55 protein-coding genes (2 of these 55 running past the window's edge) are annotated in these 55485 nt (G+C 67.6%); 34 read left to right on the plus strand and 21 right to left on the minus strand.

The features are described from left to right. From ACQY76_RS00220 to ACQY76_RS00260, 9 genes are all read left to right on the plus strand, one after another. Positions 1-987: the 3' portion of an FtsX-like permease family protein gene (locus ACQY76_RS00220; protein WP_428030919.1), read on the plus strand. Its footprint begins 243 nt before the window's first position; 987 of the gene's 1230 nt are visible here — the last part of the coding sequence; its start codon lies off the left edge, out of view; its stop codon occupies positions 985-987. Positions 988-989: 2 nt separating this feature from the next. After that, positions 990-1658 (plus strand): ABC transporter ATP-binding protein, encoded by a 669-nt coding sequence (locus ACQY76_RS00225; RefSeq protein ID WP_428030920.1) that lies wholly within the window; start codon positions 990-992, stop codon positions 1656-1658. Then, on the plus strand, positions 1655-2524 hold the full coding sequence (locus ACQY76_RS00230; RefSeq protein WP_428030921.1) for a hypothetical protein: 870 nt from the start codon (positions 1655-1657) through the stop codon (positions 2522-2524). The genes ACQY76_RS00225 and ACQY76_RS00230 overlap by 4 nt, the downstream gene beginning before the upstream one ends. 151 nt (positions 2525-2675) lie before the next feature. Next, a complete protein-coding gene (locus ACQY76_RS00235; protein WP_428030922.1) occupies positions 2676-3782 on the plus strand; it encodes a LacI family DNA-binding transcriptional regulator in 1107 nt (368 codons plus the stop codon). A gap of 2 nt (positions 3783-3784) precedes the next feature. Further along, positions 3785-4549, plus strand: coding sequence for a glucosamine-6-phosphate deaminase (locus ACQY76_RS00240; protein WP_428030923.1), 765 nt, complete (start codon positions 3785-3787; stop codon positions 4547-4549). A gap of 53 nt (positions 4550-4602) precedes the next feature. Then, positions 4603-5766 (plus strand): extracellular solute-binding protein, encoded by a 1164-nt coding sequence (locus ACQY76_RS00245; RefSeq protein WP_428030924.1) that lies wholly within the window; start codon positions 4603-4605, stop codon positions 5764-5766. A 78-nt stretch (positions 5767-5844) separates the two neighbouring features. Continuing rightward, the gene (locus ACQY76_RS00250) at positions 5845-6915 is read left to right on the plus strand and encodes an ABC transporter ATP-binding protein (protein WP_428030925.1); all 1071 of its coding nucleotides are present in this window, start codon (positions 5845-5847) and stop codon (positions 6913-6915) included. Next, entirely contained in the window at positions 6912-7796 is an 885-nt protein-coding gene (locus tag ACQY76_RS00255; protein WP_428030926.1) for an ABC transporter permease, read from the plus strand. The genes ACQY76_RS00250 and ACQY76_RS00255 overlap by 4 nt, the downstream gene beginning before the upstream one ends. A gap of 2 nt (positions 7797-7798) precedes the next feature. Next, a complete protein-coding gene (locus ACQY76_RS00260) occupies positions 7799-8629 on the plus strand; it encodes an ABC transporter permease (protein ID WP_428030927.1) in 831 nt (276 codons plus the stop codon). Positions 8630-8701: 72 nt separating this feature from the next. Here ACQY76_RS00260 and uxuA read toward each other — a convergent pair whose 3' ends face one another. Genes uxuA through ACQY76_RS00275 form a run of 3 tightly spaced genes read right to left on the minus strand, consistent with a single transcriptional unit; the run spans position 8702 to position 12197 of the window. Next, positions 8702-9916, minus strand: coding sequence for a mannonate dehydratase (uxuA, locus tag ACQY76_RS00265; protein WP_428030928.1), 1215 nt, complete (start codon positions 9914-9916; stop codon positions 8702-8704). 2 nt (positions 9917-9918) lie between these two features. Continuing rightward, complete coding sequence (locus ACQY76_RS00270; RefSeq protein ID WP_428030929.1) at positions 9919-11409, minus strand: mannitol dehydrogenase family protein; 1491 nt, start codon at positions 11407-11409, stop codon at positions 9919-9921. Beyond that, positions 11406-12197, minus strand: a complete 792-nt coding sequence (locus ACQY76_RS00275) for a GntR family transcriptional regulator (RefSeq protein ID WP_428030930.1) — start codon at positions 12195-12197, stop codon at positions 11406-11408. The genes ACQY76_RS00270 and ACQY76_RS00275 overlap by 4 nt, the downstream gene beginning before the upstream one ends. A gap of 57 nt (positions 12198-12254) precedes the next feature. Between ACQY76_RS00275 and ACQY76_RS00280 the strand changes: the two genes are divergently transcribed. Both ACQY76_RS00280 and ACQY76_RS00285 read left to right on the plus strand, forming a co-directional pair. Continuing rightward, complete coding sequence (locus ACQY76_RS00280) at positions 12255-13814, plus strand: UxaA family hydrolase (RefSeq protein ID WP_428030931.1); 1560 nt, start codon at positions 12255-12257, stop codon at positions 13812-13814. Between the two features lie 55 nt (positions 13815-13869). Next, complete coding sequence (locus ACQY76_RS00285) at positions 13870-15078, plus strand: AGE family epimerase/isomerase (RefSeq protein WP_428030932.1); 1209 nt, start codon at positions 13870-13872, stop codon at positions 15076-15078. A gap of 19 nt (positions 15079-15097) precedes the next feature. Here ACQY76_RS00285 and ACQY76_RS00290 read toward each other — a convergent pair whose 3' ends face one another. After that, positions 15098-15994 (minus strand): LysR family transcriptional regulator, encoded by an 897-nt coding sequence (locus ACQY76_RS00290; RefSeq protein ID WP_428030933.1) that lies wholly within the window; start codon positions 15992-15994, stop codon positions 15098-15100. Between the two features lie 425 nt (positions 15995-16419). Here ACQY76_RS00290 and ACQY76_RS00295 point away from each other — a divergent pair, with 425 nt between their 5' ends. The 10 genes from ACQY76_RS00295 (at position 16420) to ACQY76_RS00340 (ending at position 25567) form a co-directional block, all read left to right on the plus strand. Next, positions 16420-17454 carry an LLM class flavin-dependent oxidoreductase gene (locus ACQY76_RS00295; protein WP_428030934.1) on the plus strand — a complete coding sequence of 345 codons (1035 nt, stop codon included), beginning with the start codon at positions 16420-16422 and terminating at the stop codon, positions 17452-17454. Between the two features lie 250 nt (positions 17455-17704). Next, a complete protein-coding gene (locus tag ACQY76_RS00300; protein WP_428030935.1) occupies positions 17705-18208 on the plus strand; it encodes a flavin reductase family protein in 504 nt (167 codons plus the stop codon). A 43-nt stretch (positions 18209-18251) separates the two neighbouring features. Next, positions 18252-19727: a sodium:solute symporter family transporter gene (locus ACQY76_RS00305; protein ID WP_428030936.1), complete on the plus strand. Its 1476-nt coding sequence runs from the start codon at positions 18252-18254 to the stop codon at positions 19725-19727. Positions 19728-19764: 37 nt separating this feature from the next. Beyond that, positions 19765-20055 (plus strand): hypothetical protein, encoded by a 291-nt coding sequence (locus ACQY76_RS00310; RefSeq protein ID WP_428030937.1) that lies wholly within the window; start codon positions 19765-19767, stop codon positions 20053-20055. Positions 20056-20151: 96 nt separating this feature from the next. After that, entirely contained in the window at positions 20152-21480 is a 1329-nt protein-coding gene (locus ACQY76_RS00315; protein ID WP_428030938.1) for an LLM class flavin-dependent oxidoreductase, read from the plus strand. 170 nt (positions 21481-21650) lie between these two features. After that, on the plus strand, positions 21651-22256 hold the full coding sequence (locus ACQY76_RS00320; RefSeq protein WP_428030939.1) for a helix-turn-helix domain-containing protein: 606 nt from the start codon (positions 21651-21653) through the stop codon (positions 22254-22256). Positions 22257-22319: 63 nt separating this feature from the next. Next, positions 22320-22706, plus strand: a complete 387-nt coding sequence (locus ACQY76_RS00325; RefSeq protein ID WP_428030940.1) for a Rid family detoxifying hydrolase — start codon at positions 22320-22322, stop codon at positions 22704-22706. Positions 22707-22716: 10 nt separating this feature from the next. Next, positions 22717-23211, plus strand: a complete 495-nt coding sequence (locus ACQY76_RS00330; protein ID WP_428030941.1) for an MOSC domain-containing protein — start codon at positions 22717-22719, stop codon at positions 23209-23211. A 7-nt stretch (positions 23212-23218) separates the two neighbouring features. Next, positions 23219-24169 (plus strand): PDR/VanB family oxidoreductase, encoded by a 951-nt coding sequence (locus tag ACQY76_RS00335; protein WP_428030942.1) that lies wholly within the window; start codon positions 23219-23221, stop codon positions 24167-24169. 69 nt (positions 24170-24238) lie between these two features. Beyond that, the gene (locus ACQY76_RS00340; protein WP_428030943.1) at positions 24239-25567 is read left to right on the plus strand and encodes an MFS transporter; all 1329 of its coding nucleotides are present in this window, start codon (positions 24239-24241) and stop codon (positions 25565-25567) included. A 92-nt stretch (positions 25568-25659) separates the two neighbouring features. Here ACQY76_RS00340 and ACQY76_RS00345 read toward each other — a convergent pair whose 3' ends face one another. The 6 genes from ACQY76_RS00345 to ACQY76_RS00370 all read right to left on the minus strand — a co-directional run bounded on the left by ACQY76_RS00345 (position 25660) and on the right by ACQY76_RS00370 (position 31710). Then, entirely contained in the window at positions 25660-26568 is a 909-nt protein-coding gene (locus tag ACQY76_RS00345; protein ID WP_428030944.1) for an SMP-30/gluconolactonase/LRE family protein, read from the minus strand. Positions 26569-26587: 19 nt separating this feature from the next. After that, on the minus strand, positions 26588-27805 hold the full coding sequence (locus ACQY76_RS00350; protein ID WP_428030945.1) for a mandelate racemase/muconate lactonizing enzyme family protein: 1218 nt from the start codon (positions 27803-27805) through the stop codon (positions 26588-26590). A 43-nt stretch (positions 27806-27848) separates the two neighbouring features. Continuing rightward, positions 27849-28646: an ABC transporter permease gene (locus tag ACQY76_RS00355; RefSeq protein ID WP_428030946.1), complete on the minus strand. Its 798-nt coding sequence runs from the start codon at positions 28644-28646 to the stop codon at positions 27849-27851. Continuing rightward, positions 28643-29512: an ABC transporter permease gene (locus tag ACQY76_RS00360; protein ID WP_428030947.1), complete on the minus strand. Its 870-nt coding sequence runs from the start codon at positions 29510-29512 to the stop codon at positions 28643-28645. The genes ACQY76_RS00355 and ACQY76_RS00360 overlap by 4 nt, the downstream gene beginning before the upstream one ends. A 10-nt stretch (positions 29513-29522) precedes the next feature. Next, on the minus strand, positions 29523-30608 hold the full coding sequence (locus ACQY76_RS00365) for an ABC transporter ATP-binding protein (protein ID WP_428030948.1): 1086 nt from the start codon (positions 30606-30608) through the stop codon (positions 29523-29525). Between the two features lie 94 nt (positions 30609-30702). After that, positions 30703-31710, minus strand: coding sequence for an ABC transporter substrate-binding protein (locus tag ACQY76_RS00370; RefSeq protein ID WP_428030949.1), 1008 nt, complete (start codon positions 31708-31710; stop codon positions 30703-30705). Positions 31711-31932: 222 nt separating this feature from the next. Here ACQY76_RS00370 and ACQY76_RS00375 point away from each other — a divergent pair, with 222 nt between their 5' ends. Then, the gene (locus ACQY76_RS00375) at positions 31933-32736 is read left to right on the plus strand and encodes an SDR family NAD(P)-dependent oxidoreductase (RefSeq protein ID WP_428030950.1); all 804 of its coding nucleotides are present in this window, start codon (positions 31933-31935) and stop codon (positions 32734-32736) included. A 6-nt stretch (positions 32737-32742) separates the two neighbouring features. Here ACQY76_RS00375 and ACQY76_RS00380 read toward each other — a convergent pair whose 3' ends face one another. Both ACQY76_RS00380 and ACQY76_RS00385 read right to left on the minus strand, forming a co-directional pair. Next, positions 32743-33756, minus strand: coding sequence for a hypothetical protein (locus tag ACQY76_RS00380; RefSeq protein ID WP_428030951.1), 1014 nt, complete (start codon positions 33754-33756; stop codon positions 32743-32745). After that, positions 33753-34562 (minus strand): FadR/GntR family transcriptional regulator, encoded by an 810-nt coding sequence (locus tag ACQY76_RS00385; RefSeq protein ID WP_428030952.1) that lies wholly within the window; start codon positions 34560-34562, stop codon positions 33753-33755. Before ACQY76_RS00385 ends, ACQY76_RS00380 begins: the two co-directional genes overlap by 4 nt. Before the next feature lie 261 nt (positions 34563-34823). Between ACQY76_RS00385 and ACQY76_RS00390 the strand changes: the two genes are divergently transcribed. From ACQY76_RS00390 to ACQY76_RS00410, 5 genes are all read left to right on the plus strand, one after another. Then, a complete protein-coding gene (locus tag ACQY76_RS00390; RefSeq protein ID WP_428030953.1) occupies positions 34824-35684 on the plus strand; it encodes a substrate-binding periplasmic protein in 861 nt (286 codons plus the stop codon). Positions 35685-35760: 76 nt separating this feature from the next. Further along, the gene (locus ACQY76_RS00395; protein ID WP_428030954.1) at positions 35761-36441 is read left to right on the plus strand and encodes an amino acid ABC transporter permease; all 681 of its coding nucleotides are present in this window, start codon (positions 35761-35763) and stop codon (positions 36439-36441) included. Positions 36442-36450: 9 nt separating this feature from the next. Further along, the gene (locus ACQY76_RS00400; protein ID WP_428030955.1) at positions 36451-37620 is read left to right on the plus strand and encodes a mandelate racemase/muconate lactonizing enzyme family protein; all 1170 of its coding nucleotides are present in this window, start codon (positions 36451-36453) and stop codon (positions 37618-37620) included. Positions 37621-37686: 66 nt separating this feature from the next. Continuing rightward, the gene (locus ACQY76_RS00405; protein WP_428030956.1) at positions 37687-38532 is read left to right on the plus strand and encodes a fumarylacetoacetate hydrolase family protein; all 846 of its coding nucleotides are present in this window, start codon (positions 37687-37689) and stop codon (positions 38530-38532) included. 13 nt (positions 38533-38545) lie between these two features. Continuing rightward, positions 38546-39298 carry an SDR family NAD(P)-dependent oxidoreductase gene (locus ACQY76_RS00410; RefSeq protein WP_428030957.1) on the plus strand — a complete coding sequence of 251 codons (753 nt, stop codon included), beginning with the start codon at positions 38546-38548 and terminating at the stop codon, positions 39296-39298. 19 nt (positions 39299-39317) lie between these two features. Here the strand turns inward: ACQY76_RS00410 and ACQY76_RS00415 are convergent, their stop codons facing one another. Further along, positions 39318-40214 carry a LysR family transcriptional regulator ArgP gene (locus ACQY76_RS00415; protein ID WP_428030958.1) on the minus strand — a complete coding sequence of 299 codons (897 nt, stop codon included), beginning with the start codon at positions 40212-40214 and terminating at the stop codon, positions 39318-39320. A gap of 73 nt (positions 40215-40287) precedes the next feature. Here ACQY76_RS00415 and ACQY76_RS00420 point away from each other — a divergent pair, with 73 nt between their 5' ends. Together ACQY76_RS00420 and ACQY76_RS00425 are read left to right on the plus strand one after the other, a co-directional pair. Beyond that, positions 40288-40917 (plus strand): LysE/ArgO family amino acid transporter, encoded by a 630-nt coding sequence (locus ACQY76_RS00420; RefSeq protein WP_428030959.1) that lies wholly within the window; start codon positions 40288-40290, stop codon positions 40915-40917. Positions 40918-41022: 105 nt separating this feature from the next. Then, on the plus strand, positions 41023-42018 hold the full coding sequence (locus ACQY76_RS00425) for a sensor histidine kinase (protein WP_428030960.1): 996 nt from the start codon (positions 41023-41025) through the stop codon (positions 42016-42018). 25 nt (positions 42019-42043) lie between these two features. Here the strand turns inward: ACQY76_RS00425 and ACQY76_RS00430 are convergent, their stop codons facing one another. Next, entirely contained in the window at positions 42044-42433 is a 390-nt protein-coding gene (locus ACQY76_RS00430) for a helix-turn-helix domain-containing protein (protein WP_428030961.1), read from the minus strand. A 439-nt stretch (positions 42434-42872) separates the two neighbouring features. On the opposite strand from ACQY76_RS00430, the gene ACQY76_RS00435 reads away from it, so the two are divergent. Then, positions 42873-43583: a L,D-transpeptidase family protein gene (locus tag ACQY76_RS00435; protein ID WP_428032901.1), complete on the plus strand. Its 711-nt coding sequence runs from the start codon at positions 42873-42875 to the stop codon at positions 43581-43583. A 14-nt stretch (positions 43584-43597) separates the two neighbouring features. On the opposite strand, the gene ACQY76_RS00440 is transcribed toward ACQY76_RS00435, so the two are convergent. From ACQY76_RS00440 to ACQY76_RS00470, 7 genes are all read right to left on the minus strand, one after another. After that, positions 43598-44494 (minus strand): polysaccharide deacetylase family protein, encoded by an 897-nt coding sequence (locus ACQY76_RS00440; protein ID WP_428030962.1) that lies wholly within the window; start codon positions 44492-44494, stop codon positions 43598-43600. A 10-nt stretch (positions 44495-44504) separates the two neighbouring features. Next, entirely contained in the window at positions 44505-46016 is a 1512-nt protein-coding gene (locus tag ACQY76_RS00445; protein WP_428030963.1) for an amidohydrolase family protein, read from the minus strand. Next, positions 46013-46765 (minus strand): maleate cis-trans isomerase family protein, encoded by a 753-nt coding sequence (locus tag ACQY76_RS00450; protein ID WP_428030964.1) that lies wholly within the window; start codon positions 46763-46765, stop codon positions 46013-46015. Before ACQY76_RS00450 ends, ACQY76_RS00445 begins: the two co-directional genes overlap by 4 nt. Next, the gene (locus ACQY76_RS00455; RefSeq protein ID WP_428030965.1) at positions 46762-47883 is read right to left on the minus strand and encodes an ABC transporter ATP-binding protein; all 1122 of its coding nucleotides are present in this window, start codon (positions 47881-47883) and stop codon (positions 46762-46764) included. Before ACQY76_RS00455 ends, ACQY76_RS00450 begins: the two co-directional genes overlap by 4 nt. A gap of 5 nt (positions 47884-47888) precedes the next feature. Further along, on the minus strand, positions 47889-48986 hold the full coding sequence (locus ACQY76_RS00460; protein ID WP_428030966.1) for an extracellular solute-binding protein: 1098 nt from the start codon (positions 48984-48986) through the stop codon (positions 47889-47891). Positions 48987-49065: 79 nt separating this feature from the next. Continuing rightward, the gene (locus ACQY76_RS00465) at positions 49066-49869 is read right to left on the minus strand and encodes an ABC transporter permease (protein WP_428030967.1); all 804 of its coding nucleotides are present in this window, start codon (positions 49867-49869) and stop codon (positions 49066-49068) included. Next, positions 49869-50804 carry an ABC transporter permease gene (locus tag ACQY76_RS00470; RefSeq protein ID WP_428030968.1) on the minus strand — a complete coding sequence of 312 codons (936 nt, stop codon included), beginning with the start codon at positions 50802-50804 and terminating at the stop codon, positions 49869-49871. Before ACQY76_RS00470 ends, ACQY76_RS00465 begins: the two co-directional genes overlap by 1 nt. A gap of 190 nt (positions 50805-50994) precedes the next feature. Between ACQY76_RS00470 and ACQY76_RS00475 the strand changes: the two genes are divergently transcribed. The 4 genes from ACQY76_RS00475 to ACQY76_RS00490 all read left to right on the plus strand — a co-directional run. Further along, positions 50995-51732: a GntR family transcriptional regulator gene (locus tag ACQY76_RS00475; RefSeq protein ID WP_428030969.1), complete on the plus strand. Its 738-nt coding sequence runs from the start codon at positions 50995-50997 to the stop codon at positions 51730-51732. A gap of 110 nt (positions 51733-51842) precedes the next feature. Then, entirely contained in the window at positions 51843-54125 is a 2283-nt protein-coding gene (locus ACQY76_RS00480; RefSeq protein WP_428030970.1) for an FdhF/YdeP family oxidoreductase, read from the plus strand. A gap of 248 nt (positions 54126-54373) precedes the next feature. Continuing rightward, positions 54374-55087: a cytochrome c oxidase assembly protein gene (locus ACQY76_RS00485; RefSeq protein ID WP_428030971.1), complete on the plus strand. Its 714-nt coding sequence runs from the start codon at positions 54374-54376 to the stop codon at positions 55085-55087. Next, positions 55084-55485 carry the 5' portion of a CopD family protein gene (locus ACQY76_RS00490; protein WP_428030972.1) on the plus strand. Its footprint extends 105 nt past the window's final position, so only the first 402 of its 507 coding nucleotides appear in the window; it begins with the start codon at positions 55084-55086; its stop codon lies off the right edge, out of view. The genes ACQY76_RS00485 and ACQY76_RS00490 overlap by 4 nt, the downstream gene beginning before the upstream one ends.

Here is a 55485-nt window from a genome sequence, read left to right on the forward strand (position 1 = left end):
GTCGAGCCGACCGACAGCACGCTGCCGGCCGACGCCCTCGTCCGGGCCGACCTGCCCGGCATCGCCCGGATGGCCGCGCAGCGCATCCTGCGCACCGACCAGTCCGGCCTTGGCGGGCCGGGCGAACGGGTGGACCTCATCGGCTTCGACCCGGCGACCGACTTCACCATCCTGCCCTGGCTGGCCGAGCGCCTCGCCGGCCCGATGCGGCCCGGCGACATCATCGCCGGAGCCGGGCGCGCCCTGCCGCTGGGCTCCCAGGCGGTGATCTTCGGCCAGCCCTTCCGCGTCTATGGAAAGCTCGCCCGCACCGGCTCCGGCACGCAGGAGAACGGCGTCTTCCTGCAGATGGACAGCCTGATCGGACTTGCCGGCGCGGTAAAGGCGCGCCTCGGCGTAGTGCCGCCCATGCTGGCGCGCGAAAGCGTCACCGGCTTCCTCCTCCAGCTGGCGCCCGGCGCCTCGGAGCTGCCGCTGCGCTTCGCGCTGCTCTCCAGCCTGCCGGAGATCAAGGTGATAGTCGGCGGCTCGCTGCTCACCGGCATCCGGCAGGGGCTGGTGGCGCTGCTCGGCGGCCTCGTCCTGCTGGTGACCGCGCTGGCCGCCAGCACCGCCATCATGGTGATGGTGCTGTTCTCCGCCATCATGACGGAGCGGCGGCGCGAGATCGGCCTGCTCAAGGCGATCGGCGCGCGCGCAAGCCAGATCGTCGCCCTCGCGGTGGCGGAAGCGGCGCTCGCCACGGCGGGCGGCGGCGCGCTGGGGGTGGTGCTGGGCCTGCTGCTGCTGCGCCTGTTCGAGCGGGCGCTGGTACATCATCTCGGCGAGATGGGCATTCCCTTCCTCTGGCTGGACAGTGCCGCAACGCTCGCGGTGGCGGCATTCTGCGTCGCCGGCGCGGCGCTGGTGGGCGTGCTCGGCGCGCTGGTGCCGGCCTGGCGGATGGGGCGGCGCGACACCCATGACCTGTTGTGGAAGGAGAGCTGAACATGCTCGCCTGCCGCGGCCTGACCAAGCACTACGCGACCGACCGGGGCCCGGTGACGGCGGTGCGCGGGGTCGACCTCGACATTGGGAGCGGCGACTATGCCGCCATTGTCGGGCGCTCCGGCTCCGGCAAATCCTCGCTGATGAGCATGATCGGCGGGCTCAGCCGCCCGAGTGCGGGAACTGTACGTATCGCCGGCACCGACCTGTGGGGGCTGTCGGAGGCCAAGGCGGCGGCGTTCCGCAGCACCCATGTCGGCTTCGTCTTCCAGTTCGCCAGCCTGCTGCCGAACCTGCGGGCGCTCGACAATGTCGCCCTGCCGGCGCGGCTGGCCGGCACGATGTCGCGGCGCGCCAGTGAGGAGCGGGCGGCGCAGCTTCTCGCCGATATGGGCCTGGACAGCCACGCCGAGGCCTTTCCGTTCGAGCTCTCCTCCGGCGAGCAAAGGCGAGTGGCGATCGCCCGCGCGCTGATGAACGAGCCCGGGCTGTTGCTCGCCGACGAGCCGACCTCCGACCTCGACGAGCAGACCGAGCGCGAGGTGATGGCGCTGCTGCGCGACATCAACCGCGCGCGGGGCACCACGCTGGTGCTGGTGACGCATAATCTCACGCTGGCGGCGGAAGCCGGGCGGATCATCCATATCGCCGACGGCGCGGTCGTCGCATGAGGACGCCGCGCCTGCCCGATCTCGATCGCCTCACCCCGGCGGAGAAGGACGCGCTGATCCTCAGCCTGTGGGAGACGGTGCAGGCGCTCGACCGCGACGGGCCGGCCGGCGAGGCGCGCGTGCCGGCGCAGCCTCTCCCCGCGCCGGCGGGCAGCGCGGTGCAGGCGCTGCGCCACCGCATCGGCACGACGTCGCGCTCGCGCCGCAACCAGGCCGATGCTGGGGCGCGGCGCGGCGGCGCGGCGCACGCATTGGGCCGGCTGCTCGACTACCGGCCGCTGCAGATCCTCGTGCTGCTGGTCGCGCTGGCGTTCCTCGCCGATCTCGCCCTCGGCTGGCATCAGCGCCAGCAGGCCGCCGCCCGCCATGCTGAAACGCAGCGGGTGGAACAGGCGGCCTCCAGCGGGCTGTTCATGGAATTGCTGCGCGTCGGCTATGAACCCGAGCAATCCGCCTACCGCGCGACGCTGCGGATGGAGCGGATCGGCGCCGACGGGGCGCTCTACATCCTGCAGAACCCGCCGCGCGTCTTCGTGCAGACCGGGCTGACCTGGCAGGAGGTTCCCTCGCGCGCCGCCGACGGCAAGGCATGGGGGGTGGTGGCGCTCGACGGCGGGGCGGATGTCGCGGTGCTGTTCGATGCCGATATCGAGGGCTGGTCCGAGCTGATGCCCGGCTACATGCATGTGCAGCTTCAGTTCGACCAGTTGATCAGCCTGTCGCGCCCCCCCGGCGACGACATCGTCGAGCGGGCCAACCGCTTCTATGTCTACCTCAAGCCGCACGATGCCGACGACGAGGACATCAAGCGGCGCGCCGGTTTCAAGGGCACCCCGCCGGCTTTCCTGCCGATGCCGCCGCATTAGCCGGCACGGAACGGGAAGGCCGTGCGCGGCGGCGGCAGGTGCCGCCCGGCGATGAGGGCGGACCCGTGCCAAGAAAGATTGCACGAATGATTTGACTCCGGATGAAAGCGGTTTCATTCTTCTCATGAAACCGGTTTCATCGGAGCGAAACGTGACCCGGCCACCCTACGCCAAACCCACGCCCGCGCCGACCATAAGGCTCGTCGCCCTGGAAGCCGGGGTGTCGCAGGCCACCGTGTCGCGCGCCTTCTCGCAGCCGGAACTGCTGACCTCGGCGACGGTGGAAAAGGTGCTGGGGACGGCGCAGCGGCTGGGCTATGTGCCCAACCAGGTGGCGCGGGCGCTGTCGACCGGGCGCGCCGGCAACATCGCGCTGATCCTCCCCGATGTCGCCAATCCCTTCTTCTCCGCGCTGATGCGCGGCGCGCAGGCGCAGGCCTACAAGCGCGGCTACGCCACCTTCCTCGGCGATTCCGACGAGACCGCGCATCTGGAAGACATGCTGCTCGGCAAGCTGGCCGCGCAGGTGGACGGCTTCGTCCTGGCCTCGCCGCGCCTCGACGAGAAGCTCATCCGCAAGCATGCCGCGCGCAAGCCGGTCGTCGTCATCAACCGCGATCTCGACGGCATTGGCCGCGTGCTGGTCGACACCGGCCCCGGCTTCACCGCCGCCGTCGAATTGCTGGCTGGCCTCGGCCACCGAGCGGTCGCCTATGTCGGGGCGCCGCGCACCTCGTGGTCGAGCCAGCAGCGCGCGCGTGCCGTCACCGCCGCCGGCGCCGCCCAAGGGCTCTCGGTGGTGCACATCGACGCCGGCCGGCCCAGCCACGAGGCGGGGCGCGACTGCGTGGCCGGCCTGCTGGAGGCCGGCGTCACCGCCGCGCTGGCGGTCGACGACGTGGTGGCGCAGGGCATCATGGCCGGGCTCGCCGAGCGCGGCCTGTCGGTGCCCGGCGATTTCAGCGTGGTCGGCTGCGACGACATCATCGCCGCCACCACCTACCCGCCGCTGACCAGCGTGAATGCGCGCTGCGCCATCGCCGGCGCCAACGCGGTCGACCTGCTGCTCAACGGCTTCGCCAACCCCGCGCCGCCGACCGACAGCCACGTGATTACCTGCGAGCTCGTGGTTCGCAGCTCCACCGGCCCGGCCCCCGCGCAGGTGCCGGCACCCGATACACGCGCGCCGCGCAGGCCCCCGGCCAAGGCACGCACCAAGGCCCGGGCCAGCGCCCCCGATCCGTCGAGCAGGAAGTGACCATGATTGACATTCATATCCACGAGACCAAGGCCGACAACGGCGCGGCAGCGGCCGCCTTCGGGGCCGAAGCGATCCGGCAGGCGATTGCCAGCAATGGCGAGGCCACCGTCGTGATCGCCACCGGCGCGAGCCAGTTCGAGATGCTGGAAGAGCTGGTCGCGGCCGCGGGCATCGACTGGTCGAAGGTCACCGCCTTCCACCTCGACGAATATATCGGCATGCCGGAAACCCACCCGGCGAGCTTCCGCAAATATCTGAAGGAACGCTTCACCGGCAAGCTGCCGACGCTGGGCGCCTTCCATTTCATCGCCGGCGATGCCCCCGACCTCGACGCCGAACTCGCCCGGGTCAACGCGCTGCTCGACGCGCGCACCATCGACGTGATGTTTGCCGGCATCGGCGAGAACGGACATCTCGCCTTCAACGACCCACCGGCCGATTTCACCTCGACCGTCGCCTACAAGGTGGTCGAGCTGGAGGAGCGCTGCCGCCGCCAGCAATTCGGCGAGGGCTGGTTCCCCACCTTCGAGGACGTGCCGACCGAGGCGATCTCGATGACGGTGCAGCGCATCGTCTCCAGCCGCCTCGTCGTCCTCACCGTCCCGGACGAGCGTAAAGCCGAGGCCACCCAGCACGTGCTGGAGGGGCCCGTCACCAATATGTGGCCGGCCTCCATCCTCCAGCAGCACCCCGCCTGCCACGCTTTTCTCGATCGTGCCGCCGCAAGCCGCCTCACCAGCAAGACGGCAACGGCGAACGTCTAGTCCGCACTTTGCCGGTGCCGATTGTTCGACAACAACCAGAGTGGAGAGAACAGATGTCCCTTATGCGATGGAAATCCAGCCTGCTGGCGGCGGGCGCCCTTCTCGCCGCCACCAGCTTCGGCGCCATGGCCGAGCCCGTGGTGATCAACGTGATCGACGTCGCCGGCGACCTGCAGGTCAGCCAGCCGGCGCTGGAGAAGTTCCAGGCCGAACATCCCGAGCTGATCTCGAAGTTCGTGTTCACCCAGGCGACGGCGCCCGAGCTCGCCGGAAAGCTGAAGGCGCAGCAGGACGCCGGCCGGGTCGATATCGACTTCGTGCTGACCGGCAATGACGCGCTCGCCGCCGGCATGGAACAGGGCCTGTGGATGCAGATCCTGCCCAAATATGCCGACAAGTTCCCCAACCTCAAGGAACTCTACATTCCCGGCGCCTATCTCATGCAGGAGATGGCGCGCGGCGAGGCCTTCGTCATCGACTGGTATCCGTCCGGCCCGCTGCTCGAATACGCCCCCGACCGGGTGAAGGAACTGCCCGACACCCCGGCGGCGCTCATGGCCTATTGCAAGGCCAATCCGGGCAAGTTCATGTATGCCCGCCCGGCCAATTCCGGCCCCGGCCGCACCTTCGTGATGGGCCTGCCATATCTGCTCGGCGACAAGGATCCCAAGGATCCGATCAATGGCTGGGACAAGACCTGGGCTTACTTGAAGGAACTCGACACCTGCATCGAGTACTACACCGCCGGCACCACCGCCTCGATGAAGGAACTGGCCAACGGCACGCGCGACATCATCGCCACCACCACCGGCTGGGACATCAACCCGCGCTATCTCGGCATCGTGCCGGAAGAGTATAAGGTCGGCGCCTTCAAGAACTTCACCTGGGTGGGCGATGCCAACTACATGGCAATTCCCAAGGGCATCCCGGAAGCCAAGCTCAAGGTCGTGCTGGAGCTGATGGCGTTCCTGCTCAAGCCGGCCCAGCAGGCCTACATGTTCGACCACGGCTACATGTATCCCGGCCCGGCCATCAAGGGCGTGACGCTCGACATGGCGCCGAAGGAAAGCCAGGAGACCATCGCCCAGTTCGGCCGGCCCGAATATGCCAGCCTGATCGCCGACAATCCCACCGAAGCCCCGCTCGACGCCAAGCCCCTCGTCGCGATGTTCGACAAGTGGGACCGCGAGATCGGCGCCGCGAAGATGAAGAAGTGACATGCCTCCGGCGGGCTGCACCTGCGGCCCGCCGGAACGCGTCGTGACCACCTTTTTTACCAGCAGGATTTAAGCGCGATGGCGATAGCATCCGCCGGCTTTCGCGAGCTCAGGCTCGACGGGATGAGCCGGAACTTCGGCGCGCATAATGCGCTGAAGGAGATCAGCCTCACCGTCCAGCGCGGCGAGTTCATCGCCTTGCTCGGCCCCTCAGGCTGCGGCAAGTCGACGGCGCTGAACTGCCTCGCCGGGTTGCTGTCGCTCAGCGACGGGGCGATCTGGCTCGACGAGAAGCGCATCGACACGCTGAAGCCGGAAGAGCGCGGCTTCGGCATGGTGTTCCAGAACTACGCGCTGTTCCCCCATATGAGCGTGCGCCGCAATGTCGGCTTCGGCCTGCAGATGGGCGGCGTGCCCAAGGCCGAGATCGCGCGGCGCGTCGACGAGGCGCTCAGCGTGGTGCGCCTGACCGAGCAGGGCCACAAGCTGCCCGGCCAGCTTTCCGGCGGCCAGCAACAGCGCGTCGCCATCGCCCGCGCCATCGCGGTGGAGCCGCCGCTGGTACTGATGGACGAGCCGCTGTCCAATCTCGACGCCAAGCTGCGCCTGGAAATGCGCGCGGAAATCCGCCGCATCCATCGCCTGCTCGGCTCGGCCACCATCTATGTCACCCACGACCAGGACGAGGCACTCTCGCTCGCCGACCGCATTGTGGTGCTGCGCGACGGCGAGGTGCGGCAGATCGGGACGCCGCAGGACCTCTACCGCCGGCCGCTACATGCCAACGTCGCCGAGTTCATGGGCTTCCGCAACGCCCTGCAGGGCAAGCTGCTGCGCCGCGAGGGCGACGAGGTCGAGGTCGATTGCGGCTTCGCCGGCCCCATCCGTGGCCAGGCGGTGGATGTCGCGGGCGAGCGCGTCATCGTCGCCATCCGGCCGGCCGATCTCGTGCCGATGGTCGACGGGCCGATCAATGCCGTGGTGACCGGCCTCGAATATCGCGGCGAGGCCTATTACGGCACGGCGACCGAACCGGGCGGCGCCGACCTCTATTTCCGCACCGATACCCCGCTCGCGGTCGACGCGCCGGTGCGGCTCGGCGCGCCGGCCGAGCGCACGCTGGTCTATGCGGCGGGGGGCGTGGGATGAGCGCCTCAAGCCGCCCGAGACGGCGCACGCTCGCCGACCGCGGCATTGACGGGGTAACGCTCCTCGTCCTGCCTGCGGCGCTGTTCGTGGTGCTGCTGTTCGTCTACCCGTTCATCTACGGGCTGCTGCTGTCCTTCGCTCCCAAGGAGGGCGGCTGGCTCGGCAACTACACCAAGTTCTTTTCCGACCCGTACATGTACGGCACCATCTGGCTGACGCTGCGGCTGGCTTTGCCGGTCACGCTGCTCAACATCGCGCTTTCCGTGCCGGTGGCCATGCAGGTGCGACACATGAAGCACCAGCGCCTGCTCACCACCATCCTCGTGCTGCCGATCACGCTGGGCACCGTGCTGGTGGCCGAGGGGCTGCTGAACTATCTCGGCCCGCAGGGCTGGCTGAACCGCACGCTCATCCTCTTCGGCCTCATCGACCGCCCCATCCGCCTCGTGCACAATTACTGGGGCGTGTTCATATCGCTGGTGATCACCGGCTTTCCGTTCACCTTCCTGCTCACCCTGTCGATGATCTCGGGTATCGATCCGGCGCTGGAGCAGGCCGCCGCGACGCTCGGCGCGCGAGCGCGCAGCCGCTTCCGCCATATCGTCCTGCCGCTGATCGTGCCGGGGCTGGCGGTGACGTTCTGCCTCGCCTTCGTCGATGCCTTCTCGGTGTTTCCCTCAGCGGTGATGCTGGGTGCGCCGGCCGGCGAGACGCGGGTGATCTCGTTCGCCGCCGCGCAGGCCGCCTTCGAGCAGTACGATTACTCCTACGCCTCCGCCATCGCGATGATCATGGCGGTGGTGCAGTTCGGCTTTGTCGGTCTGGTGCTGACGGCGCGGGGGCTCTTCTACAAAGGCCCGGTCGGCGGCGGAAAGGGTTGAGCATGGAAACGGCACTGGAACGGCTGTGGCGGACGCTCGTCTGGGCCTTCGTCATCTTCTTCGTCATCAACGTGCTGGCGATAATTTCGACCGTGGTCGTCAACTCCTTCGGTACGCGTTGGCTCAATTCCTGGCTGCCGGTGGCGTTCACCACGCGCTGGTACGCCTCGGCGTGGCGGGAGTTCCAGCTGGGCGACGTGCTGCTGGTGACCTTCCAGATCGCCGGCGCGGTGGTGCTGCTCTCGGCGCTCATCGGCGTGCCGGCTGCCTATGCGCTGGCGCGGCGGGATTTCCCCGGCAAGCCGCTGGTGATCGTGCTGTTCCTGCTGCCGCTGCTGGTGCCGCCCATCACCTTCGGCATCCCGCTGGCGACGGTGCTCTACAAGGTCGGGCTTGCCGGCACCATGTGGGGCGTCATCGTCGCCAATCTGGTGCCCACCGTGCCCTTCACGGTGATCCTGATGATCCCGTTCATCGAGCAGATCGACCCGAAGGTGGAGGCGGCGGCGCGGGTGTTCGGCGCCGGCACGGGCCGGCTGTTCATCCACGTCCTCGTGCCGCTGCTGGTGCCCGGCATATTGGCAGCAACGCTGCTCGCCATGGTGCGAACGGTATCGATGTTCGAGCTGACCTTCCTCACCGCCGGCCCGTCGAGCCAGACGCTGGTGGTCGCGCTCTATTACTCGGTCTTCGCCGCCGGGGTGCGGGCGGGGCAGTCGATCGACGCCATGGCGGTGATCTACATGCTCAGCACGCTGATCTGGCTGATCGTGGCGCTACGCTTCGTCAACCCGACGCAGATCGTCGCCCGGGTGAAAAAGGCCGCCGCCTGAGCCGATGGCCCCCAATAAAAAGGCCGCGCCTCCGGAGGGAAGCGCGGCCTTTTTCTTGGAACGTGCCGGGTTTCAGCGGAAGGCGGCGAGCGCCTCGTCCGGCAGCCGGTCGAGCACGCGCAGGATGCCGCGCAGTTCCGCCAGCCCCTTCATCCGCCCGGCGGCGGTGTAGCCGGGATTGCGCACCTCGTCGGCCGCTAGGTCGGAAAGCATGCGGTGGCCATGGTCGGGGCGCAGCACGATGCTGTCCCCCTCGCCCCGCCGCCGGTTCTCCGCCGTCAGCACGGCGAGCACGGCCGGCATGTCGACATCGCCGTCGAGATGATCGGCCTCCTGGAAGCCGAGCTGGTCAGCGTCGCGCCGGGTGGCGCGCAGATGGGTGAAGTGGATGCGCTCGGCGAACCGTGCCGCGATGGCCGGCAGGTCGTTGTCAGCCCGCACGCCGAGGCTGCCGGTGCAGAAGCACAGGCCGTTCGCCGGCGAGGGCACGGCGTCGAACAGTGCCGCGAAGTCCTCAGCCGTCGAGGCGACGCGCGGCAGGCCGAAGAGCGGGCGCGGCGGATCGTCGGGATGCAGGGTCAGCTTCACCCCGAGCGCCTGCGCCACCGGGGCGACGATGCCGAGAAATTCGATCAGATTGGCGCGCAGCCGCGCGGCATCAATGTTGGCATAGGCGCCGAGATAGTCGCCGAACTCGTCGAGGCTCAGCCCCTTGGTGGTGCCGCCGGGAAGGCCGGCCAGCACCGTGCGGATGAGGACGGCGACATCGTCCTCGCTCAGCCCATCGGCAACCTTGCGCGCCGCCGCCTGCTGTGCGGCATCGTAATCGGCCTTCGCGCCCGGGCGCTTCAGCACGAACAGGTCGAAGGCGGCGAAGCGGTTCTGGTCGAAGCGCAGCGCCGTCGCACCGGTGGCCAGCGGCCAGTCGAGATCGGTGCGGGTCCAGTCGAGCACCGGCATGAAATTGTAGCAGACCACGCGCGGCCCGACCGCCGCCACCGCCTCCAGGCTGGCGATCCAGGCGTCGATGGCGGTGCGGGCGCCCGCACCTTCGCGCTTGATTTCATCAGCGACCGGAATGCTCTCCACCACCGACCAGCGCAGCGGCGTGCGCGCTCCCGCACCGTCCTCGATGAGCGCGCGGCGCTCTTCCAGCTCGGCGCGCGTCCAGGCGACGCCGGGCGGCAGATGATGCAGCGCCGAGACGATGTCGGTCGCCCCCGCCTGCCGGGCATGGTCCAGCGTTACCGGATCGCTCGGCCCGAACCAGCGCCACCCTTGTCTCATCGTCACGTCTCCGGCTGGAACTGGGCGACCGCACGCGCGGCGCCGCTTTGGTAAAGACCGGTCAGCGCCGCGCGCACGGGGCGCCCAAGGCGCGGGTCGTCGGCGAGGTCGCTGCCGAAGATCTCGCGGACGCCGAGCAGCGCCGGCACCAGCCTGTCGGGCACCGGCCCGGCGGCATCGGCGAGGGCGCGCAGGCCCGCCGCCAGCGGGTCGCGCACGTCGATCGCCCGGCCCTGCTCATCGATGCCGGTGACGAAGCGCATCCAGCCGGCGAGCGCGAGGGCGAGACGGGAAATCGGCGCACCGGCGGCAAGGCGAACGCGGATCGTCGCCAGCAGCCGCTGCGGAATCTTCTGCGAGCCGTCCATGGCGATCTGCCATGTCCGGTGATTGAGCGCCGGATTGGCGAAGCGCTGCAGCAGCGCGTCCTTATACGCGGCAAGGTCGGTCTGCGTCGGCACGTCCAGCGTCGGGGTGACCTCGTCGTCCATCAGCCCGCGAATGAAGGGAGCGAAGCCCGGCGCGGCGATGGCCTGCGCCACCGTCTCGTGGCCGGCGAGGTATCCCAAATAGGCGAGTGCCGAATGCGACCCGTTCAGCAGGCGCAGCTTCATCGCCTCATAGGGGGCGGCGTTGGTGACAAGCTCGGCGCCCGCGTCCTCGAAGGCCGGCCGCCCCATGGGGAAATCGTCCTCGATCACCCATTGGCGGAACGGCTCGGTCACCACCGGCCACGCATCCGTGAGCCCCAGCCGCGCCGCCACCGCCGCGCGGTCCGCCGGGGTGGTCGCCGGCACGATGCGGTCGACCATGGTGCAGGGAAAGGCGACCTCATCGGCGACGAAGCCGCCGAGGCCGGCCTCGCGCAGGCGTGCCAGCCGGGAAACCACGCGGCGCACGAGCCGCCCATTGGCGGGGAGATTGTCGCAGCACAGCACGGTGAAGGGCGGGATGCCGGCGGCGCGGCGACGCGCCAGCGCGGCAACGAGAAACCCCGGCGCGCTGCGCGGCGCGCCCGGCATGGCGAGATCGTGCAGGATGTCGGGGTGGTCCTCGCGAAGATCCCCCGTCGCCGGATCGTGGCAATAGCCCTTCTCCGTCACGGTGAGCGAGACGATGCGCACGGCCGGGTCGCTCATCGCCGCGACGAGAACCTCCGGCGCTTCCGGCGCCACCATCAGCCCGGTGACGGCGCCGATGATCCGCGCCTTCTCGCCGGAGGGGTCGCGCTCGACCAGCGTGTAGAGGCCATCCTGCGGCGCGAGGGCGTCGCGCGTCTCAGGCGAGCGCAGGCTGGCGCCAAGGATGGCCCAGTCACGCTCGCCAGCCGCCATCCGCTCGTCGACGAAGGCCGCCTGATGCGCGCGGTGGAAGGCCCCGATGCCGAGATGCACGATGCCGGTGCGCTGCTGCGCGCGGTCATAGGCAAGCGCGGCGACGCCGGGGGCGCGCAGGCCCAGCGTGGCGGCGGACAGAAGCGACGGGGCGCTCATCGCGCGGCCTCTCCGCTGCGGCTAGCGCGCAGGGGAATGGCGGCCGGCGCGCCCTCGGCCGTGCTCTGCGCCCCGCCCTCGAAATAATCGGGTCGGGCGCGCAGCAATTCGTCGAGGCCGGGCAGCACATTGCCGAGGTGCTCGGCCATGGCGCGGTCGGCGGCGTCGGGGTCGCGCGCAGCCAGCGCGTCGAGAATGGCACGGTGCTCCTGCATCACCATTTCGCGCCGGCCGGACATCGGCAGATGCAGCACACGGCAGCGGTCGATCTGCACCTTTTCCTGCCGCGCCACCCGCCACAGATTGGGATGGCCGGACAGGATGGCGACGCGCCGGTGGAATTCCTCGTCGCCGGCATGGAAGCCGGCCCAGTCGCGGGCGCGCTCGCTCATCTCCTGCCGGTCGAGCACGAGGCGCAGCTCGGCAATGTCCGCGTCGCTCACCCGCGCCGACGCCCGGCGCACCGCGACCCGTTCCAGGGCCTCGCGAATGACCATGCCGTCGCGCAAGGCCTCGACATTGATGCGGGAGACGAAGGTGCCGCGCTGGGGGAAGATGTCGATCAGCCGCTCCTCGGCCAGCCGCAGCAGCGCCTCGCGGATCGGCGTGCGGCTCACCTGATGGCGCTCCGCCAGTTCCTTCTCCGACACGGAGGCGCCGGGCAGCATCTCACCGCCGACGATGCACTCGCGCAGCATGTCGTAGATCCGCGCCGAGGCGGGAATGGCGCGCAGCGGCCCGCGCGGCTGCGCCGGGGCCGGAGTGGGGGTGGCTGGACTCTTCACCATTGGCATGTCCATACTGATATATTAGCATATTAGAGAACGCAAACCGATCGGCTGGCGATGAGCGACCTCTCCCCTTTCACACGTCCGGCGGAACCGCGCACCATCGCCCTCGACGATGCCGACAATGTCGTCATCGCCGTGGACGCGATCGAGCGCGGCGACCTTGCGGCGGGCGTGGTGGCGCGCGACCGGATTCCGCGCGGGCACAAGATGGCGCGCAGCCGGGTGATGAGCGGGCAGGCGCTGCTGAAGTTCGGCCAGCCGATCGGGCTCGCGACCTGCGACATCGCGCCGGGCGAATGGGTGCATGTCCACAATATCAGCGCCACCGCCCTGCCTGTTTGCGACATGCAATTCCCCGCACGCGCGGCCGAGGGCGCGCATGGGGGAAGCGGGCATGCGGCCTGCATTCCCTCCACCTTCCAGGGTTACCGGCGCAGCGACGGGCGCACGGGAACGCGCAACTATATCGGCATCCTCACCTCGGTGAACTGCGCCGCCTCCGTCGCCCGCTTCGCCGCAGATGCCATCACGCGCTCGGGCCTGCTCGAAGCCTATCCCGGCATTGACGGCGTGGTGCCGATCATTCACGGCACCGGCTGTGGCCTCGCCGAGCGCGGCGAAGGGTTCGAGGTGCTGCGCCGCACCCAGTGGGGCTATGCCTGCCATCCCAATTTCGCCGCCGTCATCATGGTCGGGCTCGGCTGCGAAGTGCTGCAGATCGCCCGCATGAAGCAGCAGTTCGGCGTCCAGGAAAGCGACGGCTTCCGCACGCTCACCATTCAGGAAACCGGCGGCACGCGCCGCACGGTGGACCAGATCGTCGGCACGGTGCGCGAGATGCTGCCACGCGCGGCGGCCGCCCGGCGCACGACACGGTCGGCCAGCGAACTGGTTCTCGGCCTGCAATGCGGCGGGTCGGACGGCTATTCGGCGCTCACCGCCAATCCGGCGCTCGGCTTCGCCTCCGATCTGCTGGTGCAGGATGGCGGCACCTCGATCCTTTCGGAGACGCCCGAGATCTATGGCGCCGAGCACCTGCTGGTGCGCCGCGCCCGCGCGCCCGGCATCGGCGACCGGCTGATGGAGAGGCTGCGCTGGTGGGAGGACTACACGGTGCGGAACGGCGCCGAGATGAACAACAACCCCTCCCCGGGCAACAAGGCGGGCGGGCTCAGCACCATTCTGGAGAAGTCGCTCGGGGCCGTCGCCAAGAGCGGCCACGCCGCGCTTCAGGCGGTCTACGAATATGCCGAGCCGGTGCGCACGCACGGACTGGTCTTCATGGACACGCCGGGCTTCGATCCCGTTTCCGCGACCGGACAGGTGGCGGGCGGCGCCAACATCATCTGCTTCACCACGGGACGCGGCTCGACCTTCGGCTGCAAGCCGGTGCCGTCGCTGAAGCTCGCCACCAATAGCGAGATGTACCGCCGGATGAGCGACGACATGGACATCAATTGCGGCGACATGCTCGAAGGCGTCTCGCTGGAGACCAAGGGGCGGCAGATCTTCGATGCCCTGCTGCGCGTCGCGTCCGGCGAGCGCACGCGCTCCGAATGCCTCGGCTATGGCGAGGCGGAATTCGTGCCGTGGCAGATCGGCGCCGTGATGTGAGCGGCGAACCTCATCCCTCTTCCGCGCGTGCGCTTCTGGTAGTACCCGCTCACCCATGATGCCCTTCGCCCAGCCTGATCGCGCCCCCGCCCCTTCGGCGCGCGCGCTTCCACGCCCTCTTTCCGTATGGCTCACCGACCGCTTTTTGCCGCTATGGGCCGCCCGCGCGCTGGAAGGCGGGCAGCCCGGCTATATCGAGGCGGTGGGGCAGGATGGGCGGCCCCTTTCCTCGCCGCAGACCACCCTTGTCACCGCCCGCCTCGTCTACACTTTCAGCCTCGGCCATGAACTGGCCGGCGGCGACGCCTGCCGGGTGGCGGCGGCGCACGGCCTCACCTTCCTGCGCGAGGCCTGCCGGCTGGCGGACGGGCGGTTTGCCCATCGCCCGGTGGCTGAGGGGGAGCCGGCGCCGGCCGAGGCGGATCTGTACGAGCTGGCCTTCGTGCTCCTCGCTTTGGCGGGCTATGCCGGGGCCTTCGGCGCCGACGAGGTGCTCGCCCTCATCGCGGGCATCGCCGACGATCTCGACGGCCGGCTGGCCCATCCGCAAGGGGGCTACCGCGACACCGGCGTCGACGGCGCGCTCCGGCGCCAGTTCCCGCACATGCACCTGTTCGAGGCGTGCCAGATCCTGGCGCGGCTGCAGCCGGGCACCGGGTGGGAGCGCCGCTGCGAGGCGATCCTCGACCTTGTGGAGCAGCGGCTCATCGCTGCCGAGGGCAGCATCGCCGAGTGGTACGCGGCCGATTGGAGCCGGGCGGGCGGCACGATGGGAGCGGCTTGCGAGATCGGCCATCAGTTTGAATGGTCGTGGATGCTGGGCCGCTATGGCCGCATGTCCGGCTCGGCGCGCGCGCAGGCGCTGGGCAGCCGGCTCTACCAGTTCGGCAGCGCGCTGATCGCCGAGCCGCTCGGCCGCACGCCCTACACGCCGCTGCCGAACGCCCTCGACGCCGCCCGTCGGCCTATCGGCACACGCCGCCCGCTCTGGCCGCTGACGGAAGTGCTGCGGGCCTCGCTGGAGATGGAAGCCGGCGACGACGCGGCGGCGAGGCCATTGGCGGACCTTGCCGCGCGACGTCTGTTCGAACACCACCTCGACCCGCTCAACGGGCTCTGGATCAACGAGACGGATGCCGAGGGCGGCGCGGCAAGCGACGAGATACCGCTGCGCGTTCTCTATCACCTGCTGCCCGCGCTTGCCGCCTACAGCCAGAGGCGGGAGGGCGCCTTCGCCGGGAACAGCGTGCTGTTCGACCGCTAGCCCTTTCGACCCGGCGGGCTCAGCCGGCGCGGCGCGCGATCTGGGCCGCCAGCGCGTCCATGTCGCGCTCGCGCAGGGCGAACATCCAGTAGGGGAGCGGGATCGCCAGATTCCCGACCCGCGCCAGACGGCCCGCTTCCAGATGCGCGCTCACCGCCCGCTCCGGCAGGATGGCCAGGTGGCGCCCACCCTTCACGGCGGAGACAACCGCCAGGCTGGACGTGAGCCGCAGCTTCGGATCGAGAAGGCGGGCGGGGTCGAGCCGCTGCGCGGTCAGCCCCGCCGTGATCGTCGGCGTCAGGTCGCTCTGTTCCCAGAGCAGCGGGGCGTGCTCGGCCAGTTCGCGCCAGCCGGTATCGGCCGGCAGGCGCCGGGCGAGCGCCGGCGACGCGCAGACGACCAGCGTGTCGGCGAACAGGCGCGTCAGGCGGAACTGCGGGTGGCTCGGCATCACGCTGGTGATGCCCGCATCCGCGCTGCCGCGCATGACAAGGGCCGGCACGTCGTCGGCCTGCGTGCGCAGCAGCCTTATGCCGGGAAAGTCCTCGCCGCCCGCTGCCGCCATCTCCGGCATCCAATGATCATAGGCGTGGCCGGTGCAGGCCACGATGGCGAAGCTGTCGACGGGGCGGCGGCTCTCGATGCGCACGATGGTGAGTTCGACATCGCGCAGGATGCGCTCGGCCTCGCTCAGCAGCACCTGCCCGGCCTCGGTGAGAACAAGCCGGCGCCCCGTACGATCGAACAGCGCGACGTCGTGCTTTTCTTCCAGCTTCTTGATGCAGACGCTGACGGCGGACTGGGTAATGCCGAGCTGCTCGGCGGCATGGGTGAAGCTGCCATAATGGGCCGCCTCCAGGAAAATCTTCATCTGCTCGAAGGTCACCGCAGCTCTCCCCTCGCCGGCTACCGGCATGACGGCCCGCCCGATTGGCGGGCGTCGCGCTGGCGGTTCAAATTCGGACCACGCCCTGCCGGCGCTGCTTCCAAATCGCTCAGCGCCTGCCGCCACGATGAGCCCAATTCATCTTCGCGGCTGAGCGAGATGATGTTGCCGTCACGATATTAATAATACTTCGCAGCCATGAATTGAATATATAGCTTACTGCATTATGCGAATATTATAGTCATTTATCTGACCACAACCATCCATTACTGCACGAATTTTCATCAAATCGTTGTTTTGCCACCGCCATCGGATTCTTGGCGCACCGCTTGCCATTAAGGGGCGAGACCGCAGCAGCCATGGGAAGACGGGCGAACCTGGTTCGTCTTCTCCTCCGGCGGCACGCCCGGCATCGCCGGGGCGGTCGCGTCGCAGGAAGAACGGTGAGTGGACACATGGAAATCGGCATCTGGCTTCCCGTATATGGCGGATGGCTGCGCTCGCACGATGCGCCCACCGGGCCGGACGTGGCGTCCTGTCTCGCCATTGCGCAGCAGGCGGAGGCACTCGGCTTCGACTTCCTCTACGCGTCGGAGAATTTGCTCAACTGCATCCACGGCCCGCGCGAGAGCGTCGCCGATGCCTGGACCATCCTCGCCGCCATCGCCGCCGTGACCAACAAGGTGGGGCTGTGCGGCGCCGTGAAGCCGGGCTTCCGCTCGCCTTTCCTGGTCGCCCGCATGCTGGACACGCTGTCGCGGATTTCCGAGCGCCGGCTGGGCATGAACATCGTATGCGGCTGGTGGCAGGAGGAGTTCGAGCTCTCCGGCGTGGAATGGCTTGACCATGATGGCCGCTATGACCGCGCCGCCGCGTTCCTGCGCTCGCTGCACGGGCTGTTCAACCCGCCCGCCGAGGCCGGGGGCGTTGAGGAAGCGCCCAGCTATGGCCTCGACCCCGCCGCGCTGCCGGAAGTCTGGATCGCCGGACATTCGGACCGCGCCATACGCATGGCGGCCGAGTGGGGCGATTGCGTCTTCCTGAACGGCATGGGCGACGAGGCGTTGAAGCGGCACATCGACAATGTCCGGCAGGAGGCCAACCGGTGGGGCCGCGAGGTTCTGGTCGCGGTCAACGCCTATGTCATCGCCACCGACACCACCGAGCAGGCGCGGCAGCGCTGGAAATCCGTGGTCGCGCGCCGGAACCCGGAGACCATCGCCTTCTTCCGCGAGGTGATCGGCGCCTCGGGAGCCGCCGCCTGGGCCTCGCTCAGCGAAGACCAGATGGTCGATTCCAATGCCGGCTTTGAACTCGGGCTGATCGGCTCGTTCGACGATATCCGCCAGCGCATTCCGACGCTGGAGGCCCTCGGCGTCAACCGTATCGTGTGCCAGTTCGACGACCCGATGCGCGATGCCGGGCCCTTCATGAAGCACGTCATACGCCCGCTGCGAACCGCGCGACCGCTCGAAGTTGCAGTGAAGTGAGATCTTGGCTAATTGTCTACAGAATATATAGACCACTCGGTGAGGCCACCCATGCTCTTCTCTTTATCACCCCCCGGAAGGGCGCCGGATCCGACGCGACCCTTGGCGCCGGGAGCGTTGCCAGTGCTGCCGGAGCCTGGCTTTGCGGCGCTGCGGGCGCGCTCCCTGCCGCGCCGCCGGCCGCCTCACACTGCGCCGGCGATCCGCCGGCCGGCGGTCCTCGCGGCGAAGGGCGAGACGTGAGATGGGCATGATGACCGAGCCCCCGCACGACATCACCCGCAGCTTCAAGGATGTGTTCAGCCGGCTCGCTTCCGGCGTGTGCGTCGTCTCGTTCTGGAAGGATGGGCGCGTCCACGGCTTCACCGCGACATCGGTGACATCGGTGTCGCTGGCGCCCCTGCGGGTACTGCTCTGCCTGTCGCGCTCCAGCGACAGCCATTCGTTCCTGCTGCCCGGCATGCCGATCGGCATCTCGGTGCTGCACGCCGAGCAACAGGTGCTCTCGGAACGCTTCGCCCGCAGCTTTCGCGGCGATCATGGCTATGACGATGTCGGTCTTTCCCCGGACATAAGCCACGCGCCCGTGCTCGACGGGGCCATCGGACAGATAGCGGCGACCGTTGCGGAGATGATCCCCTCGGGCGACCACACCATCGTGCTGTGCGATGTCGCGCAGGCGCAAGCATCGAGCGATGGCGAGCCGCTTCTCTACTGCAAGAGAACCTATCACAGACTGCCCCACAGCCTCTAACCCTGCGGAGAATATCGCAATGGACAAATCAGTATTTGCGTCTATGCCGAGTCTCACGCCTACGCTCGGCTTCGCCTCGATGATCGGGCTGGGGCTTTTCTCGCTGGCGCTTTCCTACGCGGTGAAGCTGCTGCTCGTGCGCAACACGCACGACTTCATCATCGCCGACCGGCGCGTCGGCTTCGGCTTCGGCGTCGCCTCCGTCATCTCGGTATGGACCTGGGCCATGGCGGTGATGATGAGCTCCGCCATGACCTTCCAGTGGGGGCTGTCGGGCCTGTTCTGGTTCGTGGTGCCCAATGGCTTCGCCGTCATGGCGATGATCCCGTTCGCGCGGGTACTCCGGCGGAACATGCCGGAGGGCTACACGATCTCGGAATTCATCCAGTACCGCTTCTCGAAATCCAAGGTGGCGACCGGCATCGTCACGCTGACCATGATCTTCGGCATCGTGCTGGAGATCCTGATCAACCTGAAGGGAACCTCGCTGGTCGTTTCCACCGTGTTCGGCATCGACTGGCGGGTGGCGACCGTGGTCGGCATCGTCTGCGTGCTCACCTATTCCTATTTCGGCGGTCTGTGGACCAGCGTGATGACCGGCACGCTCAACACCCTGATGATCACCGTGCCGGCGGCCATCGTGGTTGCGGCGGTGTTCGCCACCATTCCGGGCGGCGCCGACGCGGTGTTCGGGGCGGTCCAGACGGTCGGGCCGGAATATCTCTCGGTACTGCGCCCCGAGGCGGCGGCCGGCTTCGGCATCACCCTCGCCTTCGGCCTGCTGGCGGCCACCGTTTCCGACCAGACGTTCTGGCAGAAGGTGTGGGCGATCAAGAGCCGCGACGTCGGGCGCACCTTCCTCTGGGCCGGCGCGCTGTTCTACCCGATCCCGATCTGCCTCGGCATGCTCGGCCTCGTCGGCATCGCCTATGGCCTGACGCCGGCTGATTTCGGCGGCGACATCGCGGCGGTGGGGCCCTACATCGTCTCGCATATCGGGCTGCCGCTCACCCTCGTCCTGCTCTACGTGCTGGTGATCCTCGCCGCCTGCTACTCCACCATTGACGGTGCCTCCTCGGCCCTGTCGTCGATCGTCGCGGTCGACATCGTGAAGCGCTATTTCCCGAGCATTTCCGAGCGGCTCCTGTTCCCGATCACCAAGATCTCGGTGCTGCTGGGCGGGCTCGTCGCCACGGTCATCGTGCTGTCGGGCGTCGACTTCACCACGCTGGTGCTCACCACCTACGCGCTGAAGACCTCGATCCTGCTGCCCCTCGTCTTCGCCATCCTGTGGCCGAGGACCAACACGCTGGGCTTTGTCGGCGGCATCGTCGCCTCCATCGCCATCGGCATGCCGATCTACGAATTCGTCGGCGAACTGGCGGGAACGCTTTCCATCGTCGCCATTGGCGGCCTCACAGTGTTCGTCTGCGGCTTGCTGGGCGGCAAGGATTTCGACGTCACCAGCCTGCGGCGGGTGAGCGACGAGATCGCCAGCCCGGTTCCCGGGGCCGAGTGAAACAGCGCTGTCACACCCTCTTCAGGAAGGAACGAACATGTACACACTCATTGTCGTCCTCGGCATAGCGGCGACTGTCCTCTTCCTCGCCGGCTTTTCGCGGGGCGTGCGGAACGCGGTTCTTGAGTACAGGCGCGGCAAGCCCGAGCCCACCGACGTGCCGCCCTATAATTATGTCGGCATGGCCGCCGTCTCGGTGGTGCTGTCGGCAAGCTTCATCGCCCTCGCCGGCGTCGCCCCGATGTGGATCTATGCCGGGCCGTTGCTGGTTCTGGGCACGGCGGCGGGCATCGGCATTGCCTTCTTCGTCGAGCGCCCCAGCGTCTGAAACAGGCCTCTCCGGCCGTTTCCCTCCGAACATTACGCATGGCCGTCACCGCACGGCCATGCCCGTTTCATGTCCTTTCAGGTGCGAGGCCCGACCATGACGACAGCGACCAAGAAGCACGCCCATCTCCTCGGCTTCATCCAGCACGGCGTGAACAGCCATGCCACCGGCATGTGGCGGCACACGCGGGACAAGATCGAGTGGAACTTCGCGCGGCCGGAATATTGGCAGCACATGGCGCGGACCATGGAACGCGGCTTCTTCGACGCGATGTTCATCGCCGACGAGCTGGCCCCCTACAACACCCATGAGGACAGCTCGGATTCCATCGTCAAATGGGCGGTGCAGTGCCCGACGCATGAGCCCTCCACCATCGTGCCGATCATCACCGGGGCCACCAAGCACCTCGGCGTCGGCGTGACGCTGTCGACCGCCTTCGAGCACCCCTATTCGATGTGCCGGCGGCTCTCCAGCCTCGACCACCTCTCCTCCGGCCGGGTGGCGTGGAACATCGTCTCGTCCTATTCCAAGAGCGAGTGGGACGCCTATGGCCAGGCGATGACCGACCGCAGCGGCCGCTATGAGCGGCTCGAAGAGTATATGGAGCTTTGCTACAAGCTCTGGGATTCCTGGGAGCCGGACGCCATCATCGCCGACAAGGAATCCGGCATCTATGCCGATCCCTCCAAGGTCAAGGTCGTCTCGCACGAAGGCAAATACTACAAATGCAATGGCCGGCATTTCTGCGCCCCCTCCCCGCAGGGCCGGCCGGTGCTGTGGCAGGCCGGCTCCTCGGGCCAGGGACGCGATTTCGCCGCCAAGCATGCCGAGGCGATCTTCGCCGTGCATCCCAATGTCGACCGGATGAAGGGCTACGCCGCCGACCTCAACGCGCGGCTGTCGGGAACCTATAACCGCGCCCCGGGCTCGGTGAAGCTGATCTACGGCCTGCAGACCGTGGTCGCCGACACGCGCAGCGAGGCTCAGGAGAAATACGAGCGCATCCGCGCCTGCATCCCGCCCGAGGGCGCTCTGGCCTGGATGTCCGGCCATTTCGGGCTGGATTTCTCCAAGTTCGAACCCGACGCCATCGTGCAGAACATCGAGGTGCCCGGCATTCAGGGGCTGTTCGATTCCATCATCTATGCCAAGGGCGGTGCGCCGGTGACGGTGAAGGAGGCGGCGATGATCTATGCGCAGGGCATGGGCATGCCGGTCGCGGTCGGCACCGCCGCCGACATCGCCGACCAGATCGAGCACTATATGGACGAGGGCGGCGCCGACGGCTTCATGCTGGCGGCCACCTACACGCCGGGCTGCTTCGAGGAATTCGTCGATCTCGTCGTGCCGGAACTGCAGCGGCGCGGCCGCATGCGCACGCGCTATCAGGGCAGCACGCTGCGCGACAACCTGCTGGAGCATTGAGGCCGGGCACGCGCCGGCAACCGCTTCCGGCCCTCGACCCCGTGGTGGCCGACCCTGCCCGCAGGCGGCCGCCACACGCTCCTTTTCCGGCGCGGCGCCTGATCGCACGCCGCCCGATTTGCTGGTATGACGCGGCATGGGAGTGAGGCTGTCGAAACGGGAGTCGTGCCGTGCTTACTGAGCAGGAGGAGATCGAGGAGAGCGTTTCCGATCAGCTCCGTATCCTCGCCGCGGAACTGCGCCGCCATCGCAAGGAGAGGCAGCTTTCTCTCGAAACGCTGAGCGCGCTGTCCGGTGTCAGCCGCTCGATGATCTCCAAGGTCGAGCGCGGCGAGACCGTTCCCTCGACCGGCACGCTTTCGCGCCTTGCCGAAGCGCTCGGCACCACCTTTTCCCAGCTCATGGTGGCGCATCCGGTGGAAAGCGAGATCGTCGTGATCCCCGCCGACCGCCAGCCGATCCTCAGCGATGCCGTCTCCGGTTATCAGCGCCGCTGCATCTCGCCGGTGCTGCCCGGGCGCGGGGTGGACTGGGTGCTGAACACCCTGCCGCCGCACGGCACCAGCGGCGAGTTCGTTGCCCATCGGCGCGGCGTCGAGGAGTATATCTACGTGCTCAAGGGACGGCTCGAAGCGCGGGTCGGTTCCCGCCGCGTCCAGTTGGAGCCGCGCGACGCGCTGTATTTCCAGGCGCATGAGACGCACCAGTTCACCAATCTGGGCGCCGGCGAGTGTGAGTATTTTTTGATCATCAACAGCTCGGGCCTGCGCGGATAAGGGGCTTTCCCTTGGGTGGAATTTATTCCACTATTTGCTTCTTTCTAAAGGAGCAAACCGCGTATGCCTGCCCGCACCATCATCAGCACCCCCTCGGCGCCCAAGGCGGCGGGCCCCTACTCCCAGGCGATCCGCGCCGGCGGTCTCGTCTTCGTCGCCGGGCAGTTGCCACTGGACCTTGACGGCAACATCCCCGACGGCATCGAAGCGCAGACCCGCCAGTCGCTGGCCAATGTCGACGCGGTGCTGATCGCCGCCGGCGCTTCCGCCGCCAGCGTGGTGAAGACCACGGTTTTCCTCAAGGACATGAATGACTTCGCCGCGATGAACGCGGTCTATGCCGGCACGTTCGGTGAAGCGCTGCCCGCCCGCTCCACCATCGAGGTCGCCCGCCTGCCGCGCGACGTTCTGGTCGAGATCGAGTGCATCGCGCTCGTCGAACAGGCGTGAGGAGCGGACGATGACGGACTGGAAAGGCGGCATCCTGCTGCACATTCACATCGCCCCGGCGGCCTCCCACGAGATGGAGGAACTGCAGGAAGCGCGCCTCGTCGCCGGCAAGGGAATCGAGGGCGACCGCTACTTCCTCGGCACCGGCACCTATTCGCCCAAGCCCGATATCCGCGAGGTCACGCTCATCGAGATCGAGGCGCTCGAGGCGCTCGCCAAGAACGACCCGCCGCTGCAGAGCGGCCCGATCGACCTCGCCCCGATCGACCACCGCCGCAACCTCACCACGCGCGGCGTGCCTCTCAACCATCTGGTGGGCAAGCGTTTTCGGGTGGGCGAGACCATCCTGCGCGGCGGCCGGCTGAACTTCCCCTGCAAATATCTGGAGGAACTGCTCGGCGAGCCGGTGTTCCTGCCGCTCTACAACCGCTCCGGGCTCAACTGCTCCATCGAGAGCGGCGGCGTCATCCGGCCGGGAGACGCCATCGAGCCGCTGGACGAGTAAGCCCTTCATGAGCGCACGCATGATCATGAAGCTCGACATCGTCGAGCGCGTCGAGGAAACGCCGGACGTGGTGGTGCTGTCTCTGCGGCATCCGCGCCGGCCGGCGCTTCCGGCGTGGGAAGGCGGCGCGCATGTCGACCTGCATCTGCCGGATGGCAAGATCCGGCAATATTCGCTGTGCGGCGACCCGCGCGACCGCTCGCTGTACCGCGTCGCGATCAAGCGCGAGCGCGGCGGGCGGGGCGGGTCCGACTGGATCCACGACCAGCTGGCGGTCGGCGGCACGGTTCACTGCGCGTCGCCGCGCAACAATTTCGCGCTCGCGGAAGGCGCCGGGCGGCACATCTTCATGGCGGGCGGCATCGGCGTCACCCCGCTGGCGGCGCTGGCCCGCGAGGCCCACTACCGGGGCGAGGATTTCGCGCTGCATTTCTTCGCCCGCGCGCGTCGCCACGCGCCGCTGCTGGCGGAGCTGGAGCGTGCATTCGGCCCGCGGCTGCACACCCATTTCGACGATGAGAGCCCGGCCGATCTCGGTGCCCTCGTCGCGGCCGCATATGAGCCGGGGGCGCATCTCTATGTCTGCGGTCCGGCGGGGCTGAACGGCGCCGTGCGCGCGGCAGCCGAGCAGATCGGGTGGGAGCCGGACCGCTACCATACCGAGGTGTTCCAGCCCGTCTTCGACGAGAACTTCAAGCCGGAGCCCTTCGACATCACCGTCGCCTCCACCGGGCGGACGCTGCGCGTTCCGGCCGACCGCTCGGCACTCGACGTGCTGCGCGAAAACGGTGTCGCCATGCCCTCCTCCTGCGAGCTCGGCGTGTGCGGCGCCTGCATCTGCGGCTATCGCGACGGCGTGGTGATCCACCGCGACAGCCTGCTGAGCCTGCGCGACCGGCAGGAGAAGATGACGCCCTGCGTGTCGCGGGCGCGCGTCGGGGTCACGCTCGACCTCTGAGCGGCGCTTGGCACGCGGCTTGCTTCCATTTTACTGGAATTTCATCCACTAAAATGGAGCTGGGCGAGCATGTCGATTTCAACCCTGGCGGCCGACACGCAGATGTCGGCCGAGCCCTCCGGGGCGCTTTCCCCGGCTGAACGGCGCAAGGTCGTTTGGTCGAGCGTCATCGGCACCACGGTGGAGTGGTACGATTTCCTCATCTACGGCACCGCCGCCGCGCTGGTGTTCAACAAGCTGTTCTTTCCCAGCTTCGATCCCGTCGTGGGCACCATCGCCGCCTTCGGCTCCTATGCCGTCGGCTTTCTCGCCCGCCCGCTCGGCGGGGCGATCTTCGGCCATTTCGGCGACAAGCTCGGCCGCAAGGCGATGCTGTCTCTGACCATCATCATCATGGGCGTCGGCACCTTCCTCATCGGCTGCCTGCCCACCTATGACCAGATCGGAATCTGGGCACCCATCCTTCTCGTCATTCTGCGCCTGGTGCAGGGTCTCGGCATCGGCGGCGAATGGGGCGGCGCGGTGCTGATGGTGGTGGAAAGCGTGCCCGACAAAAGGCGCGGCTTCTTCGGCAGCATCGTGCAGCTCGGCTATCCGCTCGGCGTGCTCTCCTCCATCGGCGTCTTCGCCCTCGCCACCCAATTGCCGGAAAGCGACTTCCTCAGTTGGGGCTGGCGCATCCCGTTCTGGGCCAGCGCCTTGCTGGTGGGAGTGGGCCTGTTCATCCGCCTGCGCCTGCACGAAACGCCGGCCTTCCAGCGGGTGAAGAAGCAGAACACCGTGGCGAAGCTGCCGGTGATGGAAATCCTCACCCAGCATCCCCGCACCTTCCTGACCGCCGTCGGCCTCAAGGTCTCCGAGATCGGCTATGTCAGCGTTGTGACGGTGTTCTCGATCTCCTACGTCACCGTGAAGCTCGGCCTGCCGCGCAGCGTCATCCTGAACGGCCTGCTCATCGCCGCCTTCATCGAGCTGTTCACCATCCCGCTCTTCGGCTGGATGGCGGATCGCTACGGGCGGCGGGTGATGTTCTTCTTCGCCTGCGCCTTCTCCATCCTCTTCGCCTTTCCGCTGTTCTGGCTGTTCGACACGGCGGACCCGACCATCATCGCCATAACGGTGGCGATCGCGCTCAGCCTTGGGCAAGGCATCATGTTCGCCATCGGCGCGGCGTGGATGTCGGAACTGTTCGACGCCCGGCTGCGCTACACCGGCGCGTCGCTGGGCTTCCAGGTCGGCGCGGCGCTGAGCGGCGGCTTCACGCCAATGATCGCCGCGGCGCTGCTGGCGTGGAGCGGTGCCACCTGGCCGATCTCGATCTATCTCATCGCGCTGGCGCTCATCACCGTCACCGCGACCTTCTTCGCCCCGGAAACCGCCGGCAAGAAGATCGACTGACGACACGCGCCCGTCATCGCCACGATCCCGTCAACGCGCCACCTTTATCGGCGGGTTGGCGGGAAAGGCGTGACGGACGCGCCCGCGTCCTCTCATGAAAGCGCCAGCGGCGTTTCGGGCAGCCCCGTGAAGCCCGCGCTCACCGCGAACAGCGCGCCGGAAAGTGGCGCCGCTTCCAGCATGGGGCCGGCGAGTTCCAGCCGGGCGCTGGTGACGAACAGCGTGGCGAGGTCTTCGCCGCCAAAGGCGACGCTGGTGATGCGCGGCGCCGGAAGCGGCACGATGAGCGTGCGCTCGCCGTCGGGCGCGAAGCGGGTGACGCGCCAGCCATCCCAATGGGCCACCCACACCCCGCCCTCGGCGTCCACCGTCAGCCCATCGGGATACCCCTCGTCCGCCTCCATCTCGGCAAAGACCCGGCGGTTGTGGAGCTCTCCCCTCTCAGGACCGAGATCATAGGCCAGCACCCGGCGGGCGAGGCTGTCGCTGAGATAAAGCGTTCGGCCATCCGGCGAGAAGGCCGGTCCGTTCACCACGGTGAAGCCGGTATCGGCCAGTACCGGCTCGCTTCCGGGCACCCAGCACCATAGTGCGCCGCGCGGATCGCGCTCGGCGAGATCGCTGGTGCCGATCCACAGACGGCCCCAGCGGTCGACCTTCGCGTCATTGTAGCCGATGCCGCTGCGCCCCGCTTCTGGATGGCAGAGCGGCGTCAGCGCCTCGCGTGCCCAATCATACAGCCACACGCCATCCGACGCGCTGAGGACGAGGCGGCCGGCGGCCGGGCCCGCGACGATGGCGCCCAAGGGCGGCGGACGGTCGACGCGGCGCGTGTCGACGCGGCCGGCCATGTCCATGCGGTGCAGACGGGCGCCGGCGAGATCGAGCCAATACAGGCAGCCATCCACGGGATGCCACAGCGGCGATTCGCCGAGAACATCGCCGGTCTGCGCCGCGACCCGGACGGCCGGGCGCGGGGAAGACGGTTCGCGGGTGGTCATGCGCCCTGCCCCTCCTGCCTCACGCTGTCCTGTTGATCGCCGGCGCACCCGACGCGCCGCTGCCATCTCCGGCGCGCGAGCCGAACAGCAGTCGCCCGCCGACGCGGATCTCGACGTCGACGCGATAGGCTTCCAGCGCGGCGGGGTTGATCTCGATGCCGAGCCCCGGCGCGTCCGGCGCGGCGATCTCGCCATTGGCGTCGCGCTGGATGTGGTTAGCGGTCAGCTCCGCCGCGAGCGGCTGCAGCGCGACGGGAAATTCGCAGATGGTGGCCTCTGCCACACCGGCGAAGGGCTGCAGCGAGGCGCTCAGCGCCAGATTGGAAGTGAAGGTGTGGTTCACATAGGTGACGCCCTTGGCGCCTGCATGGTCGGCCACCCGCTTGGCCGGGCCGATGCCGCCGATGCGCCCGCAATCGATCTGCACATAGCCGATGCCGCCATAGTCGATGAGGTTGCGCGCCATGTGGAAATTATGCGCGCCCTCCCCGCCGGCCATCTTCACCGTGCTGCGCGCAGCGAGCGCGGCATATTCGCCATAGGCGCTGGCGGCGAAGGGCTCCTCCAGCCAGGTAGCGCTCGCGGCTTCCAGGGCAGGAATGCGCGCGGCGGCGCGCTCGACATCCTCGCCGAAGATCTGCCCGACATCGACGAGCAGGATGCCGTCCGTGCCCAGCCCCTCGCGGGCGGCGACGAAATGGTCGACATCCACATCAAGCGCGCCGCGCCCGATGGGGCCCCAGCCGAACTTCACCGCGCGGAACCCCTCGGCACGCGAGCGCCGGCCGCGCTCCAGCGTCTCCTGCGGCGTCTCGCCGAACAGCTGCGAGGCATAGGGCGTCTTGGCGCAGGAGCGCGCATAGCCGAGCAGCTTCCACACCGGCTCCCCCCGCGCCTTGCCCAGCAGGTCCCACAGCGCCATCTCGATGCCCGACCAGGTGTGCGCGGCCTGAAGCAGGTCCATGCAGTCATACTCGACCTGCGCGGCGATGCGGCTGATGTCCTGCGGACCGTCGAGCTGCTGGCCGAGCACCGCACTCGCCACCGGCTGGCAGGCGCCGTGCGACATGGGACAGACGAAGGCGGCGATCGACGGCAGCGGCGCCGCCTCGCACTCGCCCCATCCGACATGGCCGCCGGCGGTGACGCGGACGACGAGCGCATCCTGGCTGCCATCGGCCGCCGTGGTGATCTCGGGCATGGCCAGATAGAAGAAATCGACCGTCTCGATCTTCATGGGATGCGTCTTCTCTTGATAGCGGGTGGGTCCGGCGGGCGTGTCAGGCGCGCTCGCCCGCGCGTTGCTGGAGGCCGATGGCGAAGGTGATGAGGGCGGTGAACAGAAGGATCAGCGTTGCAAGCGCGTTGATTTCGGGCACGAAGCCGACGCGCATCATCGCCCACAGCCGGATTGGCAGCGTGGTTTGCGAGCCGGCGACGAAGAGGGTGATCAGCGTCTCGTCGAAGGAGATGGCGAAGGCCAGCAGCACGCCGGAAATCAGCGCCGGGCGCATTTGCGGCAGCATCACATAGCGCAGCGTCTGCCAGCGCGAGGCGCCGAGATCGAGCGACGCCTCGGTGAGGCTGCTGCCCAGAAGCTGCAGGCGCACCAGCACGGTGCGGTAGACCACCGGCACGATGAAGACGATGTGGGCGATGATGATGGTCACCAGCCCCCGCCCGAGATCAATCTCGCGAAAGGCGATCAGCAGCGACAGGCCGGTGATGATCGGCGGCAGCAGGAAGGGCAGGAACACCATGGTCTGCATGGCGACACCAAGGCTGCGCCGGGCCGAGACGAAGTAGAAGGCGAACATCAGCGCCAGCACCAGCGCCATGAGGCTCGCCGCCACCGCCACGATCAGCGAGGTGGCGAGCGCGGCGAGGATCTCGCCATTGGCCAGCAGCGCCGCATAGGGGCCGAGCGAGAACGGCGCGAAGCCGAGACTGCCGCGCACGCGCACGATCTGGAAGAAGGAGATCGCCGCCGTCGCCAGCAGCGGGGCGTAGAGCGCGATCAGGCCGGCACCGGCCAGGATGCCGAGCACGCTATCGAGAAGCGGCGCCCTCTGCCTCATCGCACATGCTCGCGCTTGAGGAACAGCCCGGCGAGCGCCACCGCCAGCAGCGTGGTGGCGAGCAGGATGACGGCGAGCGCCGACCCCAGCGGCCAGTTGAGCGCCAGGCCGAACTGGCTGAACACGATGCGCCCGAAGGTGAAGCCCTGCACGCCCCCGACCATTTGCGGGGTGACGAAGTCGCCGAAGGTGAGGATGAAGGTGAACACCGCGCCGGCCGCTATGCCCGGCCGGCCCAGCGGCAGCACCACATCGCGCAGCATCTGCCCCGGCGTGGCACCAAGATCCGCCGCCGCCGCAAGGTAATTCGCCGGGATACGGTCGAGCGCGAGATAGATCGGCAGGATCGCATAGGGAAGGTACAGCACCGCCAGCGCGATGAAGATGGCGGTGCGCGAGAACAGCAGGGCCTCGATCGGCTGATCGATGAGCCCCAGCGCCATCATCCCCTCATTCAGCAGGCCGCGCTGCCCCAGGATCGAGCGGATGGAATAGACCTTGATGATGTAGCTCATGAACAAGGGCAGCATGAAGCTCATCAGGATCAGGAACCGCAGGCGCGGGGTGCGGCGGAAGATGAACAGCGCGATGGCGGTGGCGAGCGCCACATTGACCAGGGTGACCTGCAGCGAGAGCGCGACGGTTTGCAGATAGACCGCGAAATAGCTGCCTTCGGTGAAGAAGGCGCGGTAGTTCGCCAATGTCGGGATCAGCAGGATCTGCCCCTCCTGCAGGGTCCAGAAGCTGACCACCACGAAGGACAGGATCGGGATCACCACGAAGAGCAGCGGCAGGCCCAGATTGAGCCCATGCCACAGAAAGGCGCTCAGCCGATCCTGCCGGGTGCGACGGGGGGTGGCGTCCATCTCGTCCCCCTCACGATGCCGGTGGCAGCAGGGCGGCGTCGTCCGCCGACCAGCTCAGCCCGACACGCTGGCCCGGCCGCAGCCCGGCCGTCGAACCATCGGCGAGGCGGCGCACCTTGAGCAGCACGCCCGGCAGGGCGGGATGCCGCAGTTCCACCATCACATTGGCGCCGAGGAAGCGCACATCCGCCACCTCCGCCGCCAGCCCGGGCTCGCCGCCGCTGTCGGCATTAAGGCGGACATGCTCGGGCCGCACCGCCAGCAGCACGGCGCTTCCCGGCGGCGGTGCGGGACCATCCACGGTCGCCGCAAGGCGACCGGCGGGCGTATCCACCGCGCAAAGCCGGCCCTCGATGGCGGCGAGCGTGCCGGCGACCACATTATTCTCGCCGAGGAAAGACGCGGTGAAGGGCGTGCGGGGCCGCCGGTAGAGCTGCTCCGGCGCGCCTTCCTGCTCGATGCGGCCGCGATTGACCACGATGATCCGGTCGGACAGCGCGATCGCCTCCTCCTGGTCGTGGGTGATGAAGACGAAGGCGATGCCGAGCCGGCGCTGCAGCGATTTGAGGAAGCGCTGCATCTGCGCGCGCAGTTCGACATCGAGCGCCGAGAGCGGCTCGTCGAGCAGGATCAGGCGCGGCTCGCAGATGATGGCGCGGGCGAGCGCCACGCGCTGGCGCTGGCCGCCGGAAAGCTGGGCGGGGTAACGCCCGTCAAAGGCGCCGAGCCCCACCGTCTCCAGCACCTCGCCGACGCGGGCGGCGATCTCGGCCCGTGGCCGGCCGCGCACCTTCAGCCCGTAGCCGACATTCTCGGCCACCGTCATATGGTGGAACAGCGCGTAGTCCTGGAAGACGGTGTTGAAGGGGCGGCGGTTGATCGGCACGGCGGCGAGATCGCGCCCTTCGAACATCAGCCGACCGCCGTCTATGCCCTCGAACCCGCCAATGATGCGCAGGATGGTGGTCTTTCCCGAGCCTGACGGCCCGAGAATGGTGAGGAACTCGTTGTCGGCCACGGTGATGTCGATGCCTTCCAGCACCCGCACGGCACCGTAGCGCTTCGAGATGTTCTCAAGGTGGAGCAGTGGCTGCACGCGCGTGGTCCCGCAATCCGGCCGCGGACGCGGCGCCACGGCGCCGCCCGGGAAAGCGGCCGGCCCGCCGGGCCGGCCCTGGAGAAGCCGGTGGCTATTCGGCGGCCTTCACCTCGTTCCACACCGCCTGGCGGCGGGTGTAGTCCTCAGGGTTCTGGGCCCAGATCAGGCGGCCGGCATAGTCCATGCCTTGCGGCGCGTCGGTGGTGGCGCCATAGCCGAACTTCTTGGCCATGTCGGCGCCGATCTTCTTCTGCAGCACGAAATTCATCCAGGCATAGGCCGCGTCGGGGTTGGGCGTGCCGGCACTGACCGACAGATTGTCCAGCCAGCCGACCGCCCCCTCCTTGGGAATGGTGTAGCCGACGTCGAAGCCCTTCTTCTGCAGGTTGATGGCGGCGAGTTCGCCCATGGAGAACATCAGCACCACGTCGTTCTCAGACCAGATGGTGGTGCCTTCGTCGAAGCCGGCGAAATAGGTGAGCAGATTGTGCTTGAGCGCGACCAGCTTGTCCTTCACCTGAGCGAACTGCGCGTCGGTGAGGTGGAAGGGATCCTTGATGCCCAGCACGATGGCGCCGAAATTGATGGCGTTATTGGCGTCGTCGAGCGAGATGACCTTGCCCTTGTAGGCCGGGGCCCACAGGACCTCCCAGCTCTCGGGCGCGGTGGGGAAGGTCTTCTTGTCATAGACCATGCCCAGCGAGCCCCACGCCCACGGAACGCCATAGGTGGCGCCGTCGAAGGTGGCGTTCCCCATGTCCTTGAATTCGGGGAGGAGATTGCCGGCGCTGGTGAGCTTGGCCTTGTCGATCGGCGAGATGAGCTTCTGGTCGGCATAGGCCTTCAGGCTGGCGGTATCGATGGTGACGACGTCGTAATCCTTGCCGTTGGAGGCCTTCATCTTGGCGATCTGCTCATCGACGCCGCCGACATAGGTCACCTTCACGGTGATGCCGGTTTCCTTCTCGAACTCCTCCACCCAGGCCGGGTCGGCATAGCCCTCATAGGCGAGCAGGCGTACTTCGCCCTTCGGGCTGGCGATGGCCGCCGAGCTGAAAAGGGTGAGCGTCGTGAGCGACGCGGCCACTGCCCTCGACATCCAATGCATCGTCCGCTCTCCATCCGGCGCTTTATGGCCTGATGAAAAAAATCATATTTAATATGACCGGTCAATCATGCCGCCGGGGAAGATGGCGCGGACAGACGCGTTTCCGGCTTCCACGACGGCACGACGCGACGCCGCCTCGCGATTGACGGCGTCAAACATCATATTTTATGTTGCCCCTGTACCCCCTCCCTTGCCGCTCACATGGAACCAACCATGCCTGCCCCAGGGTCTCCCCCTTCCGCCGCGCACCGCCTGGAAGGCCGCGTCGCGGTGGTCACAGGCAGCGCCAACGGCATCGGCCGGGCTATCGCGGAACGTTTCGCCGCCGAGGGAGCGCAGGTCGTGGTGGCCGACATTGACGAGACGGCAGCCCGCAACGTCGCCGCCACGCTTGGTCCACAGGCGCTGGCGTTACGGGTCGACATCGCCGACCCCGCCTCGGTGGCGGCGCTCGCGGAGGCGGTCGGGGCGCGCTACGGGCGCTGCGAAATCCTCGTCAACAATGCCGCCATCCTCGATTCCGCCGGCGTCGATGCGATGAGTTTCCCGCATTACCGCTCGGTGCTGGACATCAACCAGGACGGCGCCGTCCGGGTGACGCTGGCGCTGCTGCCACTGATCCGCCGCGCCGGGGAAGGCCGGAGGATCCTCAACGTCACGTCGATTCAGGGCGTGCGCGGCAGCCGCGATTCGCTCGCTTATGCAACGGCGAAGGGCGCGCTGGTCAATTTCACCCGCGCCCTCGCCTGCGATCTTGGCGCGGAGGGCATTACCGTCAACGCGCTCGCCCCCGGCTTCATCGATACCCGCATGGCGCAACTGCCCGATGGCAGCGGCCATGAGCACGAAACCGAGTGGTTTCGCGACATCTACATCCGCTATGGCCGCATCCCGCTGCGGCGCGCCGGCCAGCCGGCGGACATTGCCGGCCCGGCTTTCTTCCTCTGTTCGGACGACGCCCGCTATATGACCGGGCAGATCGTGCTGGTGGACGGCGGTGTCTCCGCGACCTTCTGAACGCGGCTAGAGCGGGCGCGCCGAGAGGCCGTAGCGGATCACCGCCGGCCGCTCCGGCGTGACGCACAGGCTGGTCGGCGTGCCGGCGGCGGAAATCGGGTTGTCCGCCAGCGACACCGACGCGGCAAAATAGAAGCAGGACGCGATCGGCTCGATGCCGAGGCCGCGATAGCGGCCCTCCCAAGGCGCCCCCGAAAGCGCCCGGTCGCTGATCCACAGCAGGCATGACGGCAGGAGCTCGCGGTCCCAGTCGAGGCTCAGCACGGCGCCCCGCGCGGCGAAGACAACGTCCACCGGCCCTTCCACCCCGCATAATTGCACCACGTCCTCCATCGGCGCCGCCTTCGGCAGGCGCGCGAGATCGAGGAGCCCGCCCGTTCGCGCCGGCACCTTGGCGAGGCTGGCGAAATCCCGGCCGATGGCAGCCTCCATGGCCTCGCCCGGAACGGCGGCGGGATAGGTCAGGCCACGGCGGAAGCGCGCGTCGAGGTGCAGGCTCCCTTCCGGGACATCCAGCGACAGGATGGGGTGGAGCCCGAGCGGCAGGCGGGCGGCGTGGCGCGCTTCGATGGTGAGCGCGAGATCGAGCACGGGGGCGTCCGCCCGCACGGTCAACACCCGGGTCAGCCGCCGCACCGCGTGGTCGGCCGGATAGTCGAGCACCATGCGGAGATGGTCGGCATCCTGTTCCGCCACGGTCCACACGGCATTGGCCGAGAGCCCGTGGGCGGGATCGTTCTGGCGCTCGAGGCCGAAAGGGCGCCAGTCGGGGGCGATGTCGCGCAAGGGCCCGCCAACGCCGAAGGGCAGGCACACGAACTCCGCACCGAGATGGCGCAGATGCGCCGGCAGCGCGCGCAGGTCAGGCGCGTCCGGCGACCAGTGTCGGCGCGCGAATGGGGCGAAGGGCCCATCCGGCAGATGGAAGACGAGACTGTCCAGCATCGCGCCCACCGGCTGGACGGACAGCGTGCCGTGCGCCCATTCCAGGGCGAGCGGCGCCTGCGCCTCTCCGCTCACTTCAGCGCCGCGAGCAGCGAATCCTTGCCGTCGAGGATCACGTCCCGCATCGCCCGCGCCGCCGCCTCGCCTTCGCCGCCGGTGATCGCTTCGAACACGATCCGGTGCTGGCCGATATCGTCCTCGATGCTCTTGTCGGCCTTCAGCGCCTGCTGCTGAATGGAGAAGCTCAGATGCAGGAAGTCGGCGACCAGATGGGCGAAACTGCCCAGCAGCACATTATGGCTCGCCGCGAACACCGCCATGTGGAAGGCGACGTCCGCATGGGCATAGCTGGTGAGGTCGCCGGTGGCGGCCTCCATGGCGTGGAGGGCGGCGCGGATGCGGCGCAGATCCTCGATGGTCGCCCGCCCGGTCGCCAGCTGAGCCGCCGCCGGCTCGATCATCAGCCGCAATTCGATGAGGTCGCGCATCATGGTGTCGCGCAGCGCGGCGGTGCCGTCGCCTTCGCCGAAATGCCAGGCCAGCACGTCGCTGTCGAAAGTGTTCCAGAGGTCGCGCGGGCGCACCCGCGTGCCCACCTTCTGGCGCATCTCGATCAGCCCCTTCGCCGCCAGCACCTTCAGCGCCTCGCGCAGGGAGGGACGGCTCGCGGAAAACTCCGCCATCAGGTCCGGCTCGCGCGGCAGCAACTCGCCGGGCGCGAACCGACCGGAGACGATGGCGCGGCCGAGTTCGGTGATGACGTGCCCCTGCACGCCGCTGATGCGATAGCCGGAGGGCCGCGCGGGACGGCGCGTGCGCTCTTCGCCGCCAGCTTCCGCCGCGTCTGTGCGCGGGCGCGGCGTCGATGGGCGTTCCGTCACTGGCACTCTCCGTTTGCGTCAGGCGAGCCCGATGGGTGGGCGCATCGCCCGCCATCATCGCACCGTTTGTGCGGCGCGACATCCCGTAGCGCGTGGGAGCCCAACGCGAAACGGCTTCGGCAGATCAACGCTGAATTTTTAAATCATATTTTTAAGCCGAACAACGGGCCGCCTGCGGATTCGATCTGGACAGAACGGCCACAAGAAGTAATATTTTTTGGTCATGTCGGCGCAGACCGGCCCTTCCACCAGGAGAATGGCATGCTCAAGACCGTAGTGGCGGCCCTGTTCGCGGCAGCCGTCAGCGTCAGCGCGAGTGCGAGCGCTCAGGAATTCCAGTTTGAAGCGCCGCCCCTGTTCGACAATTGCGGCGACCCCTCGCTTGCCCTCGCGAAAAAGGACGGCGTCACCCTCGGCTTCTCGCCCTCCCCGCCCTATTCCTCGCTCGATCCGGCGACCAAGAAGGCGGGCGGGCTCGACATCGAGCTGGTCGAGGCGGCGCTCAAATGGGCCGGCGTCAGCAAGTTCAAATACGAGGTCATGCCGTTCGGCCAGCTCATTCCGGCGCTGCTGGCCAAGCGCATCGACATCGTCTCGGCCAATATCCACGTCACCCCGGACCGGCTCAAGGCGGTGTCCTTCTCCGGCCCGGCCTGGTGGTATGGCCCGGCGATCGTCGTCGCCAAGGGCAACCCGGCCGGCATCACCTCCTTCGACGGCCTGAAGGGCAAGAAGGTGGGCGCCATCGCCGGCTCGGCGGCGGACGAATATCTGCGCAAGATCGGCGTCGCTGTTACCGCGTTCCAGACCGATGCCGAGGAGTTCGCGGCGATCTCCACCGCCCGCGTCGACGCCATTCTCGACGACGACGTAAAGATCATCGAATTCATGAAGGCCAACGGCTCGGCCCCCATCGAGATCGTCAGCAATGTCGCGATCCCGGACGAGCTGATCTTCAAATATGGCTATGGCTACGCTCGCTACGCGCTGCGCAAGGACGATTGCTCGCTGCGCGCCGCCTTCACCCAGGGCCTCGCCGAAGTGCGCGGCAACGGGCAAGCTACGTCGATACTGAAAAGCTACGGGCTGACGAACCGCAACCTGTTCTTCTTCCCGCTCTGACGGCCGCTGCGTCGCGAGCCGGCGTGCGGGGCACGGGTCCCGCACGTCGTCTCCGGCTTGAGCGGCGGATTGCACCATGAATCTTTTCGATGTCTCGGTCGTCCATGAGTATAGCGGGGTCTTCCTGCAGGGCCTGCTCATGACGACCTCCCTCACCGTCGTCGTCATCCTGCTGGCGGGCGTGCTCGCCATCCCCCTGGCGCTGGCGCGGCTCTCGACGACGCGCTGGATCCGCTGGCCGGCGGATTTCTATGTCGAGTTCATCCGCGCCACGCCGCTGATCCTGCAGTTGATCTACATCTATTACGTGCTGCCCAGCGCCGGCATCCGCCTGGAACCGGTAACGGCGGCCATCATCGGCCTCACGGTCAATTATTCGGCCTTCATGAGCGAGGTCTATCGCTCCGGCATCCAGGCCGTGCCGAAGAGCCAGTATGAGGCGGCACAGAGCCTCGGGCTCGGGCGCACCGTCACCTTCTTCAAGATCGTGTTTCCGCAGGCCTTCCGCATGGTCCTGCCGGCGCTCGGCAACTATCTCATCGCGCTGTTCAAGGACACCGCGCTCGCCTCGGTGGTGACCGTGCAGGAGCTGATGTTCTCCGGCCAGATCATCGCCGCGCGCAACTACCAGTATTTCACCGTCTATACCGTCACCGCGATCCTCTATTTCGCCGTGGGCTTCCCCGCCGCCCTGCTGGTCCGGCGGCTGGAGCGCTGGTCGCAGCGCGGTTGGACGGCACACGGCCGCAGCAACTGAGTTGACGACATGACCGATAGCACAGCCGACAGGCTCACCATCCGCTCCATCGCCGTTGCCCCCCTGTTCGGCGAAAGCCCTAAGGGCGGCTGGTCCGCCGAGATCAAGCCGGAAGATTCCGTGCATGCGCTGATTGCCGTGCACACCGAAGAGGGCCTCACCGGCCATGGCAGCGTGTTCGCCGACGGGCGGCTGGTGCAGGCGGCGGTCGCCGTGCTCGAACCGCTGTGGCGCGGCGAGAATGCCCTGGAGCCCGAGCGCGTCACCGAAAAACTGCACCAGAACACGTTCTGGATGGGGCGCGGCGGCAGCCTCACCCATGCCATCAGCGGCATCGACATCGCGCTGTGGGACCTGCTGGGCAAGGCGCTGGGACAGCCGGTGGGCCGGTTGCTCGGCGGCGTTTATCGCGACCGGGTGACACCCTATTGCTCGCTGCTGATGGAGGAGCCGGAGCGCATGGCCGATGTCATCGGCCCGCACCGCGCGCGCGGCTTCAAGGCCTTCAAGATCGGCTGGGGGCCGTTCGGCCGGCGCGGCAGCGCCAGGCTCGACGAAGCGATCGTGCGGGCGGCGCGCGAGGCGGCGGGGCCGGAGGCGCAACTGTTCGTCGATGCCGGGGCGAGCGACGCGCATTGGCCGCAGGGCCTGAAATGGGCGCTCAACACCGCGCAAATGCTCAAGGACTACGATGTCGGCTGGTTCGAGGAAGCGCTGCGCCCCGACGCGCTGGAGGATCATCGCACGCTGCGCCGCGCCAGCCCGGTACCGATCGCCGGCGGCGAGGTGCTCACACGCCGGCAGAGCTTCCTTCCCTGGCTCTCCGGCGGGGCGCTGGATATCGTGCAGCCGGACGTCACCAAGGTCGGCGGCATCAGCGAGCAGCGGCGCATCGCCTGGCTCGCCGACGAATTCGGCGTGCGCTATGTCGGCCATGGCTGGAACACCGCGCTCGGCGTCGCCGCCGATCTGCAGCTCGCCGCCGCGCTGCCGCAGTGCGACCTTGTCGAATTCATCGGTGGCAGCGCCTATGTCGACGGCATCGTCGCGGAGCCCTTCCTTCTCGATGCGGACGGCCAATTGCGCATTCCCAACCGGCCGGGGCTCGGCATACGTCTCGACCGCGAGGCCCTTGCACGTTTCACGCAGGCGCCCGATTCACTCTTCGCCCCCGCTTGAGGGCGAAGCCGACATGCACGGGCGCCCCATGAGGCGCCCGCCGACAAAATTCAGGAGAAACGCCCCATGAAGCTCGTTCGCTACGGAGAATCCGGCCGGGAGAAGCCCGGCCTGGTGGACGCGTCCGGCACGCTGCGCGACCTGTCCTCGCTGGTGCCCGACATTGCCGGCGACACCCTGACGCCCGAGGGCCTCGCCCGCATCCGCGCCGTGGACCCGGCGACGCTTCCCGCCGTGGCGGGCACGCCGCGCATCGGCGCCTGCGTCGGCGGCGTCGGCAAGTTCGTCTGCGTCGGGCTCAACTACACCGACCATGCGGAAGAAGCTGGCATGCCGATTCCCGAGGAGCCGGTGCTGTTCATGAAGCCGACGAGTTGCATCGTCGGGCCCTATGACGCGGTGGAGATTCCCCGCCTCTCGCAGAAGACCGACTGGGAGGTCGAACTCGGCATCGTCATCGGCCGGGCCGCCAAATATGTCACCGTCGAGCAGGCCTATGAGCACGTGGCCGGCTACTGCATCGTCAACGACGTCTCCGAGCGGCATTTCCAGCTCGAGCGCGGCGGCCAGTGGGACAAGGGCAAGGGGTGCGACACCTTCGGCCCGATCGGCCCGTGGCTGGTGACCACCGACGAGATCACCGACCCGCACCAGCTCGACATGTGGCTGGAGGTCGACGGCAAGCGCTACCAGAACGGCTCCACCCGCACGATGATCTTCGACGTGCCGACCATCGTCTCCTATATCAGCCAGTTCATGAGCCTGCAGCCGGGCGACATCATTTCCACCGGCACGCCGCCGGGCGTCGGCCTGGGCCAGAAGCCGCCGGTCTATCTGAAGGTCGGGCAGACCATGCGCCTCGCCATCTCCGGGCTTGGCGAGCAGCAGCAGACCACTGTCGCGGCGCAGTGAGGGAGGCCGTATCATGAACACGCTGGACCTCGCCGGCCGCGTCGCCATCATCACCGGCGGCGCGCGCGGCATCGGCTATGCAGCCGCCGAACGCATGCTGGCCTCCGGCGCCGCCGTGGCGCTCTGGGACATCGACGCCGCCCGGCTCGACGAATCCGCCGGAACGCTGGGCGGGCGCGGCACGGTCTCGACCCATGTAGTGGAACTCACCCATGAGGCCGCCGTCACCGCCGCCGCCCAGGCCACCGCCGACGCGCATGGCAAGATCGACATATTGGTCAACAATGCCGGCATCACCGGCGGCAATGGCAAGCTGTGGGAGCTCGACGCCGAGACCTGGCGGCGGGTGATCGATGTGAACCTCATCGGCCCCTTCCTCACCTGCAAGGCGGTGGTGCCGCATCTGCTGAAGAACGGCTGGGGGCGCATCGTCAATGTCGCCTCCATTGCCGGCAAGGAGGGCAACGCCAACGCCTCGCACTATTCTGCCTCCAAGGCCGGGCTGATCGGGCTGACCAAGTCGCTCGGCAAGGAACTGGCGACCTCGAATATCCTGGTCAACGCCATCACCCCGGCGGCGGCGAAAACGGAGATCTTCAACCAGATGAAGCAGGAGCATATCGACTTCATGCTCTCGAAGATCCCGATGAACCGCTTTCTCCAGGTCGAGGAAGCGGCGTCGATGATCGGCTGGCTGTCCTCCGAGGACTGCGCCTTCACCACCGGCGCGGTATTCGACATTTCCGGCGGCCGCGCCGTCTATTGAGGCGCGCCGCCCTCCTTTGCTAGGGCGGCACGAGAACCGTGGCCGCCGCCGCGCGAACCGCCTGCGTCAGCCGGCGCAGCGCGGCGGCCTGAAGGCGGGTGGCGGTCCAGTGGAGCCCCACGTCGACCCGGCAGGCCGGCGCCAGATCGACCAGCCGGCCGTCGGCGATGTGGCCTTCCGCCATGGCGCAGGGATGCATGCCCCAGCCGAGGCCGACCAGCGTCATGTCGAGGAAGCCGTGGGTCGAGGGCACCCAGTGGACCGGCCCGATCCGCTCCGCCCCTACCACCGCCCGCACCCAGCGCGTCTGCAGATGGTCCCGCCGGTCGAAGCGCAGGCAGGGCGCACGTTCAAGCGCGGCGGCGGTGACGCCGCCGGCGAAATAGCGCCCGACGAAATCCGGGCTGGCGCATGCCGCGTAGCGCAGCGTGCCCAGCGGGATCGTCCGGCACCCCTGCACCGGCTCGCGCTCGGCGGTCACGGCGGCCATCACCTCGCCGCTGCGCAGCCTCTCGGCGGTGTGCGCCTCATCGTCCAGGGCGAGGTCCAGCGACACATCCGCCACCCGCCCGAAGGCGGCGGCAGCGGCCGGGAACCACGTGGCGAGGCTGTCGGCATTCACCGCGACCGGCAAGGTCAGCCTCTCGCCCGCCCCGCCGGCGACGCTGCCGAGCGACGGCGCCAGATCGCTTTCCAGCAGGCGTACCCGGTCGAGATGGGCGCAAAGCGTGCGGCCGAGATCCGTCGCCACGCAAGGCTGGCCGCGCACGATGAGGATCGCCCCCAGCCGTTCCTCCAGCCCGCGCACCCGTTGCGACACCGCCGAGGGGGTGATGCCCAGCGACGCGGCGGCGCGCTCGAACGTGCCCTCGCGGATGACGGCGGAAATAGCGGTAAGCGAGGGGTAATCGAGCATGAATGAAGTTCTGCTTCATCGAATTTAGAAAAACAAGTTTCACTTATCACCTCGCGGCGCGCAGGAAGGCGGCATGACACACGCGCTCCTGCCCTTCGCCACCGGCTTCCTGCTCTCCGCCGCGCTCATCATCGCCATCGGGGCGCAGAACCTCTTCGTCCTGCGCCAAGGCCTGCGGCGCGAGCATGTGGGGGCCATCGTGCTGTTCTGCGGGACGGCCGACGCTCTGCTCATCGGCGCAGGCGTGGCGGGCGTCGGCGCCTTTCTCGCTGCCCTGCCGCAACTGACGACGTTGCTGGCGCTGGGCGGCGCCGGCTTTCTCGGCTGGTACGGTATTGCGGCACTGCGGCGGATGGCGGCGCCGGACGCCATGGCCGTCAGCGAGGCGCGCGGCATGACGCTGACGCGGGCGCTCATGGCCACGGCCGGCTTCACCCTGCTCAACCCGCACGTCTATCTCGACACCGTGCTGCTGATGGGGGCCGCAGGCTCAGCCCAGCCGGAAGCCGCGCGTGGCTTCTTCGTCGCCGGAGCAGCGCTGGCGAGCTTCACCTGGTTCGCGGCGCTCGGCTATGGCGCCCGGCTGCTGCGGCCGCTCTTCGCCCGGCCAGCGGCGTGGCGCGTGCTCGATGCCGGCGTCGGTATCGTCATGCTCGCCCTTGCCGCTTCCCTGGTGGCGCGGGCGCTGGGTGGAACGGGCTGATCTTGAGCGAAGGCTGAACGTCGGCCTAGGCCGGAAATCGCACGCGGCCAGGGAAGTATGGAGAGGCGAAGCGCAATCGGTTGAATTGCATGCTAAGAAAAACCCATGCCATTCAGTGACGACCATCCCCTTTGGGAAGTGAAGAACCTCAGGCGCGCCCTTCACGCGGCGGGCGTGGCCCTGTGGGCGTGGAGCGTCGAGACGGACGCCTTCGCCATGGATGAGCAGGCGTTCAAATTGTGGGGTCTGCCGCAAAAGAGCCATGTGACATTCGAGGACTTGTCCTCGCGCATTCATCCCGCCGACCGGGATCGAGTCCGAGCCGCCTTCACGGCGACGCGCGCCCTGGTGGGTGCTTACGAGATCGACTTCCGTATCCTTCTGGGCCAGGAAATCCGTTGGATTTCCGCACGCGGTCTCGGGAATGACGAGGGCGTGCATCGCGGGCTGATGTCGGGGGTTTTTCTCGATGTCACCGGTCGTAAGCAGGCGGAAGAAGGCCACGAGTTGCTCGCCGGCGAGATGAGCCACCGGGTTAAGAACCTGCTGGCTATCGCCGCCGGCCTCACCAGCCTGACCTCCCGCTCGGCCACCACCGTGGAGGAGATGGCAAAAGAACTTACGCAGCGGCTCACAGCCCTTGGCAGGGCACATGACCTCGTGCGTCCGTTGGCGAAGAACCAAGGGCGCGCGGCGCTGCTGGGCGATCTGATCGCGGTCCTTCTGGCGCCTTATGACGACACCGGCGCCTTCAGCGGCCGCGTTCGGGTCGCTGTTCCGCGCATGGGCATTGGGGAGCAATCGGCCACCACGCTGGCGTTGGCCATCCACGAACTGGCGACGAACTCCCTCAAATATGGCGCTCTCTCGACGGCATCGGGGATGCTGGACATTTCCGGCACCTACACGGACGACGAGGTCTGCATGGTGTGGACGGAGCGTGGCGGGCCTGCCGTGGAGACGAAGGGCGATGAGGGCTACGGCACGAAGCTTCTCAACCGCAGCGTGAACGGCCAACTCGGCGGCTCCATCAAGACCGACTGGTCGGACGACGGGATCATCGTGACCTTGACGATGAGTGCCGAGAGGCTGGCGACCTGACGCCGGCGGCAATGTCGGCAGGCGTTCAGCCCGGCGGCGGGGCGACAACCGGGCCGATGACGAGCTCATCGACGATGAAACGCTCAACGCGCCCGGGCAGGTAGAAGATGTCCGAGACCAGATCGTGCTCGGCAACCGTCCAGTGCGGATCGTCCTCCTTGCGCTGAACCCACACGAAGCGGGACGTTTCGATGACCTCGCTGTTTCGGGAGGCCTCGATCTCCGCCGCCATCTGCGCGGTAGCTCCGCCGGCCTGCACGATCGTCGCGAGTTGTGCGGCCACGCTGTCTGGAATGGGTTTTACGCCCGTGCTCCATCGGCGGGCCGTTCGCACGTCGACGCCCAGCAGCTTGGCGACGCCGGCCGGCGTGTGGCCCAGCTTTGCCAGCGCGTTCTGAAACTCTTCGGGCGTCATCCGTCTGCTCGTCTCTCGATAGTGGGCAACCACCCTCACCGGCGTAGCAATCGATGATTTGCCCGCGCCGTTCAATGTGAATTCGCCCGGGATCCGGCCCTCTGGCGCCGAATCCAGCCGATACGGCGGGCAGGCTCTCGCCCAAACGGCATGGCCGCCGGGGATGAAAGCGCGCCGCCACATGCACCCGCCGGCAAATGCCGTAGAATTTACCAAGGCGACACTGACGCTGCGGCCTGCATGCTTTGCTCAAGGCCTGTGCGGGCCGAACCACAAGACGGCGCGGGCTTTGCCGGCTTCTGCGAAGGGAGAGCGCCGCGCGGCCACGGCCGGCGCTTGCCAGTCCGGTCGTCTGGCGGCATACACCCGCTCAGCAAGACCCTCAGCGTGTATGCTGGGTGGCACCTCGTCCCGCAGCAGGACACGGAAGTCCAGGATCATGATGATGGACCGTCGCAGTGCCGATGTCAGCAAGACCGATGCGACCGCTCGGCTCGGGCGTCGGGCGGGGCTTCTCAGCCGCCGGTCGTTTCTCGCCGGCTCCGCCGTCAGCCTCGGCGCACTGGGGCTGGCCGGCTGCGCGGCACCGGAAGGCATGAGCCTCGCCGAGGCGGCAAAGGTCTATGGCCCCCTGCCCGACGAAAAGTTTCCCATCCCGGCGGTTGATGTCAGCAAGGTCAAGCCGAAATATTTCCGCAAGACCGTACGCTACGAAACGGACGAGGCGCCGGGAACGATCATCGTCGATCCCAGCAACTACTATGTCTACCGCGTCGAGGGTGATGGAACCGCGACCCGCTATGGCGCGAATGTGGGTCGCGCCGGGTTCCTTTGGAACGGCGACGCCTATGTCGGGCGCAAAAGCGAATGGGCGACGTGGACGCCGCCCAGGGAAATGATCAAGCGCCAGCCCGAAGTGGCCAAATATGCCGGCGGCATGCCGGGCGGCCTCGACAACCCGCTCGGTGCCCGCACGCTTCATCTCTACCAGAATGGTACCTACACACTCTATACGATCTACGCCTCCAGCGCCCCCGAATCGATCGGCTCCGGCGTCACGAGCGGTTGTGTGGGCCTGCTGAGCCAGGACATGATCGACCTGTACGACCGCACCCCGGTCAAGACGAAGGTCGTCGTCCTGCCGGCCTAGGGCCGGATACGGGGCTAAGCGCCCCCCGGCCCTGTCCGCTCCTCCGCCCATGCGGCGATGTCGCCGGGGCGGGCCAGCCAGATCTCCTGCCGCCGCGCCGCAATGTGTTCCAGCGCCCGGGTCAGGGCGCGCAGGCGGAACGGCTGGCCGGAGATGAACGAGTGCACCACCACGCTCATCACCAATGGCTGGGTCCTTGAGGCCTCCAGCATCTCATCGAACTCGTCGATGATCATCTCGGCGAAATCGCGCGCGCTGGCCTGCCGGCCGATGATGGTGGTGCTGTCGTTCAGCTCCAGCGCATAAGGCATCGACATCAGCCGGCCGGTCTGGGTGGTCAGCCACACCGGCTGGTCGTCCATGCGGAAATCCGCGACATATTTGAAGCCTTCCGCCGCCAGCAGGTCCAGCGTCGCCGGGCTGTGGGCCAGCCACGGGCTCGACCAGCCGGCCGGCGGCGCGCCCTCCTCGACGGTGATGCGCTCGACCACGGCGCGCAGATAAGCGGCCTCTTCCTGCGGGTCCATGCCGGCGAGCGTGTGCGAATTGCTGATGCCGTGCGCGACGAATTCGGCGCCGATGTCGCGGGCGGCGGCAATGACGGCCGGGGCGTGATCGTAGATTGCGGTGTTCAGCAGCAGCGCTGGTGCGATGTCGAAGGAGGCGAGCCGTTCGAACAGCCGGAACGCCCCGACGCGGTTGCCATAGTCGCGCCAGGAGGCATTGACGAGATCGGGCCTGGAGGCGCCAGGAAAAAGGTCCTCGGTAAGCCCCTCGCCGAAAGAATACTCTTCGACGCCCACCGCGACATAGACCGCGAGGCCGGCCCCATTCGGCCAGCGATAGGCGGGGCGATCCTTGATCGAGGAGAAGCTGTAGCGACCGTGGGTGGCGAGCGGTGTCGCGGACATCGTTGGATTCCTAGTGATCGCCAAGCCAGCGGTTCATGCCGACATCCGAGGCCGCGGCCTTGGCGTACATGGCGCGGTAATAGGGCAGCAACCGCTCGGCGGCTTTTGACGCGGTGTGCAGCGCCGGCACGCGCGCGGCGAAAAGCTCGCGCGCCTCGGCCCGCAGCGCGGCCTCGTCGAGGGTGGCGAGGCGGCCGTTCTCGTACACGATCCGCCCATTGACCATGGTCAGCACGACCGAGCCGCCATTCTCGCAATACACCAGCTGGCGATGCAGATCGTTCAACGGCGTGAAGGCGAGCGTGTCGAGATCGACCAGCGTCAGGTCGGCGAGCCGGCCGGCGGCGACACTGCCGAGCTGGTCCTGCAATCCCATGGCGCGGGCTCCCCCGCGCAGCAGGCAATCGAGGATCTCGCTGGCGCGCGGCCAGCTGTCATAGTCCGGCCCGGTGATGTTGTGGATGAGGCCGGCCATCTTGGCCACCGCCCACATGTTCACCGCGTCGTCGGCGATGGCCTCGTCGGTGCCCAGGCAAATCGGGATGCCGCGCTCGCGCATGGCGCGGAACTGCATGACCCCGCTGCCGAGCCGCAGATTGCTGATCGGGTTATGGGCGACGACCGCGCCGCTCGCCGCGATGAGGTCGAGATCGTCCTCGTCCACCCAGATAGCGTGGATGATGTTCATGCGCGCCGACAGCAGGCCGAGATCGGACACGTAGCGAATGAGCGAGCGGCCGTTGAAGCGCTCATGCCCCAGCACGCGCTGCAGCTTGGTCTCCAGCATATGGGCGTAAAACGGCAGGCCGTGGCTGCGGCTGAGGTCTTCCAGCGCATGGAAATAATCGGTCGAGACGCGCTGCGGCGCCGAGCAGGAAACCGCCGCGCGCAGGCGCCCGCCCTCCGCGCCATGCCAGCGGGTGATGAGGTGCCGGTACATGCCGAGCAGATCCTGCATGCCGAAGGCGCGGGGCGCGGCAAATGCCGCGCGCAGGTCCTCCGGCAGCAAGTCCTTGAGGAAGGGCAGCTTGTCGAGTTCGGGCAGGTTCGGCTCGTCCAGCGCCAGCGTGGCGCGGATGCCGCTATCGGCGTAGGCCTGCATCACCGCGTCGACGATGTCGATGGTTGGTTCGGGGACGAAGAACGCGTCGTCCTGCACGGAGGTGACGCCGGCCTTCAGCATCTCGGCGCAGGCAAGCTGGGTGCGCACATAGGCCTCGCGCGGGCTGGGGCGCAGCGCCTCCAGCGCCGGCGATTCGTAGAGCATGAAGATTTCCAGCGGCAGGCTGTCGAGCCGGCCCTTCATGTGGTTCACGGGCGAGTGGAAATGCGCGTTGACGAGGCCGGGCATCAGCAGCTTGCCGTGACCGTCGATGCGGCGGGCATCGGCTGGTGCGCGCGTCGTGGCATCCGCGCCGACCGCCGCGATGGCGTCACCCTCCACCAGAACATCTGTGGCCGGCGACATGCCGCGCGCGCCGTCGAGTTCCAGAAGATGAACGTCGCGGAACAATGTGCTCATGGTGCGATCCCGTCGAACAGCCGGCCCCAGCGCCGCCCGCGAAAATCGGCGCGCCCGACCATATGCAGCCCGTGCCACACCGCCAGCGTGACGGAGTCAAGGATCGGCAGGCCGAGTTCGCGCTCCAGCGCGTCGACCCCATAGGCGGCGGGGAAATTGGTGCACCAGGTGAGGATGGCGTCCGGCTTGGCGGCGGCGACATCGCGGATCATCGCCGCGATGGCGTCGTCGGGAACGGCGGCGTAGTCGAGATTATCGGCGATGCCGGAATGCGCCTGCGCCACCACCTCCAGCCCCTCGCGTTCAAAGCCGGCGATGAGCTTGGCCTGGTAGTCGGTGACATAGGGCGTGACCACCGCGATACGCCGCGCGCCGAGGCGGGCAAGCGCGGCTTCCAGCGCCAGCGACGAGGTGGTGGCGGGGATGCCGGTTTCCTCGGTCACGCGGCGGCACAGTTCGCGGTCCGTGGCGAAGCCCAGCGTCGCGCCCTTGCTGCCGTTCCACGCGATCACATCCGGTCGCGCCTGCGCCAGCAGCCGGGCGGCAGTGAGCATCCCGTCCCAGTCGTAATCGTCAGGATGCAGGTCGCGGGCGCCGAACACCGGCGTGCGAGAGAAATGGCCGGAAACCTCGGGAAAATCAGCAAGCATGGCGCAGGTCACCCGCTCCACCACGAGATTGGCCGAGGGGGTGATCATGCCGAGAGCTGCGCGACAATCGGGGCGAAGCGAGGGAGAAGCGAGGCTCACGCGGCATCCTCCTGCACCAGCCAGTTGCGGTCGGCCTGCCAGCTCGCCAGCACCTCGCTGCCCGGCCCGATATCGGGCGCGACGGCATCGACGACATCGTTCTGGCGTACCGCGATCAGCGGCTCCTCGCCGGGGCGACGCAGGTAATAATGCGTGCTGATGCCGTGATAGACCACTTGTTCCACGGTCATCCGCGCCGCATTTGGGCCGGCCTCGCCGGTGGCGGGGACTATGCGCACCGATTCCGGGCGCAGCGCGATGGTGGCCTGCCCGTTCGCCGGCGGCGTGCCGTCGAGCGCGAGGGTGAGGCCGTCGCCGGTGGTGACGAGATAGCCGCCGGCTTCCCGCCGGGTGACGCGGCCGTGGAAGAAATTCGACGTGCCGATGAAGCTGGCGACGAACCGTGTCGCCGGGTGCTCATAGACCTCCTTCGGCGTGCCGACCTGCTCGATGCGGCCGTTGTTCATCACCGCCACCCGGTCGGAAAGGGTGAGCGCCTCGTCCTGGTCATGGGTGACCATCAGCGTGGTGATGCCAAGCCGCTGCTGCAGCTGGCGCATCTCGATCTGCATGTTCTCGCGCAGCTTCTTGTCGAGCGCGCCGAACGGCTCGTCGAGCAGCAGCACGGATGGCTCGACGATCAGCGCGCGGGCAAGGCCGACACGCTGCTGCTGGCCGCCGGAAAGCTGGTGCGGCAGCCGGTCGGCAAAGGAGGAAAGCCGCACGGTACTGAGCGTCGCCGCCACGCGGCTGGCGATCTCGCCCTTCGGCACCTTCCGCATTTCCAGCCCGAAGGCCAAGTTGCGGGCGACGGTGAGGTGCGGGAACAGCGCGTAGTTCTGGAAGAGCATGCCGATATTGCGGTGGTGCACCGGCGTGTCGACGACGGAGCGGCCGGCAATGCGGATATCGCCGGCGCTGGGATCGATGAGACCGGCGATCATCCGCATGATCGTGGTCTTGCCGCAGCCCGAAGGACCCAGCAGGGACAGCACATGCCCCGGCTCGATGGTGAAGCTGACGCCGCGCACGGCGCGGTGCGCGCCGTAATCCTTCCGCACATCGTCCACCGCGATGTCGGCGGCGCGGATCGCCAATTCGGGCTGCGGGTTTGCCATGAGGGTTACGCCGTGAAGATCTGGTTGAGGTTTTCGATCCAGCTGGACCGCACCGAGTTCACATAGGCCCAATCGGGGCTGAACAGGCCGAGTTCGTCCATCTTGGATTCAGGGTAGGCGAGCAGGCCGGCGATCTCCGGCTTGAAGCTGAGGCCGCTCACCGCCGGTGCCGCCAGCGCGGTCTCGGCGAGGCCCTGCTGGATGGCGGGGTCGAGCATGCGGTTCATGAACTCGGCGCCAAGGTCGGCGTTCGGGGCGTTCTTCACCAGGATCTGGCAGTTCACGCCGGCGAAGGCTCCCTCCTTGGGGAAGCACATGTCAATGCTCGCGCCCTTCAGCTTGTAGGGGTAGACGTATTTCGAGTATTCCGGCCCGCCGATGGCGCCCTGGCCCTGCGCCACCAGCAGGGGCGCGTCGTCGGTGCTGTAGAGGTTCAGCACGTTGGGCTTCAGCTCCTTGAGCTTGGGCCATGCCTGGTCGGCGAGATACTGCGCTTCCTTGTAGGGCTTTCCGCTGGCGATGGCGGCGGCGATGATGACGGTGAATACGCTCGGCGTGGTCTTGGTGCCGACCAGCGAGACCTTGCGGGCAAAGCGCGGGTCCCACAGCTCGGCATAGCTTTCCAGCGGCTTGGTGGCCTGCGGGTTGTAGAACAGCCCCGCCGAGGAGATGGCGAGGGCGACGCCGTAGCCGTCATTATAGATGAAACGCGGATAGACCTTGGCGAGGTTGGGCATCTTGTCCCGGGGCAGCGGGTCGATCAGCCCCTCGCGCTTGGCAATCTCGACGCCGAGATCGTCGACGAACATCACGGTGAACTTCGGCGCCTCCTTGCCGGCGCGCAGCAGCGCGATTTGGCCCAGCGTCGAGCCCTGCTGGGCGTCGACCTTGCAGTCGAAGTCCTTCTCAAAGGCCGGCAACACCTGCTTGCGTATGAACTCGCCCTGCACGCCGCCCCAGATGCCGATTTGCATGGTCTTGCCGGCGGCCCAGGCATTGCGGACGAAGAAGCTCGGCGCGGCAAGGACGGCGCCGGCGGCAGCGCCTGCCTTCAGAAGGCGGCGGCGGCTGAGGCGGGTGGAAAGTACCTTTGAGGCGGTCATGGCATGGCTCCGGGGTTCGCGCTTCGGCCCGGGCCGCGCGCAGCGAGTGAAATGAACGGCGATGCGTATGCGAGGCGGGCTAGAAGCTCATGGCGCGTCTCAGGCCGGCGAGGCGTTCCAGCAGCAGCACCATGAACAGCGAGAAGAAGATCATCAGCGAGGCGATGGCGGCGATGCCGGGATCGAACATGCGGCTGATGAGCGAGAGCATCATCATCGGCAGCGGCACGTGCGAGGCATCGAACAGCCACATCGAGACGGCGTAATTGTCGAACGAAGTGACGAAGGCGAACAGCGCGCCGGCGACCAGACCCGGCATGATCTGCGGACGGGTGATGCGCCAGAAGGCGGTGAAGCGACCGGCACCCAGCGTGCGTGCCGCTTCTTCGAGACCGGGATCGACCACCACGAGGCTGGCCGAGACGGTGCGCACGACATAGGGCGTCGTCACCAGCACATGGCCGATCCACAGGTTCAGGAAGGCGTCGTTCAAGCCGATCGACGAGAACAGCCGCAGCAGCGCGATGCCGGTGACCAGCGAGGGGAAGATCAGCGGCGACAGCACCAACGCCTGGATCAGCCCTTTGCCGGGGAAGGAGAGCCGCACGAGGCCGACGGCGGTCGGCGTGCCCAGCAGCACGGCGCCGCAGGCCGCCGTCGTGCTCAGCAGCACGCTGAAGCTGAAGGACGAGGTGAAGTCGGGATCTTCAAGAACCTTGCCGTACCACTGCAAGGTAAAGCCCTGCGGTGGAAAGGTGACGAACGGCGTGTCCGAGATCGACAATACGATCGGGAAGATCAGCGGTAGCAGCAGGAACAGGACGATGAGGCCGGTGAGGGTGTAGATGAGCGGCGCGGCGCGCCCGAGACCGTTCTCCGACATCACGCGGCCTCCGTCGCACGGGAGCGGAAGCGCCGCTCGATCAGCGTCATGTAGACGAGGTTGATCGCCATCACGATCAGCACCATGGCGGTGGCGATGGCGGCACCGAACGGCCAGTCGAACACGGTGAGGATCTGCTCTTCCACCAGCGTGCCGAGCATCTTGGTGAAGCTGCCGCCGAGCAGCGCCGGCAGGATGAAGGACGAGGCGGTGAGCGAGAACACCAGCGTGCAGCCGACACCGAGGCCGGGCACGCTGAGCGGCAGCGTCACGCGGCGGAACACCGCCAGGCTCGACCCGCCGAGCGTGCGGGCGGCGTCTTCCACCGCCGGGTCGATGCGCCCGATGGCGGCGGCCAGCGGTAGCACCATCATCGGCAGGAATACCTGCATCGAGCCGATGACGACCGCCCATTCGGTGTAGAGAATCTCGACCGGCCCGAGGCCGACATAGGACAGCGCCCAGTTGAGCACGCCGCTATTGCCGTTGCCGAGGATGATGCGCCAGCCATAGGCGCGCACCACGACATTCACCAGCAGCGGCGCGATCACCAGCACGGTGATGGCCCGACCGATCAGCGCCGGCCCACGGGCGATGACCATGGCGAGCGGATAGGCCAGCAGCATCGCGCCGATGGTGGTGAACAGGCTGATGCGCAGCGTGGTGATCACGACGTTACGATAAAGATCGACCGCGCCGAGCCGGATGTAGTTGGCCAGCGTGAACGTATCGCTCAACGTGCCGTCAGGAAGCTGCTGCAGGAAGCTGTAACGCACCATCAGCCCCACCGGGATGACGAAGACGGCGAGGAAGAACACCACCACCGGCCCCAGAAGCATGAGGGCCGGCAGCAACTTCCGGCGGCGCGCGGCCACGCCGGATGCCACGGCAACAGGGGGCATCGGCGCGGAACCATGGGTCAGATCGAGCGACACGGGACACCCTCTTGAGCGAGGAGGCGGCGGCGGGACGCCGTTTTCATGTCGATAATCGTACAGAGGATTGTCGACAAAACAATCCTGTTATGTGCACCAATTATTTGCTGATCGTGATACAAAAATAGGCATTTAACTCGACATCGAATGGGCTACATGTCTACATGCCTCAGCGATATCGATGCGGTGGATGATGGCACGCAAGGACGGGACGGGCGACGTGGGAGGCCGTGCGGACGCGCCGGAGGACGAGCGCGGCGGCGGCACGGACGACGCCATCTACGCGAAGATCCATGCCGCCATAGCCGCGCAGGACTTGCCTCCCGGAACGCGCCTGCGCGAGGACGAGATGCGGCAGATCTTCGGCGTCAGCCGGGCGCGCATCCGCAAGGTGTTCGCGCGGCTGGCCTACGCGGGACTGGTGACGATCGAGCCGAACAAGGGCGCGTCCGTATTCCAGCCCACCCCCCGGGAAGCGCGCGAGATATTCGCCGCGCGGCGGGGCATCGAAGGCACCATCGTGCGGCTGCTGGCCGGCCGGATCGGCAAAGCGGAGCTCGCCACGCTGAACCGCCATATCGCGCTGGAAGTCGCCGCCGAAGCGCGCCGCGACTGGCCGGAGATGGTCCGGCTGTCCGGGGAGTTCCATCTGCTGCTGGCCGAGATTGCCGGCAACGACATCTTGCTGCGCTTTCTGCGCGAACTCATCACCCGCGAGGCGCTGGTGATCCTGGTCTATGAGAAGCCGGGGCAGCCGAGTTGCTCGCACCACGAGCACCAGATGATCCTCAACGCCATCGTCACCGGCGACAGCGCGGCGGCAACCGCGCTGATGGAGGAACACCTCGGCAATGTCGAGGAGCGCCTCGATCTCGACCGCGACACCCGCAAGAGCGTCGACCTCAACCGGCTGTTTGCCACTAGCTGACGCCGCAAATTTTCCAACAGGCTCTCACACCTATGTGTTGGTGATCGCTCCGGATAGAGGAACCGCGGCGATTTTGGGCCATTACCCCTGTACACGCAGGGGAGAAGTCCATGACAGAGCGCGCTCGGCACGAATCCTACGATCAACCTGTGGGAGGTTGGGGATCGGCAAAGTCGCTCTTGATACACTCCACTGAGCAGCATGCCGTTTCAGCTATATCGAGTCTCGTTACGGCTCATAACAAGACTGGCGGATACATGTGCACGAGCTGCGCATGGGCGAAGCCGGCCAAGCCGCATGCCGCCGAATTCTGCGAGAACGGCGCGAAGGCCACCTTCTGGGACGTGACCTCGAACCGCACCACGCCCGATTTCTTCGCGCAGCACACCGTTTCCGAACTGCTCGGCTGGTCGGATTACGATCTGGAGAACCAGGGGCGCCTCACGCACCCGATGCGCTACGACGCCAGCCTCGACAGATATGTCGAGGTGTCGTGGGACGAGGCCTTCGCGCAGATCGGCGAGAAGCTGCGCGGCTATGCGCCGGATGAGGTCGTCTTCTACGCCTCCGGGCGGGCGTCGCTCGAAACCTCCTACATGTACCAGCTTCTGGCCCGGCTCTACGGCACCAACAACCTGCCGGACAGTTCCAACATGTGCCACGAGACCACCTCCGTGGCCCTGCCGCCGAGCATCGGAACCCCGGTCGGGACGGTGCTGCTGGAGGATTTCGAGCACACCGACTGCATCCTCTCCTTCGGGCAGAATGTCGGCACCAATGCCCCGAGGCTGCTGCACCCCCTGCAGGAAGCGCGCGAGCGCGACGTGCCGATCATCGTCTTCAATCCACTGCGCGAGAAGGGCTGGGAGGCGTTCGTCAACCCGCAGCGGCCGGGCCAGATGCTGACCAACGAGCCGACGCTGATCGCCACGCAGTATTATCAACTGCGCGCCGGCGGCGACATCGCCGCCATGGTCGGCATGGCGAAGGCGCTGCTGGCGTTCGACGACGACGCGCGCCTGTTCGATGGCAAGCGGGTGCTGGATCACGCGTTCATCGCCGAACACACGGACGGATTCCCGGCCTTCGAGGCCATGGTGCGGGAAACCGGGTGGGACGACATCCAGCTTGCCTCCGGCCTGTCCCAGGCGGCACTGGAGGCGGCGGCCACCACCTTTTCCAAGGCGCGGTCGGTGATCGCGATCTACGGCATGGGCCTGACCCAGCACCGGCTCGGCGTCGACAACGTCCAGACCCTGGTGAACCTGCTGCTGATGGGCGGCCATATCGGCAAGCCTGGCGCCGGCATCTGCCCGGTGCGGGGGCACTCGAATGTGCAGGGCCAGCGCACGGTCGGTATCGCCGAGAAGGCCGAGCTGGTGCCGCTGGACTGGCTTGCCGATCAGTTCGGCTTCGAGCCGCCGCGCGAGGACGGTCTGAACACGGTCGAGGTGTGCGAGGCGGTGATCGCCGGCAAGATCGGCGCCTTCATCGGGCTCGGCGGCAATTTCGTGCGGGCGGTTCCCGAGCGGGAACTGATGGAGCAGAAATGGCGCGGCCTCGATCTCTCCGTGCAGATCGCCACCAAGCTCAACCGCTCCCATCTCGTGACGGCGAAGACCACCTATGTGCTTCCGACGCTCGTGCGTTCGGAGATCGACTCCCAGGCCACCGGCCCGCAGATCGTCACCATCGAGGATTCCACCACCTGCATCCATGCCTCGCGCGGCACATTCGGCCCGGCAGCCGAGACGCTGCTATCCGAGCCCAGGATCGTCGCGGAAATCGCCAAGGCGACCCTTCGCGCCAACCCGCTGGTTCCCTGGGATCGCTGGGTGGACGACTATTCCCTGGTGCGCGACGCGATCGAGGCGAGCTTTCCCGACGATTTCCGCGATTTCAACGCCCGGCTGGACACGCCCGGCGGCTTCCCCCGGCCTGTGGCCGCCCGTGATCGCAAATGGGAGACCGAGAGCGGCAAGGCCAATTTCCAGATCCCGCAGGCATTGTCGGCGAGCTTCGACGACGGCAAGGACGCCGATGTCATGCGGCTGATCACCCTTCGGTCGAACGACCAGTTCAACACGACCGTTTACGGCTATTCCGACCGTCTGCGCGGCATCAGCGGCTCGCGCATGGTGATCATGATGAATAGGGATGACCGGCTGCGGCTCGGCATTACCGAGAACGGCATGGTGCGCATGGTGACGGCCGTCGATGACGGTATCCACCGCGCCATGGGCGGCTTTCAGGTGATCGACTACGACGTGCCGCCCGGCACCTGCGCGTCCTATTTTCCCGAGTGCAACGCGCTGATCCCGCTCTGGCACTTTGCCCAGGGCAGCAAGACGCCCGCCGCCAAGTCAGTTCCGGTGCGGATACATCCCGATTGATGGCGTCCCCCAGAGCTTACGGCCCGGTGGTGGCGCAGGCCCCTACCTGGGCGTGATCGCCCCACGCAGCAGGGCCGGCGGCTTTTACCGGAACAACAGCTGCGGCAGGCCGTTACCAAATGGGCGGTTTCCCGGCACCCTTGGGGGCGCAGGAGGGTGAGATCGCCCCGGCGAGGCCCCGCCTTGTCCGACTGAGCCTCTCGCGTGCTGCGCCGTTCCGCCTTTTCTGCCCCCCAGGGAGCCTCGACATGGAACAGATCATTCCCGTTTGTGGTCCCGCTCCCGCTCCCGACCTGCTTTACACGGCATGGAACGTCGCGCCCTTGCCGATCCTTGCGCTCGCCCTGCTGGCAGCGATGCGGATTCCGGGCGTGCAGAAAGGGCCGGCATGCGCGGCGGCGGCGGCCCTTTTCCTTGCCTTCGTCTCACCGCTCTGCGCGCTGACCGTTGCGCTGTTCGCGGCGCGCGGGCTGCATCACCTCGTGCTCGTCCTCGTGGCTGCACCGGCACTGGCGCTTGCCTGGCCGCACCGACTGCCCTTCGGGCGGATCGGCAGCTTCATTGGCCTATCGGCCTTCCTGTGGCTTTGGCATCTGCCGGCCGCCTACACGCTCGCCTGGGAAAGCCCCCGCTTCTACTGGCTGATGCAGGCGGGATTTCTGGGATCGGCGTGGGCGTTCTGGTCGCACGTGTTCCACGCCGAGCACCCGGCAGAGCGGGTCGCCTCCGTCGGCATGGTGCTGGCGTTGGCCGGGCAGATGGGCCTGATCGCCGCCATCCTCACCTTCTCGCCCCGCATCCTCTATCTCCAGCATGTCGGCGCCACCGAGGCCTATGGGCTCGGCGCGCTCGCCGACCAGCAACTGGCGGGGCTGGTGATGTGGGTGCCGGGAATGGTGCCGCTCGCCCTGCTCGGCGCACTGCTGCTGCGGCGCGGCTGGCGTGAGGCGAGCCTGACATGATTGCCGTACTGAAGGCAGTGCATATCCTCACGCTCAGCCTATGGTGCGCCGGGCTGGTGGCGCTTCCCATCGTGCTGCAGGTCTATGGCCGCCGGGAGGAAGTGCGCACGCAGGCCGGCTTCTCCGAGTTCCGGCTGCTGGTACACGCCACCTATACCCGCATCGTCACCCCCGCAGCGATCATCGCCATCGCGGCGGGCACGGGGCTAATCTTCGCGGTTGGCATCACCGACCCCTGGCTGATGGCCAAACTCGTCGCCGTGGTCGGCATGGTGCTGGTGCATGCCTGGCTGGGCCACCTCTCGGTGCAGGCCTCCGAGGGACGCGGCTCCTACCAGATGCCGCCGGCGCTGCTCGCCTTGCCGGCGGCGCTGCTGTGCATGGGAGCGGTGCTCTAT

Source organism: Ancylobacter sp. (assembly GCF_965279025.1).
In the GTDB taxonomy this organism is placed as follows: domain Bacteria; phylum Pseudomonadota; class Alphaproteobacteria; order Rhizobiales; family Xanthobacteraceae; genus Ancylobacter.

Coding starts and splice junctions, on each gene's coding strand:
- ACQY76_RS00455 (WP_428030965.1), bottom strand. CDS start 47,883: ATGGCAAACCCGCAGCCCGAATTGGCGATCCGCGCCGCCGACATCGCG.
- ACQY76_RS00250 (WP_428030925.1), top strand. CDS start 5,845: ATGGCGATAGCATCCGCCGGCTTTCGCGAGCTCAGGCTCGACGGGATG.
- ACQY76_RS00445 (WP_428030963.1), bottom strand. CDS start 46,016: ATGAGCACATTGTTCCGCGACGTTCATCTTCTGGAACTCGACGGCGCG.
- uxuA (WP_428030928.1), bottom strand. CDS start 9,916: ATGAGACAAGGGTGGCGCTGGTTCGGGCCGAGCGATCCGGTAACGCTG.
- ACQY76_RS00420 (WP_428030959.1), top strand. CDS start 40,288: ATGACACACGCGCTCCTGCCCTTCGCCACCGGCTTCCTGCTCTCCGCC.
- ACQY76_RS00305 (WP_428030936.1), top strand. CDS start 18,252: ATGCCGAGTCTCACGCCTACGCTCGGCTTCGCCTCGATGATCGGGCTG.
- ACQY76_RS00310 (WP_428030937.1), top strand. CDS start 19,765: ATGTACACACTCATTGTCGTCCTCGGCATAGCGGCGACTGTCCTCTTC.
- ACQY76_RS00430 (WP_428030961.1), bottom strand. CDS start 42,433: ATGACGCCCGAAGAGTTTCAGAACGCGCTGGCAAAGCTGGGCCACACG.
- ACQY76_RS00280 (WP_428030931.1), top strand. CDS start 12,255: ATGAGCGACCTCTCCCCTTTCACACGTCCGGCGGAACCGCGCACCATC.
- ACQY76_RS00300 (WP_428030935.1), top strand. CDS start 17,705: ATGATGACCGAGCCCCCGCACGACATCACCCGCAGCTTCAAGGATGTG.
- ACQY76_RS00415 (WP_428030958.1), bottom strand. CDS start 40,214: ATGCTCGATTACCCCTCGCTTACCGCTATTTCCGCCGTCATCCGCGAG.
- ACQY76_RS00475 (WP_428030969.1), top strand. CDS start 50,995: ATGATGGCACGCAAGGACGGGACGGGCGACGTGGGAGGCCGTGCGGAC.
- ACQY76_RS00355 (WP_428030946.1), bottom strand. CDS start 28,646: ATGAGGCAGAGGGCGCCGCTTCTCGATAGCGTGCTCGGCATCCTGGCC.
- ACQY76_RS00390 (WP_428030953.1), top strand. CDS start 34,824: ATGCTCAAGACCGTAGTGGCGGCCCTGTTCGCGGCAGCCGTCAGCGTC.
- ACQY76_RS00465 (WP_428030967.1), bottom strand. CDS start 49,869: ATGTCGGAGAACGGTCTCGGGCGCGCCGCGCCGCTCATCTACACCCTC.
- ACQY76_RS00260 (WP_428030927.1), top strand. CDS start 7,799: ATGGAAACGGCACTGGAACGGCTGTGGCGGACGCTCGTCTGGGCCTTC.
- ACQY76_RS00340 (WP_428030943.1), top strand. CDS start 24,239: ATGTCGATTTCAACCCTGGCGGCCGACACGCAGATGTCGGCCGAGCCC.
- ACQY76_RS00345 (WP_428030944.1), bottom strand. CDS start 26,568: ATGACCACCCGCGAACCGTCTTCCCCGCGCCCGGCCGTCCGGGTCGCG.
- ACQY76_RS00400 (WP_428030955.1), top strand. CDS start 36,451: ATGACCGATAGCACAGCCGACAGGCTCACCATCCGCTCCATCGCCGTT.
- ACQY76_RS00370 (WP_428030949.1), bottom strand. CDS start 31,710: ATGTCGAGGGCAGTGGCCGCGTCGCTCACGACGCTCACCCTTTTCAGC.
- ACQY76_RS00440 (WP_428030962.1), bottom strand. CDS start 44,494: ATGTCCGCGACACCGCTCGCCACCCACGGTCGCTACAGCTTCTCCTCG.
- ACQY76_RS00255 (WP_428030926.1), top strand. CDS start 6,912: ATGAGCGCCTCAAGCCGCCCGAGACGGCGCACGCTCGCCGACCGCGGC.
- ACQY76_RS00395 (WP_428030954.1), top strand. CDS start 35,761: ATGAATCTTTTCGATGTCTCGGTCGTCCATGAGTATAGCGGGGTCTTC.
- ACQY76_RS00230 (WP_428030921.1), top strand. CDS start 1,655: ATGAGGACGCCGCGCCTGCCCGATCTCGATCGCCTCACCCCGGCGGAG.
- ACQY76_RS00225 (WP_428030920.1), top strand. CDS start 990: ATGCTCGCCTGCCGCGGCCTGACCAAGCACTACGCGACCGACCGGGGC.
- ACQY76_RS00290 (WP_428030933.1), bottom strand. CDS start 15,994: ATGCCGGTAGCCGGCGAGGGGAGAGCTGCGGTGACCTTCGAGCAGATG.
- ACQY76_RS00410 (WP_428030957.1), top strand. CDS start 38,546: ATGAACACGCTGGACCTCGCCGGCCGCGTCGCCATCATCACCGGCGGC.
- ACQY76_RS00275 (WP_428030930.1), bottom strand. CDS start 12,197: ATGGTGAAGAGTCCAGCCACCCCCACTCCGGCCCCGGCGCAGCCGCGC.
- ACQY76_RS00485 (WP_428030971.1), top strand. CDS start 54,374: ATGGAACAGATCATTCCCGTTTGTGGTCCCGCTCCCGCTCCCGACCTG.
- ACQY76_RS00295 (WP_428030934.1), top strand. CDS start 16,420: ATGGAAATCGGCATCTGGCTTCCCGTATATGGCGGATGGCTGCGCTCG.
- ACQY76_RS00350 (WP_428030945.1), bottom strand. CDS start 27,805: ATGAAGATCGAGACGGTCGATTTCTTCTATCTGGCCATGCCCGAGATC.
- ACQY76_RS00330 (WP_428030941.1), top strand. CDS start 22,717: ATGACGGACTGGAAAGGCGGCATCCTGCTGCACATTCACATCGCCCCG.
- ACQY76_RS00375 (WP_428030950.1), top strand. CDS start 31,933: ATGCCTGCCCCAGGGTCTCCCCCTTCCGCCGCGCACCGCCTGGAAGGC.
- ACQY76_RS00315 (WP_428030938.1), top strand. CDS start 20,152: ATGACGACAGCGACCAAGAAGCACGCCCATCTCCTCGGCTTCATCCAG.
- ACQY76_RS00360 (WP_428030947.1), bottom strand. CDS start 29,512: ATGGACGCCACCCCCCGTCGCACCCGGCAGGATCGGCTGAGCGCCTTT.
- ACQY76_RS00245 (WP_428030924.1), top strand. CDS start 4,603: ATGTCCCTTATGCGATGGAAATCCAGCCTGCTGGCGGCGGGCGCCCTT.
- ACQY76_RS00435 (WP_428032901.1), top strand. CDS start 42,873: ATGATGATGGACCGTCGCAGTGCCGATGTCAGCAAGACCGATGCGACC.
- ACQY76_RS00285 (WP_428030932.1), top strand. CDS start 13,870: ATGATGCCCTTCGCCCAGCCTGATCGCGCCCCCGCCCCTTCGGCGCGC.
- ACQY76_RS00240 (WP_428030923.1), top strand. CDS start 3,785: ATGATTGACATTCATATCCACGAGACCAAGGCCGACAACGGCGCGGCA.
- ACQY76_RS00460 (WP_428030966.1), bottom strand. CDS start 48,986: ATGACCGCCTCAAAGGTACTTTCCACCCGCCTCAGCCGCCGCCGCCTT.
- ACQY76_RS00425 (WP_428030960.1), top strand. CDS start 41,023: ATGCCATTCAGTGACGACCATCCCCTTTGGGAAGTGAAGAACCTCAGG.
- ACQY76_RS00325 (WP_428030940.1), top strand. CDS start 22,320: ATGCCTGCCCGCACCATCATCAGCACCCCCTCGGCGCCCAAGGCGGCG.
- ACQY76_RS00270 (WP_428030929.1), bottom strand. CDS start 11,409: ATGAGCGCCCCGTCGCTTCTGTCCGCCGCCACGCTGGGCCTGCGCGCC.
- ACQY76_RS00480 (WP_428030970.1), top strand. CDS start 51,843: ATGACAGAGCGCGCTCGGCACGAATCCTACGATCAACCTGTGGGAGGT.
- ACQY76_RS00335 (WP_428030942.1), top strand. CDS start 23,219: ATGAGCGCACGCATGATCATGAAGCTCGACATCGTCGAGCGCGTCGAG.
- ACQY76_RS00405 (WP_428030956.1), top strand. CDS start 37,687: ATGAAGCTCGTTCGCTACGGAGAATCCGGCCGGGAGAAGCCCGGCCTG.